This is a genomic window from Fredinandcohnia onubensis, assembly GCF_002734285.1.
Taxonomy (GTDB): domain Bacteria; phylum Bacillota; class Bacilli; order Bacillales; family Bacillaceae_L; genus Ferdinandcohnia; species Ferdinandcohnia onubensis_A.
Genome location: NZ_NSEA01000021.1, coordinates 1 through 57,671 on the forward strand (window position 1 = coordinate 1; position 57,671 = coordinate 57,671).

Here is a 57,671-nt window from a genome sequence, read left to right on the forward strand (position 1 = left end):
TGTGAGAGTAGGACGTCGCTAGGCAAGACAAAAAAGATCAACCATTATGGTTGGTCTTTTTTATTTCTAAACCTGTCCCTCTGTCCCTACTTCGTTTCAGGTTTATTTTTTGTTTGCTTATTAGAATCTTGTTTGTTTTTTATATGCCCCTTCGCATCCACTTTTGAATCCCTTAACATGTTTTTTCACCTCCAAATTTGAAGTCACCTTTAGATGTTGTTATGTTTCCACTTCAGATAACCTTTATACTTAGCTTCTTTATTGAACAACTGTATAAAAACAGTTCGTCTTCAAAAAATAAGGGAACAAAATTTATAAGGTGGTGTTTATATTGGCTGAAGAGAAAAGTAATAAGAAAAAGAAAGGTTGTCTTGGCTGTCTTGGGTTATTAATTCTTATTATCATTATTGGCTCTTGTGCTGCCATATTAGGTGGGGATGAGGAAGATCAAGCTCCTCCTGCACCACAAGAGGGGCAAAATCAAACGGATGATATGGCAACGGAAAAAGAAGAACCAGTAGAGGAAAGCAAAAATGATGTTGCGGAAAAAGAAGATCAACCTAATGAAGAACAGACGGCTGAAGAAGAAAAAGTACCTGAAGATTTAAGTGGCTTTGTTGAATACGCAGTTAAGAAGGAAGCAGGCGAAACATCGAATCACGATGATGAAGAGCTGAAAAATCGAGTATATAAGGTTTCTGTTGATGGAGATGTCGTGTGGGTACAGGCTGTAGCTGACGATAACTTTACAAAAAATACAATTCGCAAAAGTATACAACGGGATAGTACCGATATCTTTGAAGAGATTTATACAAACAGGGATGACGTTTCTGAAGTTACACTCGATTGGGTCTTTCCATTACAAGATGCATATGGAAATGCTAAAATCGGACCGATTGTAACAATTATCTTATCGAAGTCTACCGCAGATAAAATAAATTGGGAAAATTTCACTTCATTAAACCTTCCAAAAGTTGCTGATACCTATATCGAATACCCAGCTATAAAAGATTAAAATAGAGTTAATTGAGGATTAAGCTTAGGCTTAGTTAGAGGGGGATAAGGTTTATTAGTAATGCAAAAGGGACACTGGCAGTTCAGTGTCCCTTTTTTTTAAAAAAAAGGGTAGGACAATCGACCTGTCACTCGGTACCACTTAGACTCCTGGGAACCAGCCAGGGGTGTGAATGATTGCATTCCATAGTGGATCTGGAATGACTAGTTCTTTTTGTTTGGTTTTGTCTATTTTTGTGATGATCTCGTTTTCTTTATCTTCTGCTATTTTTTGTACCCAATCCGGGTCAATGATTAGTTCTCTACCTAATGCAAGTAAAGGGACACCTGTTGCAAAGGCTTTGCGAGCATCATCAGCTGAATAAATGGATCCAACTCCAATCAATGGAACACGATTATTAATCGTTTCTAGCAAGTATTTGATACGAGTTTTGTTGGTGTCTTCAACGCCTCTTCTTGCTGTTGAAAAGAATTCTCCTAATGAGACATGTAAATAAGTTAAGCCTTTATTCGCTAATGTATCAACCAGTTTGAGTGTATCGCCCATTGTAATTCCAGGTGTTTCAGGTTCTTCTGGTGAAAAACGATATCCAACAATAAATTCAGGAGTCGCATGTTCTTTAACAACCCTTTGCACTTCATCTACAATTGCAAGAGGGAAGGTCATACGTTTTTCAAGACTGCCTCCATACTGGTCCTCACGACGATTTGAATGAGGAGAGAAGAACTGTTGAATTAGATAGCCGTTAGCTCCATGTATTTCAACCCCATCATAGCCTGCTTCAATGGCACGACGAGTTGTTTCTCCGAATGCTTTTATGATTTCTTCAACTTCATTTTCAGTTAAAGGTCTTGGTTTTACATCAGGTTCCTCGGTTGATGCTCCTCCTCTTACGGCAGGAACATCACTTGCGCTCACAATTTCTCCATTTGGAACTAAATCAGGAGGACACATTCTTCCGCCATGAAAGATTTGTAGGATCGCTTTCGCACCTTGTTCTTTAATGGTTTTGGCTATTTGAGATAAGCTCGGAATCATCTCATCTTTGTCACCAGCAAATTCACCATGGAATCCTTTTCCATTTGGTGTAACATATGTACAAGCCGTAATCACCATGCTCACTCCACTAGAACGGCGTGCATAGTAAGATACTTCAGCATCTGAAACAGTTCCATCTGGATTAGATGAGAAGTTAGTCATTGGTGCCATGACCAGTCTGTTTTTTAATTCAACTCCATTAGGGAGAGTGAAAGTTGATAGCATAAATTGATTGTCTGCATTCATAGTTTGTAACCTCCTTAATAGTTGATTGTTATCTGAAAAACAGTACCATTATATACTTAGCTAATCAGTGGTACTTTATTAGCGTGCAAAAATAATGATACATTCTATAGGAAACAATTTAAAGCATTCTGCTTATATGGGATCAGGAGAGGGGATAATTGGGCGGAATTGGTGCACTTTTTTAGATGCGTATAAAAAACGAGCTGGCCATGTAGATGCCAACTCGTTTTTTGAAATGCCCCTGCCAAGGAATTTTATTTTACCATATACAGGGGTCATATTTGAAAGAAAATACTACTTAAAAATCTGGTCAATTGTGTGTATTTCATCTGGTGCCAAGTTGACGATGAACCTGTCTTTATGCCCTTTTCTGCCAACTGTAATTCTTTATGATGTCCTATTTCGAAGGTGTATACAGCACATTCACTTGTTTTACCTCAAGCTGAGCGCCTTGACCAAAAATTCGATTCTTTATTAGACTTTTGTTATCTACAAATTCTAAAGGGGTAGGATCTCCATGTATTGGATTAAAATAGAAATCTTTTTCAGTTGACAGTTTTATTAAGCCTTTTCCGTTCGCGAATGCGTCCATTAACGTAAATAATCCTAGTCCAGCTACCAATTGATTAGGTTTTACAAGTTCTTCTTCCCCTCCATGATCTAATATCATGTATTTCCGATCAATGTGATGGCCGATTCTATCAACTTGGAAGACCCTACTATTATCTACATACCAACTGATTGTTCCTTTGTCTTTATCATAGGAAATTTTAAGACGATGGACATCTTCAGGATTACGTTTCATAACTGGGATTTTGTAAGAAAATGCTGCATAGTTCCCCAATGTGTCTCTACCTAGTGGAAGACGCTCATAAAAGGCATAAATTTGATTATTTGTAATGAAAAAATCAAAGACCATAAATGACTGCATATCCATGGTATTAAATGCAAAGCTTGCTAAACGAATGTCATTAGGATCTTCAACTGCATCTCCAAAAGGGTGATATTGAGTACCGAATGTTCTTCCAGAAATCCAAGTTTCAAATGAAAGCACCTTCCCAGAAACAGCATCGAAGCCAGGAACTCCCGTTGAGGCTGTATGATTTATATAGGCTAACCATTTCACATGGTCGATTGCCCCAGGAAGACCACCGTTTTTGTGTTCTTGTGCTAAGGTGTTTGTAAATGCGGGCTCGCCAGAAGTAGGATTAATACCACTTGAAACAACTTTTAGTCCCTGATTGGAGGTTGATACAATTCCATCATTGCCAACATAATCGCCTGCAGAGAAATAAAACCATTTTTCTTGAGCAAAACCATTTGAGAAATCATCCCATTTGATCATTGTGGTACCGGGTGCTAACGGTTCTACCGTAGATGTAGAAGCACTAACAACTGAAACTGCACTGAATGTTAAAAGAAGAGATAGTACGACAATCTTAACTTTTTTCAATCCCATCCTAAAACCTCCTCAAAATTTATTAGTAGTACTGCTACAACGAACATGATATTCTCTAAAAGAAACATTCAATTAAAGTATATTTAAGGAAATGAAAATACTGTTATTAAATAAAACGACAAATTCTATTACTTAGTATCCTAGTTTGGGACGCGGGACCTGTCCCTCTGTCCCAAGTTATGGTAAGATGGACAAGCTAAATTGTACGAAATATAGGGAGATGATGGTTGGATGAAGCAGGAGTTTATTGAAGTGATTAATGGGCGGGAGAACAATTTGAAAAATGTTCATGTTCAGATTCCGAAGGGGAAAATTACTATTTTTACAGGGGTGTCTGGTTCAGGAAAGTCATCGATTGTTTTTGATACGATTGCACAGGAAGCCGGTCGTCAGTTAAATGAGACCTTTAGTAGTTTCGCCCGTCAGTTTCTGCCGAAATACGGCCGACCTGAGGCCGATGAAATTAATAATCTATCCACTGCGATTATAGTTGATCAGAAACGACTTGGTGGTAATGCACGATCTACACTTGGGACGGTTACTGACATTCAGCCTCTGTTACGAGTTCTATTTTCACGATTTGCACAACCAAGCATTGGTTGGAGTAATGCATATTCCTTTAATGATCCATCTGGGATGTGCCCACATTGTGAAGGAATTGGTAGAACAATAACATTAAACCTTGATGCTGCGTTAGATAAGGAGAAATCTTTAAATGAAGGAGCGATTTTACTTCCGGGGTTTGGTCCAGGGACATGGCAATGGAAAGCATATGCTGAGTCTGGATTCTTCGACAATGATAAGAAAATAAAAGATTTTACAAAAGAAGAATATGAAAAGCTGGTTTATGCCGGGGAGGAAAAAATCGTCGTTAATTATATGAATGGCGAAATCAACACAACGTATGAAGGCTTGGCCGTTAAATTTATGAGACAAAATGTGAATAGAGATAAAGATACATCGAAAGCTGCCGAGAAAAAGCTCAAAGAATTTACGACAACTGGTACATGCCCTAGCTGCCAAGGGACACGGTACAATGAGAAAGTCTTGTCTTCAACATTCAGAGGCTATTCCATTTATGACCTGACATCAATGCAACTCGATGAATTAATGGATGTACTTCAACGCTTTGATGAACCAAGTGCGAAACCAATTGTGGATGGGATACTAGAACGAGTTAAAAATCTTTGTGACATTGGATTAAATTATTTGACCTTAACAAGGGAAACGCCGACTTTATCTGGTGGTGAGTCGCAGCGGGTTAAAATGGTGAAATATTTATCTAGTAACTTAACTGGATTAATGTACATATTTGATGAGCCAAGCACTGGACTTCATCCTCGCGATGTCTACCGATTAAATGAATTACTTGTTAGATTACGTGATAAGGGCAATACGGTATTAGTGGTAGAGCATGACCCTGATGTTATCCAAATTGCAGACCATGTCATCGATGTTGGTCCGAATGCGGGTACTGGTGGAGGAAAAATTATGTATAGTGGAAGTTACCAGGGTCTATTGTCTTCTGATACATTAACGGCTCAGTTTTTAAACAAGAAACTGGAAATTAAAATGAACCCAAGACCTGTGAATGAATTCTTGGAAAGTAGAAAAAGTAGCCTCCATAATTTGAAAAATGTGAGCATACGTGTACCAATCGGGGTTTTTACAGTTGTTACGGGGGTAGCAGGTTCTGGAAAAAGTACGCTTGTGAATGAAGTCTTTGCAAAGGATTTTCCAGATTCCATTCGAATAGATCAAAGCCAAGTTCATGGTAACATTCGTTCCAATCCTGCAACCTTCTCCGGTATTATGAATTCGATTCGGAAAGCTTTTTCAGAAGCGAATAATGTGGAAAGTGGACTTTTTAGCTATAATTCAAAAGGTGCCTGTGAAACATGTGGGGGCACTGGTTCGGTAGAGCTTAACTTATCTTTCATGGATAAAATGGAAATGGAATGCAGTGAATGTCAAGGAGACCGTTACAAACAGGAAGTCCTGCAATACCTGTACAAAGGAAAAAATATTGTAGAGGTCATGGATATGTCTGTCGCAGAAGCTGTGGAGTTTTTTGAAGCAAAAGATATCAAGCGACAACTTACAAGCATGGCTACTGTTGGACTTGGATATTTGTCTTTAGGCCAACCACTAAACACATTATCTGGTGGGGAGAGTCAAAGATTGAAACTCGCAAAAGAGATAAATAAGAAGGGGAATATCTATATTCTAGATGAACCGACAACTGGACTGCATCTATCCGATGTATCCAATATTCTAGTGATTATCGAAAAATTAGTTGAAAAGGGTAATACAGTCATTGTCATTGAACATAACCTGGACGTCATCCGAAACAGTGATTGGATTATTGATTTAGGCCCAGACGGAGGTACGGGTGGTGGAGAAATTTTATATGAAGGCCCACCTTCAGGGGTAAAGGCTTGTGAACGATCTATAACAGCAAAGTATATTTAAAGAAAATAAGTGTCTAAACCCTAATGTACATTACATAGTCAAGGGTTCAGGCACTTTTTTCAATTAAGAACGAAGTACAGACCATTGTCCAAAAGGCTTCTTTTGTTAAGAACATGCTCCTTGCATAACCATTTATGGAAATTTAATGGATAATCGTAGAATTAGTTTGAATAAATGTTCAGTCTACTCATACTCATAAATTGAGGTGATCAAATGGATTACAATAATTTTAAATCAATTAAAGAGTATGGCTTTGAAGGTTATATTCCGATTACTGAATTGATGCAAAATCATTCGATCGTTCCGCATACTAAAGGGGTTTATATGGTGCTCTATACCCCTGATCATTCACCAGAGTTTTTGAGAAAAGGTACAGGTGGTTATTTTAAAGGGAAAGATCCTAATGTTCCAGTAGGAAAGTTAAATGAAAGTTGGGTACAGGATACGAAAGTAATCTATATAGGGAAAGCCGGTGGTGGAAAAAGCTCTGCTACTCTGAATTCAAGAATAAAGCAATTATTAAAATTCGGTAGTGGAAGAAACGCGAGCCACTACGGTGGAAGGGTTATGTGGCAAATTGAGGATATCAATCATTTGATAGTTTGTTGGAAGGAACTACCTGTCGAGGATCCTAATGATGTAAAAAATCAACTGATTAAGGGTTTTAAAAAGGTACATAGAAAGAGGCCATTCGCAAATATGGTAGAATAATGATCTAAATTTGTGTGTAAGATTCAATTATATATGGAGTAGTTTAGCAAAATATGGTACAGGGAGGATAATAATGAATCCTCTCTTTTATTTTGTGTCTGTTCTTACGGATGTGGTTATCAGTAAAAAACGAAACTAAATCATGTTTCATTCGTAAATAAGGTATAAGAAATAAATGAACCTTGGCTAAATTAAGATCCCATTAGGCGGTGGTATAGTGGAAAATCATGTAGATGACATTAAAACAAATATAGAGAAACTAAGGAGTACCATAAGTAAAGAACTTTCCAAAAAGCTTGATTTAAATAAATGTGAACGAGTGGTTGATAAACTGGGGTCTTTTTCGGAAGGTTGCGTAGAATGTCAGCAACATCTACTGGATCTAAAGAATCATTTTAATAAACTGGTTGCGAAAGTTGATGAAATTGATAAGGACAGTAAGTATCATAAACAAGTGATCCAAGGAATTGTTGCTCATCTCCAGAAGGGGCATAAATTGGTGCCAGAAGGATTTTACCTATCATTATACATGTCTATTGGTATGAGTATAGGTGTAGTGTTTGGATTAACAATAATTGATAATTTTGCGTTAGGTATATCGTTTGGTATGAGCATGGGAATTGCGCTTGGTGCTGGCTTGGATGCAGATGCTAAGAAAAAAGGGAATACAATATAGTTTTTAGGACACTTACAAATGTGAGTGTTTTTTGTTTGGGTTAGGTGAGAGTTGCTTAATAAATAATTTGAACTTTCTTAAAAACTACTGGAAAATTTTATGATATACTGATTTAGTAGAGGAGGCAGTGTAATGAAAAATAAACAGCGATTACTAACTGTAATGACCATCATAGCATTTTTCTCGTTGGTTGCTTGTAATAACTCAACGGATGAGGCAAATGCTAAACCAGAAAACGAAGAATCAGAAACTAGCACGAATTTAAAAACAGAGGAAAAACCAGCTACCAATGAGAAGTCTGGTGAAACAAATAAATCTGAGAGTCCTGAAAATACTCAGATTAAAAACAAAGAAGAGACATCTAAAGAACCATCTACGACTGAACATGACGAGACATCGAAATCTAGTAACAACAATGAAATAACCGAAGGTATGAAGGATGCATATCTTAAAGAATTAAATAAAATGGAAGAAGCAGATAGAAACGCCGAAGATACAGCAACAATGGCAGAATTGGAAGAACAAGAGGCGGCAAGGTATAAAAAGTGGGATGAAAAATTGAACGAGATTTATGGAATGTTAAATGAACAGCTTGACTCTGAACAAATGAATCAATTACGAGAAGAACAACGAAATTGGATTAAACATAGAGATGAAACCGCAAAAGAATCATCATTGAAATATAAAGGTGGCTCGACGGAAACCTTAGAATATGTAGCTACCCAAGCAACTATGACAAGGGAAAGATGCTATGCGCTGGTTGCAAAGTATATGAATTAAGCGTTTGATGATTAAGATAAAAATGAGTTGGCGATAAATGCCAACTCGTTTTTTTATTCGTGATGCTCGGACCAGGTCCATTGACTCAAGCGGGACAAATAGACCTGTCTTACTTGCCTTTTCATATCTGCTATGGTTAACTAGTATCTAGTAACTTAATAATCTAACAATTCGACTAGGGGAGCATGTTTGTGCTGAGAGATAGAGATATCGACCCTTTGAACCTGATCTAGGTAACACTAGCGTAGGGAAGTGGAGTTGGCGCGTTTACGTGTAAACTAAACGATTATATATTGCCGAACCCATTTCTAGTCACTAGTTATGGGTTTTTTTATCTCCCCCGAAGTCAGATAGGAGAAAGGGGAAAATGGATATGAGTAGTCTTTTTACTGATCGTTTATGGAATCGAGTGGAGCCTATTTGGAATTCGTATTTGGAGCATCCTTTCGTGAAAGGGATTGGCGAGGGGTGGTTGGAAAAGGAGAAGTTTAAGCATTATATGAAGCAGGATTATGTGTACCTGATTGAATATTGCCGACTATTTGCGTTAGGGAGTGCTAAGGCTCCCGATTTAAAAACGATGTCTATATTTGCAAACCTTTTACATGGCACGTTGGAGATGGAGATGGATCTTCACCGTCAATATGCCGCAAAATTTGAAATATCAGCAGAAGAGCTTGAGGCGACTAAGCCTGCATCAACTACAACTTCTTACACAAGTTACATGTTGAACGTTGCACAGCTCGGAGGTGTAGAAAATGTAGTCGCAGCAGTCCTTGCCTGTGCATGGAGCTATAACTTTATTGGAAAAGAGCTCGTAACATGGCCTGGAGCAGTTGATCATGAATTCTATGGGGAATGGGTGAAAATGTATTCATCCGATGAGTTTTCAGCGTTGGCTGAAGATTGTAAGACGCTAATCAATGAAATCGCAAGTGGAAAACCAGAGCGAGATTTAGCAGTACTTGAAGAAATCGTCGTCAAAACGAGTATGTTTGAATATATGTTCTGGGATATGGCCGAAAATCTTGAGGAGTGGCCGATTAATCTATAGGACAAGCAAAGGTTCCGTGACCCAACTGGGAACGGAACCTCTATTATTACTGTCCTTTACTGTTAGTACTGTAGTCAGTTTTTAACCAGGCGATTGGGCTCATATTTACTTTGTTCGCACCAGCATATTTTGTAAGTGTTGGAACAACGCTGTCTAAAGGAACCACGTTATACGTATAAGGGAGTTTCTCGTCATAGTTATACTCAAAGATAAATGGGTCAGTTGGTGGGTTCATTTTACTCATATTTTCACTTCCTACAATATGAGAAGACCATGCCCAATTTCCAATCGTAGATTTATCATGCCATGTAAATCCTTTTGTAAATAGATTTTCCCCATTGTTGTCCCAACTGCTTCCTGTATACGTTCCATATTGATTTGAGATTTTTGAGTTTACAATTAAGTTTCTATTATAAGCTGCTTGGAATAAATCAGCCCATTGGGCATCCATATTTTTAGTATCTAATCCCTGAATTTCCGCACCTGTGATTGGCTCGTTAATGTCATTGAATACAGATGTATCTGCTGCAATTGAGGCACCATTTCTAGCATTTAGTGCTCGTGAAAGTGTATCTGTACCGAATTCAGCAATTGCGGTAACATTCTCTAAAATCGCATGATGAGAGGAATTGTCCAAATACAAGTTGTACGCATGACCAGAACCTTGGCGTATCATAGGGATTCTCTGCCCAACATTGGTATACGTATTATACGCGAGTGTTAAACGTATTCTTTGATTGCCATCCTTTATCTCATTACCACTACTAGACACATAGTTCACATAATCTTTGTCACCTGAACCTGATAAATGGACCTTGCTATGATAGGCTGCATAGGCCATGATTTGTTCTTTAGTGGCACCTTCCTTACGCATGTTGTAATACACACTATCGGAATTCAGTTCATTTGAAGCATATTTCTCTTCCATAAACTGAATCGTTTGATAAATATCACTATCTGTTGAAGGATTTTCATCCGCGGGTAATCCAAACTCAGACCAGGAAATAGTGATATTCGAACCACCGTTCTCTGTATCAATTAATCCATCCGCTGCAATCGGAAATTTACTATGGTCGATCCATACATTATTGGCACTATTTATTTTAATAAAAGTCCAGCCTACTTCCTTATGTTTTCCCGTATCATCCCATTGCCACATGCCATCAAAGTTTAGATTCCGAATGACGATATCATTTGTTGACCGTTGTAATTTAAACTCGACTGATCTAATCGTTTTTCCTTTTTTTGAGAAAATCGTGAGTCCGTCAACATTATCAATATTTAGTTGTGAAACACCAGAAGCTGCTATTTTTGGATTGGTAAATCCGTTCATAGGATCCCGGTATTTCGTAATGAAACGATACTTCTTTGTTTCCTCAGAACTCAGATTTAAATGTTTCCACCCAAAATTTAAATCCTTGGCGATTTCAATTACTTTCACACTTCCAGCTTGTGCATCCAAAATGGCCTGCAAGAACTCTCTTTCTGTTTTAACCTGTCGATAATATGGGGTATCAATGTATTCACTTCGGTCATTTACCCCTAATGAAGCATAACCAGATACAGTTAGAAAACTATTGTCATACTCTTTTATAGATCTAGTAGTGTTGGGAATCTTATCGATTTCTGCCGCGTGAGCCGTACCGTTTCCGGTTAAGAAAAATGGTGCAAATAAGGATAAAACCAGGATCCAAACTAATGCTTTTCTAAATTTCATATTATACCACCTTTGCAATTTTTTTAATTAAGTCTCGATGTAAACCCAATGCTAACAAACCTTTAAATTTCACCTCCTAGCGTTCCTCTAACGGTAACCATCAGATTAGTTTGTAAACCCTTTCATTAGAATAAAATCAAAAACTTCTATATTAGTTTAGCAAGCTTCTCATTACATATTTTGTGAGATGAAGACGTTATTGTTTACATTTTCGAAGATGTTTAAGGCCTGTACACAGGTGAGGGGTGCCTTTTTCCTAGTTTCTTTTATATTAAATAGGAGGAAAGTTGTAATTTCTAAAAAAATGAAGGATATGGGCAGATGAACATGTAATAAAAAGAACATAAATAGAGTAATAGTTTAAAATCGAGTACAAATGGAAGAACAAATTAAGGACTTTGTTGGCTCATTTGCAGAGGAGTGGAATTATGGTGCAAAAAATAAGTGTTTCTCTTCGTGAACAGCCTTTTTATATAAATCGTTTTAGTGGTTACCATCCGTCGATGGCAACACATCATCTGCACCAAGATTACGAAATTTATTATTTAGCCAAAGGAGAACGGATTTACCTCATCAATGGGGAAGAGTACCTAGTAAAGAATCAGCATCTCGTTTTTATTGATAAAAATGTGATCCATAAAACGGTAAAGAATAGCAATCAGGTGTATGAACGGATGGTGATAAATTTTAGGGAGTGCTTCTTGGGTTTAGGCGAACAACATATTTTGAAGCAACTTTTTGAAAATGGTCCGTACATTATATCGATTCCCCAAAATAAAAGAGATTTAATCAACACGATCATAATGAGGTTATTCGAGGAGTACCAGAAGAACCTAAAAGAAAGGGATCTATACCTTAAATCTTTGTTATCACAACTATTAATTGAAAGTAATAGATTGTTAGAGGGAGCGAGACCTAAAGAATCGATGAAAGTTTCGAGCCAACAGGATAAGACTGGTAAAAATGAAATCGAAAAGATGATTACATTTATTAATAATAATTTTACAAATGACATTAAGCTTAGTGTTCTATCCCACCATTTTCATGTGAATGAGCAGTATATTAGTAGGTTATTTAAAAAATACACAGGATGCAGTTTTATTGAATACTTGAATGCGATCCGTATAAATGAAGCTAAAAGGTATTTAATACATACAACCTTGAAAGTGAATCAAATTGCAGGAAAAGTGGGTTATTCCAATCATGTTCATTTTTGGCGAGTATTTAAGAGGAATACAGGTATGTCCCCGAATCAATTTAGGATACTAAAGCAGAACGATAATCTGTAACTTCCGGAGTTAGTTGAGGTAGTGACTATAAAAGTGGCAAATTAAAGCATAATAATAATTAAAACTAACGATAATATGAATTTGATGGTATTATACGTTAAGAGAGAAATTATATAGTAGAGGTACTTTAATGCAATTTATTAATCGATTTGAACAAGCTTTTCATTATTCACCTATAGGCATGGCCTTGTTTTCACTAGATGGGTTGTGTTTAAAAACAAATCCAGCACTATCAAAGATTACAGGCTATTTGGAAGAGGAATTATTATCTCTTACTTTTCAAGAGATTACCCACCCGGATGATTTAGAGGAAGACCTAAGACATGTGCAGGAACTAATAGAGGGTAAAAAAGGCTCCTATGAAATGGAAAAGAGATACTTTCATAAAAATGGAGACATTGTATGGGTTTTTCTTTCAGTTTCGATTTTTCAACAAGATGATAAAACGTTCTATTTAATTTCCCAAATTTTAGATATAACTGAAAAAAAGAAATTACAGCTTAGTTTACTCGAAAGTGAAGAAAGGTTTCGCAACCTCCTAACCTATTCACCAGACCCTATCTTGGTATTTGATGGAGAGATTATTTTATACACGAATGAGTCTGCAGCCAAACTAGTTGACACATCCGTTGAAGATATGGTTGGGGGGAACATTAGGAAATTTATTGATCCGTCTATGCATGATTTGTTTCAAATTCGTAGCCAAGAAATATTAAATCATAATGAGCATCTTCTTGATTTTGATGTGAAAATACGTAGTAAAAATGGTCGTATTGTTGATGCAGTTTTTTCTGCGGTTCCAATCTCTTATATGGAAAAAAAGGCAATTTTAGTTAGTTATCGTGATATCACGGAACGGAAAAAGATGGAACAAGCATTGAAAGAAAGTGAAGATCGTTATCGTCAACTAGTCGAGTATTCTCCGTTGGGTATTTTAGTCCATCAAAAAGGTATAATCAAATATGCAAACCCGACAGCGTTAGAATTATTAGGTATCACACATGCAAAATTGATGGAAGGAATCCAAATAAGTAATATTGTCCACCCGGATTTTCGTCTTGTCGTTTCAAGAAGGATTAGAAATATTGAAGAAAATGGTCGGTTTGAGCCTACCATATATGAAAAATTCATTCGGTTAGATGGTCAGGAAATCGATGTTGAAGTTAGTGGAATTCCAATTCAATTGAACGGAGAATCAGCAGTCCAGGTCGTATTTTGGGATGTAACCGAGAAAAAGAAGGAAGAGGATTTAATAAGGTACCGCGCCTACCATGATACATTAACAGATTTACCAAACCGACTAAAATTCAATATGGATTTAATGGAAGAGATTGAAAAGGATTCAATGTTTACCATTATGTACCTAGATTTACATGGCCTCAAAACGGTTAATGATTCGTATGGTCATCAAGCTGGTGATATGGTACTAGTCAAAGTAACAGCTCGTTTAACTGGAGTCCTTGGTTCAGTTGGTCTCGTCTACCGTTTAGGTGGGGATGAATTCGCGATTGTACTTCATGGACGAAAAAACGAAGAAGAAATAAGAGAGACCGCAAAAAGTATCGCGAGGGCCATTCAACAGCCCATCTACGTTGCAAATTCAATTGCCGAAATTTCTACAAGTATTGGAGTTGTCTTTTATCCTGAACATGGGGTAGACATGGAGTTACTTCTTCGCCATGCTGATCTGGCCATGTATCACGCAAAGAAATCGAATACCTTATATAAAATCTATGATAGATAAGACTTTCCTCAATTCTAGCATCTAAGATTCATCTTAAACGACATGTATATGTCGTTTTTTCTATATCCTTTTTTAGTACTCTCAAAAAAGAGTCGTTTTCGAAATAATTTGATATTTAAGTTGACAACCTCATGTGACTTCATGTACGCTAATATTGTTAAATATTACAAAAATAAATACGACGTCTCTTATCGAGAGTCGGGGGAGGAACCTGGTCCGCAGATCCCGCAGCAACCGTTACAATAAATGTAACTAGGTGCTAATTCCAGCAAGCATTTGCTTGAAAGATGAGTGTGGGATACATATTGCCTCTTCCTCATCGGAAGGGGCTTTTGAATTTCATCGGTCTGAAATGAAGCATTTCCCTATTTATAAGGTGAGTAAACTTATGGGAAATGTCGTATTTTATTTAGTAAAAATAGCTAAGGGAGAGATTGACGATGAGTTTGTACAAAAAGGAATATTTCGGAAGACTACCAGAATTGAAAAAATATGCACCTGAAGCATTTCAATCATTTATTAAATTTGATAGCGCAGCATTAGCCGCGGGTAAACTTTCCGTGAAGCAAAAGGAATTGATTGCTGTGGCGGTAGCTCACATTACGGGTTGTCCATACTGCATTGATTTACATGTTGGGAATGCAAAGAAAAACGAATCTAGCAGAGAAGAAGTGGCAGAGGCTATTTTTGTTGCAACAGCATTGAAGGCTGGATCCGCTTTAGCGCATGGAGTGAATGCACTCAATGCCTATGATGGAAATGGGGATGAGGATCTATATAAAGAGGCTTATTTTGCAAGATTAAAAGAATTTGCTGATTTAAATGGTGAGGCATTTAAAGCATTTATTGATTTTGACACGAAGTCTTTAAAGGCGAAAAACTTAACAGAAAAAGAGAAAGAGTTAATCGCGGTTGCATGTGCACACACAACAGGTTGCGCATATTGCATTAACTTACATACGAAAAATGCCAAAAAAGCGGGTGCTGATTTAGAAGAAATCACAGAAGCAATTTTTGTTGCGACCGCATTAAAAGCAGGATCTGCTTTGGCACACAGTGTAAATGCGCTTAATGCGTATGATGAGAAGTAATTGACACTTAATCAAATAATTATATTAAAAGAGAACACAAACCCAAAGGTCTGTGTTCTTTTTTGTTTGCCCCTTATTTTCACATATCTAGATAGGAACAGTAACTAAAATCATAAGAAAATCTTAAGAATTGCATGCAGTGTTTGTTAAGATTTGATTGATATCCTTTCCTTATAGTAAATTCTAAGGAGTTGATAGAAATGGTGAACACCACAAGTAGGAGTGAACGTAATGAATATATTGGTTTGTGATGACGATCAAGCCATCGTCGATGCGATCGGAATTTACTTAGAGAATGAAGGCTATACCGTATGTAAAGCTTCCAATGGACTAGAAGCGATTGAGGTCATTAAAAGTCAGGAAATCCACCTTATTATCATGGATCTTATGATGCCAAAGATGGACGGAATGAGGGCGACAATGGAAATTCGGAAAGAGAATAATATTCCTTTAATCATGCTTTCTGCAAAATCGGAGGATCATGACAAAATATTAGGCTTAAATATTGGCGCAGATGATTACATGACGAAGCCTTTTAATCCGTTGGAATTGATTGCAAGGGTTAAGTCTCAGCTGAGAAGATATACATCATTAGGTAGCCTTGATATGAGAGCCAATGTATTTCAGACAGGGGGATTGATTATCGATGATGAGAGTAAAACGGTCACTGTTGATGGCGAGGAAGTCCATCTTACACCAGTTCAATATAAGATCGTAAGGCTTCTGACAGAAAACGCGGGAAGAGTATTCTCAATTGAAGAGATATATGAGAAGGTATGGAACGAACCGTCCTTTAACCCGGAAAATACCGTTACCGTTCATATTCGAAAAATTAGAGAGAAAATCGAAATCAATCCGAAAGAACCAAAATATTTGAAGGTGGTGTGGGGAGTTGGATATAAGGTGGAAAAAATATAGCCACTCGATTTTAACAAAAATCATTGTTTTTATCATTGCGATCTTGTGTTTTACAGGAATGGCTCGAGCAGTTGTTGAAGTGGAGATTGTAAATGATGGGAATTTTAGTAGCGTAACCGAAGAGCATTACATAGAGAGCATGGCCTATGTAAGGGAAAGTGAAAGGTTGATAGGTGACCTTACAAGGCTCTTAGGTGAATATAAAAGTGAGGAACATATTTTAAGTGGCAAAACCATTCGCCAGGATGAATGGAAGCAAGTAGAAGAAAACTTATATTACACAGAGTTTCAACATTCAAGATCTTATAATCCTGAGTTAGGTGAAGAGAATAACTTTGAAAAGTTTATAGAAGAATATGCAAATAAACTAACTGAGGCTAAAGATCAGATGATTAAAGATGATTTGAAAGAGTTTCATATGCTTGTGCAAAATCTTGAAGATTACGAGCCAACCTTTTATGCAAGTGATGGTACCAATGTGTTTGCAAATAGTTCGAGAACGAAAAAAGAACAGTTTGAAACGTCACCTGCATATATGATATTTGAGGGATACAAACAAGAGTTTTATCCAAACGAAACAGAGAAAAATGAACATCTATATCGTGTTACAGAACAAATCGATGAAATCGATATGGAAAACATCGTGATTTTTGTAGGGTTTTCGAATCAATTTTTAAATGAAAAAGCGGAAGCGTGGGAAGAAGGAAAAGCAGTTGCTACTTCAAGCTTATATCAATTATTAGGATACTTAGCAGGATTCATTCTTACATTTATTTATTTAGTGCTTGTAGTTGGTAGAAAGTCATTTCGCGATAAAGAGGTAACCTTCCGACCAGTTGAAAGACTTTATAATGATATAAATATTGTTATGTGCATTCTTCTTTTTCCACTATGGATAACGTTAGTGGATGATGTGTTTGAAAATATGACGAATATGTTCACCATTATCACAATCCCGATTGCGATTTTGGAATTATTGTTGATACTGCTACTTGTGAAGCATGTAAAAAATAAAACGCTTTTCAAACACACATTGATCTATACAATCATCTACAAATTAGTGAAATTTATTGGCGATGTCTATAAAAGCGGAAGCATTGCTGTAAAGACAGTATTACTTGTAATTGGCTACCCTCTATTGATTGCTATTACATTTTTCATGTTTCCAATTACGATAGGGATCGCCGCTTGGTTTGCTTATAAAAAGGTCAAGGCCTTCCAGAACATTCAAAAAGGAATCGAGATTGTTAAGGATGGCAATCTTCATCATCGAATAGAGGTTGAAGGAAATGGCGAATTCGCAAAACTTTCTTCAAATGTAAATAGCATTACAGATGGGTTGAAAAAAGCAGTAGATAGTGAGTTGAAAAGTGAGCGGTTAAAAACGGAACTTATCACCAATGTCTCACATGATATCAGGAATCCGTTAACTTCGATTATCACGTATGTTGATTTATTGAAACATGAAAAGGATCAAACAAAAGCAAGTGAATATATTGAAGTACTTGATCAAAAAGCACAAAGGCTCAAACTGCTAACAGATGATTTATTTGAAGCATCGAAAGCATCTAGCGGAAATATTCCAGTACAAGTAGATAAGATTGATATCGTGTCATTAATTACCCAGGGTCTAGGGGAAGTGAATGATAAGATAGAAGCAATGGGCTTGGATATGAAGCTGAATCATCCTGACAATAAAGTCTATGTTACAGCCGATGGGAAACTATTATGGAGGTCCATCGAGAACGTCTTATCGAATATATTTAAATATGCACTTGAACGTTCAAGAGTCTATATAGATATAGAGGAGTTAGACAACGAAATACGAATATCTTTTAAAAACATCTCAGCCTATGAGTTAAATATCTCTGCTGAAGAACTAATGGAACGATTTAAACGAGGCGATGAATCCAGAAACAGTCAAGGCAGTGGCTTAGGACTTTCAATCGCAAGAAACCTCATTGAACTCCAAAAAGGCAAATTCAATATTCACGTTGATGGAGATTTATTTAAGGCCGTTATTTATTTACCTAAGTATGACCCTACTGATAAAATGATATGATAAATATGGAAACAGGATTCTATGATTGTTGCCAATTACCAAGTACTATTCATAGGAAATATCGATGGAGGAATACAGTATGAAAATCATTGTTACTAGTTTATTTGTAGAAGATCAGGATAAGGCGCTGAAGTTTTATTCTGAAACTCTTGGCTTTGTAAAAAAGCATGATGTTCCCATGGGAGAATTTAGATGGATTACACTTGTATCTCCCGAAGATCAGCAAGGTACTGAGCTTGTGCTCGAACCAAATAACAATCCCACTGCCAAAGAATATCAACAGAAGTTATATGCTGGAAATATCCCAGCAACGATGTTTGGGGTAGAAAATATCCAAAATGAATACGAACGATTAATGGAGCTTGGCGTGAAATTTACGATGAAACCGACAAATGCTGGTCAAGTAACAATAGCTGTCTTCGATGACACTTGCGGAAACCTTATTCAAATCGCTCAGCAGAACAATCCGAATAATTAAAAGAAGCAATAATTGAACAATGAAGTATATTTTAAATACAGTAAATGACTAGGGAAATATAAAAACCTAGTCTTTTTTCTTTGGAGTTTTTTTGGTGAATCAATAATAATATATTAAAGAGAACTAAAAATTTATTGAAAAACGATAAATAATATCTTATAATCAATATAACGAATTAAATGCTATGTTTGAAAGGAATGGAGTACATTGAAAACTAAAACAAAACGTCTACTTATTACTGGGGTTACAGCAGCCGCTGTCTTTAGCTCATTTGCAATCCCTCAATTTCGAGTAGAAGCAAATGAATTTTTATCATTATTCCGTGTTAACCAACTTGAGATGGTGAAGTTGACGCAAAGTGATATCAGTGAAATTGAGAATTGGGTCCGTGAAAATAAAGAAGGTTCGTTAGACTTAGCGGGAATTGGAAAATTGGAAATGTCAGAGACAGCAGGGGAGCCAACTTTCTATGAAACGGACCAATCAGCTGCAGAAGCTGGCTACTCCGTGCCTAAATTAGGAGAATATGAGATTGAAGGAGTAAGTGTGACTCCAGCAACAACCATTACCTTTACTTTAAATATCGAAAAAGCAAATCAATTATTATCTCAATTAGGTTCAGAACAACAATTTGAAGCTGCTTTAGATGAACAACCGTTTTCCGTATCAACATATGATGCGATTCAAACGGATTACAGGCTGAATGAGCAACACATCAGATATATGCGAACAAAATCTCCAGAAATCAAAGTTCCTGAAGGAGTATCGATCAATGAAGTAAAAGCTACATTGCTTTCTCTACCATTTTTACCTGAGAATGTGAAGACACAGCTTGCAGATATCGATCATATTGAAACCAGCTTACCTATTCCTCATGTAGAAAGAGAAGGTTCTACCGTGACGGAAGTTCGTGTAGGAGATGCTCCTGGGTTTGTCGTAGAAAGTGACGAGGATTCCTATATGGTTTGGCAAGAAGATGGAAATATTCATGTGATTTATACGCAAAGTAAAATGGGAGCAGATGAACTAATTGAATTAGGTAAGCAAATGAAGTAAAAGAAATGAAAAGTTCAGAGCTCGCTAAAAATGCACTCTGAACTTTTCTTAATAAAACATCATGGAGGAAGAGAATGAACGTTATTCAAACGAATTCATTAACGAAAACGTACAATGGAAAAGGTGGAATATCTGATGTAACTTTGTCGGTAGGGGAAGGAATGGTATACGGCTTTTTAGGACCGAATGGTTCCGGGAAAAGCACGTTTGTTCGTACACTTCTTGGATTACTGCAGCCTACAAGTGGTGAAGGTTATATTCTCGGAGAACCGATTGGAACGACAAAATCAAGGGAACAAGTAGGATATCTTCCGGAGTTATTTCGTTACCCAGATTGGTTAACAGGTAGGCAATTGTTACTAAGTCATGCTGAATTATGTAGGATACCAGTTCGCGAGCGGAACAAACGAATTGATGAAGTAATCGAGTTAGTTGGAATGACAGGAAGAGAAAATGGTAGGATAAGTGGCTTTTCAAAGGGAATGTCCCAACGAATTGGTCTTGCTTGTGCTATTTTAAATGATCCGAAAGTAGTCTTTCTTGATGAGCCAACATCTGCACTTGACCCAATAGGACGCAAAGATGTGCGAGACCTCATGGTGTATCTTCGCGACCAAGGTAAAACCGTTTTTTTAAATAGTCATTTGTTGTATGAAGTAGAGTCAGTGTGTGATCATGTTTCGATTGTTCATCAAGGCGAAATGGTTGCACAGGGACCGTGGCGTGAGTTAATGATGACGGAAGCAAAAGTGGAGGTTGTAACGGATAAGCCGATAGTTGCACTGCCTTCATTTGTGACACGTAATCAGAAGGTAAAAGAGGAAGAGGGTCGAACAAGGTGGGTGTTACAGCTTGAGCATGAAGCCGATATACCAAGACTCATTCAATTCTTAGCTTCAAACCAAGTTTCAATCTTTGAAGTGAAACCCATAATCCCTCATTTAGAGGATGTTTTCTTGTATTGGGTGAACCAGAAAAAGGAGAACGCTTATGTGGACAATCAGTAAATTAACCTTTAAAGAAATGGTATCAAAGCGAATTTTTTTAATTACGATTATGATGACTCTCGTATTTCTGGCTCTTTACGGTACGGCTATTTATTTTGCTGGTAAGGATACACCGGGGGCGAATGCTGGAACACAAGTAATTTTAATGCAGCAGTTTGTCGCATCACAACTTATGGGGGTCGGCCTTTATTTTTCATCTTTTATCATTGCTCTACTTGCGATATTGTCTAGCGTTAGTACTATTTCAGGGGAAGTGTCAAGTCACCAAATTGATACTTGGTTGATGCGCCCAATTTCTAGAGCCCGATTTGTTTTGGGCAAGTTTATCGGATTAGCTTTACTCTTAATCTCTTATGCTATCGGACTCTTTTTTAGTATTATCCTCATTCATCAAGGGATAGGTGCGGAATGGATGGCATTGGACATTAAACCAATGCAGATATTGAAAGCTGTAAGTGTATTTGCCATTCAGCCATTTGTTTTGATCGCATTTGGGTTATTTTTAAGTACACGAATGACCACCTTGAATGCAGGCATTGTTTCCATTATCTTATATGGCGCGGCGTTTATAGGAGGTTTTATTGAACAATTTGGAGCCGTAATTGAAAAAACGACTCTCGTAAATATTGGGATCGTGATGAGCCTCGTATTTCCAATTGATTCAATCTATCGTAAAATGACAATTTTATTATTTGACACGTCGGATAGCCCATTGTCACTTGCACAAGGTGGGATGTTCACAAGTATCTCAAATCCTAGTAACCTGATGATTGGGTATGCGTTGTTATATGGAGTACTTATTGTGTTAATTTCGATTTATAGTTTTAAAAAGCGGGATGTGTAGTAAAAAAATTTGGTACTAATAATAAATGCCGATTTTTCAATAATGAGAAATCGGCTTTATTTATTCATTGACGATTTGTTCACCCTCTTCTAAAGTAAAGTAAATACATTCTGTTACTCTATACATAAATACCAATATCAAAGGGGTGCTGAGATGGATACGATTTTAGGCAAAACAAAAGATGAATGGATACAGAACTATCCATTACTAGAAAAACTCATGTTAACTGAGGAGGTTTTTTGGAACAATCCGAAGTACATAGATTTTGAAAGAGCGATTCAACATGTTTCTTTAGGAATCGAGGATGTCCGTGATGCGGAAGAGAGGCTAATGAGGTTTGCACCTTATCTTGCAAGTGCTTTTCCAGAAACAATGGATATGAATGGAATTATTGAATCGCCTTTAAAAGAAATTCCTGAGATGCAGCGCTCCCTTGAGAGTTTGTTTACTGAAAAGATAGTAGGAAAACTGCTTCTAAAATGCGATAGCCATCTACCGATTTCTGGGTCGATTAAAGCAAGAGGCGGTATTTATGAAGTTTTGAAGCATGCTGAAGATTTAGCCATACAAAATAAACTATTATCAAAGGATGATGATTATAGCAAACTCGAAAGTGATGCATTCAGACATTTCTTTTCCAAGTATTCGATCGTTGTGGGTTCTACCGGGAATTTAGGGTTAAGTATTGGAATTATGAGTGCTAAGCTAGGATTTAACGTAACGGTTCATATGTCAGTAGATGCAAAGCAGTGGAAAAAAGACCTGCTCCGGAGTAAGGGAGTAACAGTAGTCGAACATGAATTGGACTATAGTGTTGCAGTTGAACAGGGTAGAAAACAATCTCAGGAAGATCCTAATAGCTATTTTATTGATGATGAAAATTCGACCCATTTATTCTTAGGGTATGCCGTTGCAGCATCCAGGCTAAAAAAACAATTGGAAGCGATGAATATCACAATCAATGAAAAGCATCCATTGTTTGTGTACCTTCCGTGTGGGGTTGGAGGCGGTCCTGGAGGAGTGGCTTTTGGTCTAAAGCTACTTTTCAAAGACCATGTCCACTGTTTTTTTGCCGAACCGACGCATTCCCCTTGTATGTTACTTGGCTTATTAACCGAGCAGCATGATAAGGTTTCAGTCCAAGATTTTGGGATTGATAACAAAACGGCAGCGGATGGCTTAGCTGTTGGTCGGCCATCGGGCTTTGTTGGCAAAACATTGGAGCAGCTAATAAGTGGGGTCTATACGGTTGAAGATGATCAGCTATTTGCTTATCTTAGTATGTTGGCTCAAACAGAAAATATCTACTTAGAACCGTCTGCACTTGCAGGAATTGCTGGCCCAGCTCGATTATTTACTGAACCAGAGGGTAGACATTATATCAATCAAAATAACTTAACAGAAAAAATGAAGGATGCCGTTCATATATCATGGGGAACGGGAGGCAGCATGGTTCCAAAAGAAATCATGGATTCCTATGTAGAAAAAGGGGGAAAGATCCTAAAATAGAACACACATATCTATATAGATACGAGAATTTTTTCATCTTCTTTAATAAATGACGCACAAAGAGTTCGTCTTTAATCCTTATATTATATTTACTTCTAACCAGTGTTTTATTTAAAATTAATTCTATTGTATAATAAATTTAAATAAATCTATTATATAATGAGGTGGTTATGAATGACTGCTGATGAAATAATGAAAGCAATTCAAGAAATGGATAATGGTGAACGGATAAAATTACTTAATATGTTATTTGATAATTTTTTTGACAGCAGACCCTCAAAAGATCAAATTATAAAAGAGAAAGAGGAAATTTTTTGGGGTAAAGAAGATGAGTAAGGCAGGCAAACGTGGAGAGGTTTGGATAATTGAATTAAATGGAAAAAGAAGACCGGTAGTGATCGTAAGTAATGATAATGTAATTGTAGAATTAGACCAGTTAATTGCTACAATTACAAGCCAAATGGCAAGAAATGAATTTGATGTTGTGATTGAATACTGGGAAGAAGCGGGCTTGGCTAAACCTTCCATTGTCAGATGTTCTAAACTAAACACAGTGCATTTTAAAGAATTACTATTTAAAATTGGAAAATTACATGAACATGATTTAGACAGAGTATTGACGGCGATACGAAAATACTTTTAAATTTTTATCCTGTATAGATGATGTTAAAAGGACCAGCCCCGAGTATGCAAAAGCTTTACCGCACTCGTGGGCTGGTTCTTTTTCCAAAAGAGAAACTGGACATTATTGAACTTTTAATACTCGCACCATTAAACCATAAAAAATGAAATATTTCTTTCAAACCATTTTAACAGTCCCTTAATATTCACTTACTACAATGAGGTAGATAAGTGAATATGAAGGGGCTTTTATTGTGAAATAAAAATACCCTAAAACGAAAAGGAGGATAAGGAAATGCCAAAGTTTGTAATCTTAAACACGAATTTTAGTAATGAACTTATACAAATTGCTGAAGCAATCAACGAACAAATTCAATTTGAAAGCCACCCCAATGCTGTCATAAGAGACATCTATCAAGAGACAAAAATCCACATTCATGAATATAAGAAAAAATTATATGTAAAATGCTACACAACAGGAGGCAGTCAGTACTAACACCATTTTCACTATCAGCAATAATAAAGGGAGGAAACCATTTTGGATACTGCGACACATATTATGACGGGCGTGGGATTAGCGGGTTTGTCCTTTCTTGATCCGACCGTTGCTCACCATCCAGAAATACTCTCATCTATCGTTTTTTGTACGGTTGTAGGATCGAATGCTCCTGACGTAGATGTCATTCATAAATTTAGAGGGAATGAGATCTATGTTCAAAAGCATCGAGGCTATAGTCATTCGATCCCTGCCCAAGGTTTTCTGATCCTTGGTATTGCAGGTGTTGCCACGATTGCTAATGGGGGATTCTACTTTTCCACCTTTTTGTTTTGGTCCTTTTTAGCCGTCCTACTACATGTATTATCCGATATCTGTAATATTTATGGAACACAAGCCTTACGACCATGGAATAACAAATGGATTGCGTTAAATATTCTACCTATCTTTGATCCTTTTATTATGCTCCTTCATATACTTGGTACGGTTTTATGGATCATTGGATTACCACCTGGAATTATATTTTTATCTGTTTATATTCTTGTGTTGTTCTATATTTTGCTCCGTTACGTCATACAACAAAAGTTGAAAAAACAACTGCTATCCTATAGTAGTTCCGGCGTATCCTATACGCTAATCCCAATGTTCCGCATCAATCACTGGGGGATTATTGCCAGTTTTGATGATCGCTATAAGCTTGGAAAATATGAAAATAATCGTATTACTTGGTCAAAAGATCTAGTGAAGGCGGATGAAAAAAATAAAATTATCTCTGCAACACATAAAGATACCTTTGTTCATTTTTTAAGAAAACATTCCGAGTACGTTCATGCCAACATTATCGAAAAAATGGATGGGTATGAGGTACATTGGTATGATCTTCGCTATCAGTCTAGATTGGATGAACCTTATGTGGCTATTATCAAATTGGATCGAAAGCTTAATTTTGTTAAAAGTGAAGTGAAACGAGGATTCATTACAGTTATAGAAAAAGCATAAGATAGTCCCTCTATATATGTTAATAGAAGAGATAGTCAAATACTTAAAGGGCATTACTGGAACAAAGGTAATGCTTTTCTTTATTACATAAATTAGGAGTAAAGTCCCATATATTCCCTTTTTATATGAATATAGTAAAAAAGTTATATTTTATATAGTAATTTTGCCTAGTTTCTATAGACAAGTACTAAAAGTATAGCTAATATAAATCTTGGAATATAAAGAAGATTGAGATTATTTGAGTAAAAACAACTGGTATAGGAACACCTTTAATGATCTTGCTCTGGAAAAGGGTGAGGTATACATGTTAGAAATAATTATTCTTTTATCTTCATGGATAATAGGAATCTTATTATTCTTTTTATTGGTACCCGTTTCAAAAATTCGCTTAGCCATTTTAGGCTTGCTTATTATGCAAGCGATTACTTGGCCGTTAGGTTTTTTTGTCTCCGAATTTAATTTAATCAGCTACCCAGTTCGATTTTTTGATGATGCGGCTCGAACTAGTTTTACATTTGAATACTTTGCGTTCCCAATCGTTAGTGCTATGTATAATTTATATTATCCACGAAAATCCAAGTTAGGAGGACTTTTATATACAAGTATAATCGTTTCTTTATTAACAGGTATAGAGGTGATACTTGAAAGATACACAGATAACATTGAATATGTACATTGGAGATGGTACTGGAGTTGGATTTCAATGTTTATTACTTTATATATATCGTTCGGGATATGGAAATGGTTTATTAAAAAATAGCATAAGTCCCTTAGGACCTATGCTATTTTTGATTAATGTAAAGCTTTTTTCAATGTTTCAAGATTTTGTCTCATAATGCTAAAATAATCAGCATTGTTTTTAATATCCTCTTCTGTAGCTGATTCCAGGTTATGAAGAGTTAGAGCTTCAGCGTTGATTTCATTTTTTACCATTTCAGCTACTTTTGAAGTAAGGTTTTGCTCAAACAGTACAAACTTGATGTTATGTTCTTTTGCTAGTTTGATAATGTGTGTTAAGTCCTTTTGGGTAGGCTCATTTGTTGGTGATAATCCGGAAACACTTATTTGTTTAATACCATACCTAGTTTCCCAATATCCGTAAGCTGCATGAGATACTACTATTTCTTTCCTAGAAGACTCGTTCACAACATCCATGAATTCTTGATCTAATGCATGCAAGTTTTTAACTAGTTCATCAAAATTTTTTTCAAAGTCTTTTTTAGCCTCTGGTTTTAATTCCTCAAGAGTATGAAGAATATTTTCAGCCAACTCTACAGCTAAAAGAGGATCTAACCAAACATGTGGATCAACGTCCCCATGATGATGGTGGTCTTCCGTACCTGATTCACTATCAACTTGTCCTTCGTGTTCATCATGGCTGTGGCTTTCCTCGTTATTAGAATCAGATTGATGGTGGTCTTGTTCAGTTTTAGTTATGTCCTCATCATGATGTAATTCGTGTTCTCCCTGTGTTTTCGCAAGTTCCATATCTCCTGTAGCCTTCACCAGCTGCACCTTTTCATTTTGCAATGTTTTAATGGCTGCATCAATGAAGCCTTCTACTCCTGCACCCACATAAATAAGAGCATCTGCTTCCGCTATACCTACCATTGTTTTGGTAGTAGGTTCGAATGTGTGTGCGTCAGCACCTGTAGGGAACACACTTACAACTTCTACATGTTCACCACCAATTTTTTCTGTGAAATCATGTAATGGAAAAACTGTAGTATAGATTTTAAGACGTTCAGATGGTGTCGGGGTGTTCTTAGCTTCAGTTGTACTCGTTTTGTTGTCTGAAACACACCCAAACAACAATGTGGTTGCCAATAAAACGAAAAATGCAATGACGTGTTTAATTTTCATCAATATCCCTCTCAATCATAATCATTCTGATTTACTCGGTATATGTAAAATGTATATCGTAATCATTCCGATTATGAAACCAAAAAAAATTCATGTACTTGATGCATTTTTTAGTCTCTTTGATTTAAATAAATCGTAATGATTTCGTTTTACTTAAACAATATTACGATAGAAAATAAAAACTTTCAAGATAAATTTTTGGAGTGGTATCTAACTTCTTCAAGAATAGGAGAGTCATAACCTTTTCTACTATTTTATAGAGGTTGGTACACGTGACCTATCCCAGTGGTTTCCAATTTTGGAGCATTTGTTACCATTTATGATTTTAAAGGAGCATGTTTACATAATCACCTAGTCAGCGGGCCTTAACATGTATAATCCCAATATATCCCGAATTATCCAAAAATATGGCATTTGAGCAATTATTCAAAAAAGATATACAATTTTATATGACATCATTGTTCGTGGTACTTTCGTTTCAAAAATCATTTTGAAAAAAGTATTACCAATTACAATCTTTTCTAGAATAAAAAACTCAGGGGGTATTTAAGTACATGAAAAAACGACTATCAATATTATTTTTAGTACTCATCATGGGAATTATGACAGCTTGTGGAACAGGTCAGGAAACAGGTGGGTCAACTGACGGAGGGAAGTCTAGTAGTGATTCTTCAAGTTTACTAGATGAGCTGAAAGAAAAAGGTACCGTTACAATTGGCTTTTCAAACGAAGCTCCATATGCGTATCAGGATCCCAAAACAGGTGAATTAAAAGGAGCAGCCGTCGAGATTGCGACAAAGGTATTTAACAATATGGGAATTGAAAATGTTGAGGGGCAAATCGCTGAATGGAATCAGCTGATTCCAGGTGTAAAAGCAGGTAAATTTGATGTTATTACAGCGGGAATGGCAATTCTACCTGAACGTGCTAAACAAGTAGACTTTGGTGAACCAGAAATTCAATATGGTGAAGGCTTGATTGTTGAAAAAGGGAATCCATTAGATTTACATAGCTACACTGATATTGCAGACAATCCTGATGTAATCGTAGCCGTTATGTCTGGGGCAACGGAAATAGAATTCTTAAAGGAAATGGGTGTTAGCGAGGATCAAATTTTAGAGGTTGCTGACATTCCAGCTACATTCTCTGCCGTCCAATCAGGTCGAGCACAAGCGACAACAGGGACCGAAATGACAGTGAAAATGGCCCTGCAATCTTCTGACCAATCGGCGTTAGAATTTGTTGAGGATTTTGAACAACCAGATATAAAAGGTGTACCAAGTTTTGGTGCAGCAGCTTTTGCTCAAGATAGCGACGAACTCAGGGAAGCTTACAATGCAGAGCTAAAGAAACTTAAAGAAAACGGAGAGATTCTTGATCTCATTACCCCATCTGGTTTTGGTGAAGGCAACCTTGTTCCAAACGATTTAACAACGGAGCAAGTGATCGAAAGTTTAAAATAACACGGGGAAAAGATAGACAGGTCTCCCAATTGGGGGATCTGTTTTTTAGTGGATTTTGTGGTTTAAATCAAGATTTGGAGAGTTAAAGCGGGATTTTGAATAATAATACACAATTCTGTGCTTATAGCGCAATTATGCGAAGTAAAACGCAATTCCGAAGGTTAACACGCAATTCCGTGAAATAAAACGTAATTCTGATGATTATAACGCAATTCCACAAAATAAAGCGCAATTCCACCGGTTTAATTAAAAAAGAGGTGATTCCAATTAGTCAAATAGGTGAGATCTTCTCAATTTTACTTCAAGGTCTAAATATTACGATTACAATTTTAGTTACATCGGCATTTTTTTCCTTTCTAGTTGCTTTTTTAGCGGGGTTTGGACGTTTATCGAAGAATATCTTTATCCGAAAATTTACGGGTTTTTTCGTCGAAATTTTCCGTGGCACTTCTTTAATCATTCAATTGTTTTGGTTTTTCTATGCACTGCCAATTTTGTTTGGGATCGAATTAGGTTCCGAATTTTGGGCTTGTGTGATTGCCATTTCAATGAACTATGGTGCCTATATGTCAGAAACCGTCCGTGGTTCAATTCTATCCGTTGCACACGGACAAACAGAGGCAGCAATCGCCCTTAATATGTCACGCTTTCAGCGGATGAGAATTGTGATCTTGCCGCAAGCTGTACGGATGATGCTTCCGGAATTCGGTAATTATTTGATTCAAATGTTAAAGGCAACTTCACTAATTTCGCTCGTAGGCTTGGCTGATATTGTGTATAAAGGCCAACTTTATACAAACACGAATCTTTCTTCTACGCCTACTGTTTACTTACTAATTCTTGTATTCTACTTTATTATCGCCTTACCTTTAATTGGTTTAACTAAATGGGCGGAAAAACAATCATCGAAGGGAGTGGCAAGTGAATAATGTGGGATTGGAGTATGTTTTTTGGATCACTTCCGATGATCTTTAAAGGGCTATGGGTGACCCTTGGGGTAACAATTGCTTGTTATCTTTTTGCGATGGTGTTTGGTTTTGTCTGGGTTGTTCTAAAACGAATCCCATTTAAACCCTTTAAGTGGGTTGTGTCATTTGTACTTGAGTTTATTCGCTCGACACCGCCACTTGTGCAATTGTTTTTCTTGTTTTTTGGGTTACCAATGGTTCCATATGTTGGCGTGAGCTTAAGTCCATTCACGGTTGCGGTGCTAGGTCTTGGTGTTCACTATAGTACATACATATCTGAAATCTATCGTTCTGGTATTCAATCTGTCGATAAAGGGCAATGGGAAGCCTCGATCGCTTTAAATATGTCTGTGAAAGATAGATGGACAAAAGTCATCCTTCCGCAGGCGATTCCTCCGACTATCCCGATGCTAGGGAATTATTTAATCATCATGTTTAAGGAGGTCCCTTTGACATCGACCGTTGGGGTTGCAGGTATGTTGCTTATGGCGGATAAATTCGGTGCGAGAAATTGGGCTTATTTAGAACCATATACATTAGTGGCTATATTCTTCCTACTATTAAGTTATCCATCAGCAATCTTAATCAAAAAATTAGAAAACAAGATGAACCGACGATTTGATAAGAAAGATCCAACAGGAGCTAAGAATGTAAAAAAGGGAGTGGCAATTGATGGCTGAGCCGATTGTATCATATAAAAATGTGACAAAATCTTTCGATGAGGTAGATGTCTTAAAAGGAATTAATTTAGATATCGCACCGGCTGAAAAGATCGCACTAATCGGACCGAGTGGGTCTGGTAAAACGACCATTATTCGGTTATTAATGACATTGGAGGAACCAACTTCAGGGGTCATCGAGGTGAATGGCCAAAACCTCTGGCAAATGGAGAAAAAAGGTGAATTAGTCAGAGCTAATGAAAAGCACTTAAGGCAGATAAGAGGGGATATCGGGATGGTATTCCAGCACTTTAATTTGTTTCCGCATATGACTATCTTAGAAAATTGTATGACAGGTCCCATTAATGTGAAGGGCCAATCAAAGGAGGAAGCCAAGAAGAATTCAATCGAAATGTTAGAAAAAGTTGGCCTAGGTGATAAGTTAGAAAACTATCCAAATCAGCTTTCAGGTGGTCAAAAACAACGGGTAGCGATGGCACGAGCGCTCGTCATGCGTCCGAAAGTGATGCTTTTTGATGAAGTAACTTCAGCCCTTGACCCAGAGCTAGTAGGTGAAGTACTAGAAGTGATCCGTGAAATCGCCAAAGAAGGAGAAATGGCAATGGTCCTGGTCACACATGAAATGGACTTCGCACGAGACGTCGCTGACCGTATTATTTTCTTAGAAAACGGCGTAATCGCCGAACAAGGAACTCCCAAAGAAGTACTAGAAAACACAGAAAGCGAACGCCTTCAACAATTCCTAAGCCGCTTCCGGTCCTGAAATGGGTCAAGGGGACAGGTCCCTTGTCCCACGTTAAATCATGCGAAACGCAGAGGAACAATTTATTAATACTAATAGTAAAAGAGTTGTAGATTCAAGATGATCGGCAACTCTTTTTCTTATTTGAGTAATTATAGCAGAGGGAGAATTGGAGTTTTATAATTGAAGAGAACTTTTTGCTAATAATGATTAGTTGAGGGAAAGACCTGGTGTCGCAATTGAATGACATTTGTTAGCTGACGTAGGACACCTTCGTGGATATTAATTTTTATAATTATTAAAAGCATTTAATAGTTTATCAAGTTCTTGACTACATTTAATTGTATCTCTATTTAACAGGCCATTTGAACTAGCTAGTCGTATCATTTCATCCCTTTTTCGAACGATTGATATAATAATAGATTCCCGATTAAACTGTGTATTTTCCTGTAACAATTTTTACACCTCTTTATTCATTTAACGCGTTTTAAAACAAATACAAACACTATTATGCAAATTTTTTTACACAAAGAAAAGACCTTCGACAAAATAAGTCAAAAGAAGATAAAAAAGTTTGTGACAAAGTTGTGAAAAATATCACTATCTCTTTACATAATGAAATATTTTCAATCGGTTGATAGAGTAGTGGAGAGGGTTAATTTCAATCCAATAACTAACGTGTCAAAAATGTTAGATTAGTCCGCCAAATTGTAAGATTAGTCGATGGTTTTTCTCATCTAAGTATAATATATTTAAGAATAGGTTCAGACACGTCGGACTATTAACCGTTTTATAAGGAGGTAACAATGGGGGAACTGGATATCATATTAATTATCAAAATGATTATTGTTGGGCTAGTTCAAGGTTTTACAGAACCAATTCCGGTGTCATCTAGTGGGCACGTCATGATTGCTAGTGAAATCTTGGGGCTAGGTGAACAAGGATTTACTTTTGCTATCTTAACAAATACAGCTTCACTATTTGCGATACTTTTTATTTATCGAAAAGATATTGCAAGACTTGCAGTAAATTCATTACTTTATCTGAAAACGAAAGATTTTCGTTATAAGAGTGACTTTCAGTTTGTGTTCTTTATCGTCATTGGCACTATTCCAGCAGGTGTTCTTGGGATATTATTAAGTGACTTTATAGCAGAAAATGTTAGTATGACGACGATTGCGCTGATGCTTTTCGTTACAGGGATTGCCTTATGGTTAATTCGCAATATGAAAGGTAATAAAGGAGAAAGTGATCTTACAATCAAGGATGCTTTCATTGTGGGATTGGGGCAGGCTGTCGCATTAACACCAGGTATCAGTCGTTCAGGTGCAACCATTATTTCAGCCGTTGCTGTTGGAATGAAACCAGATACGGCGCTTCGATTTTCATTTATGTTGTATATTCCCGTGAGTCTCGGTGGAGTTATTCTAGGTCTTTCTGATTTTCTAAATGAACCCAATAAAGCAGACTTAGCCATCCCGTATTTAGCTGCATTTATCGCAACACTTTTCATGACCTATATTGCCTTGAAGTGGTTTATGGGAATTATGAAAAGTGGGAAGCTATCTTATTTTACATATTATTGTTTCTTAGTGGGAGCATTACTTCTCATTTTCTTCTAACATTAGTAATATTTGAACGAACGGTGCGATAATCCATGAAGGGTTATCGCCTTTTTTTGTTGCTCTAATTCAAAAGTACTAAAAAAGTAATATTTATCCAAAATTATACATTTTTAAGTATCTTTGATACAAAATACCGTATTGAAGGAGGGAGAAAGATGCCGTCATTTTTTAAAACGAAAGAAAAACACCAACAAGAAGTCTCCTTACCTGAGAGTCAAGTCTTGGAGTCAAAGCAAGAGAGTATTAGTGGTCACGTAGATCAAACAGTAGAAGAGGTTAAACAAATTTTCGAAAAGGATATCGATTTTTCAACTAGAAGGTTTCATTTATTTGGTGAAACCTTAACTGTCGTCCTGTATATGAGTAGCTTAGTTGATCAAGAAAAAATTGATCGAGATATTATCAAGCCTCTCCAAGAGAATAGACTTGGCGAGTCATACCTTCAATCCAAACTCAACACAAATTGTCTTACGTCCACACTCCTTGAAGATGTGCTCTATCATTGTTCAGGAACATCCGAGTCAAAATTATCATCTTTATTGTCTGGTTTATTAAGAGGGAAATGTGTTGTTCTAATAGATGGTTCCGAGCGTGCTCTTCTTCTTGATGCCTTCAAGTCTGAAAAGCGGGGTCTTACACAACCTGAGACTGAGAGAGTGGTTCGAGGTCCTCGTGATGGGTTTATTGAACAAATCATGACCAATGTATCCCTATTACGTTATCGATTACCTGTACCTGAGTTCAGAATAGAGCAAATGGAAGTTGGAAGTCGTACAAAAACAAGAGTGGGGATTAGTTATATAGAGGGTATTGTTAATAAAGAGTTATTGTATGAGGTGAAAAAGCGTTTAGATAGGATTGATATTGACCGTATATTGGATGCTGGATATATTGAGCAGTTTATTGAAGATAATCCCAGGTCTCCGTTTCCACAGGTTCAAAATACGGAACGGCCAGATAAAGCGGTAGGAAATTTACTAGAAGGTAGAGTCGTACTCCTAGTAGATGGTTCGCCGTTTGTATTGATTGTACCGGCAGTTTTTAATCAATTTTATCAAACGAGTGAGGATTATAATGAGAGATTCATGATTACGAGTGCAGTCCGTTTGATTCGGTTTATGTCTCTCATATTTTCATTAACGTTTTCCTCCTTTTATGTAACGGTTCTTTCATATCATCCAGAAATGATTCCAGCGAAATTTGTTGTCGCTGCTTCTAGCGGTCGTGCTGGGGTTCCCTTTCCCGTGTTTATTGAGGTGCTACTGATGGAGGTAGCGATGGAAATATTACGTGAAGCAACTGTCCGTATGCCTCAGCAGGTGGGTGGGGCACTCTCAATTGTAGGTGTGCTTGTTATTGGACAAGCAGCAGTTTTGGCTGGATTTGTTAGTCCAATTACAGTTGTTATTATTGCATTATCAACGATTGGATCATTCGCAACCCCTTCGTATAATGCAGCAACAGCTTTTCGAATGTTGCGTTTCCCCTTAATCCTTCTCGCTGGGAACTTTGGATTATTGGGATTAGCGTTTGGGGTTATTTTCGTTCTCAATCATATGCTATCATTGCGTTCCTTTGGTCTTCCATATATGACTCCTGTTGCCCCTGGAAACTTTACAGGTATTAAAGATTCATTCTTTCGTGCTCCACTAAGATGGTTAAAGAATCGTCCTGCAGAGTTAAAGCCACAGGATATAAAACGGATGGACCTTAAAAGTGAAAGGATTCCGAAGTCGTCATTGAATGGTCAAAAGGATGGTGATACCAATGGATAAGCAGCGCGAAAAAATTACAGCGGTGCAAGTTGCATTCATAGTTATAAGCTCTATCCTTGGTGTTGCAATGCTCGCCTTTCCGAGATTTGTTGTCAAGGGAGCGGGAATTGGTGCTCCATTTGCGAGCATAATTGGAGTTGGGATTACTTTCATTGGTCTTTTAGCAGTCGTGTATTTGGGAAAAAGATTTCCGAAGCATACCTTCATTACATACAATGAAATCATCTTAGGTAGATTAATTGGTCGCTTTTTTAGTGTAGTGATCATTCTATTATTCACGTTTAACATGGGCCTTGAAACCCGACAATTCGCTGAAGTTGTCGCAGGTGTACTTCTGCCGACTACACCCATTCACATAGCCATTTTTATGATGATTTTTTTATGTGCAACAACGGGGTTTCAAAATGTTTCAACCTTTGCCTATATTCATTTTTTCTATATGCCGTTGATCATTTTTCCATTTGCACTTGTTCTACTTCCAGCCTTTGGAAATGTTGAGGTGTATCACATTACTCCAATTCTAGGAAATGACCCAACATGGGGAGAATTTTTAAAAGGGAGTATCGTGGTCACACAGTCGATGTTAAGTTTTTTCATAATTACAATGGTCATTCCTTATATGAAACAACCAGAAAAATGTGTAAAGGGTGGAGTCTGGGGGCTTCTGATAGCTAGCGTTATTGTTATCTTTATTGTATTCATGACTGTTGGTGTATTTGGAGATGAGGAAATTCTTCAAACGATTTGGCCAACATTAATTCTAGGAAGAATGATAAACGTTCCAGGCGAAATTTTAGCTAGGGTGGATGCGATTTTGGTGATTTCTTGGATATATGGTGTTTTTACAACACTTTTATCCTATTATTTTCTAATTGTTCGAGGTATAGGGGAACTTTTTCGGTACTACAATTATCGAGTGATAGCATTAGCAGGTTTTCCGATTGTCTTTTGTATAGCCATTTTTCCAAGAAATATTTATCACATGTATGAATTATTAATGCTAGTTACATTTTCGAGCCTTCCCTTTACGATTGTATTTCCTGTAATCCTTTTAGGAATTGCTAAACTTCGTAAAAAAGGATGTGTCTCAGCATGAAAATGTTCCGAGTTTTTATGCCTCTTCTATTTACTCTAGTTTTATCTGGGTGCTGGGATAGGTATGAACTGGAGGATCGTGCTAATATACTGGCACTTGCGATCGATCTTGCCGAGGGGGATGATGAAACTGAAGTAACACATCTCGAAGGAAACTTTCCAGGAGGACAAAAAGATATTTTATATAAGGTTACTGCTCAAATCGCATTACCTGGAAAAATCAAGCTTGGCCCTGAAGGTGGTGGTGGGGAAGGCTCTGAAAAAACTGCGTGGTTATTAGAAACATATGGGCATACAATAAAAGATGCCATGTCCAATCTCCAGCAACAGCTCGCTGAAAAATTATATCTTGGTCATTTACAGATTATTGTCGTATCTGATGAAATCGCTAAGAAAGGGATATCGGATATAAGTGAATTTTTAAAACGCGATTATGAGGTCCGAAGAACAGCCTGGATGGCAATAAATAAAAAGAACGCAGCAAAAGTGTTAAGAACAGCGCCGCCTCTTGAAACAGTACCTGCACTTTATTTGGGCGATACACTTGATAATGCGGTCCGCTTTGGAAAGCTACCAAGTGAATATCTCGGAAACTTTTGGATAGATGTTTCAGATAAAGGGATTGACCCAATTCTCCCAGGGATAAAAGTCATTAACAAGGATCGAATTATGGTGGATGGAATCGCCTATTTTCGAGGTGGAAAAATGGTTGGACTAACATCACCAATGGAAATTGGTGCGTTTATGGATATGAAGGAGAAGGCTTCGGGCGGTTACCCTGTTACCGTATCGTTAGATAATAAGAGTGTTTTTATGATTCAAGCTCAAGATCGAAACTCAAAAATAAAAGTTGATGTAAAAAATGGAGCACCGAGTGCAACAATCAATGTAGAAATAGATGCAATTCTTGAGGAAGCCATTGGCGTAACCGTGAATGGCAAAAAAATCAACAAAATTGAAAAAGCAGCCAATAAAAAGATGGAAGAAGTTAGCAGTAAATTAATAAAGCAACTACAGGAGAATGGGTCTGATGTTCTAGGTCTAGGCGCCAGAATCAGAGCCAAATTCGGTACGTATTGGGATGAGGAAGTGAAGACCGATGAAAAATGGTCTGAAATCTACAAAGAAATGGAGATAAAAGTTACATTCGATTATACAATACGGCGGACTGGGATGGATTGGGAGTAGGAAACAATGTTGGAGATCGGTGTTTGTTGGGGGATTAATAATTTCAGTTGTTTCACAGCATAGAGATTGTGAAATAGTACAGAAGAAGAATGCGATAGTTCTAGAAGGATTATCGCTTTTTTTGTTGAAGATATCTATCTAACGCTGTCTTCTGAGTTGAAAAAGCTAGACAAATTACAGGAGAAGTGGGGCTTAAAGGAAGGAGTTTAAAATAACATGGATTATACAAGTTTGATTATGATGGCTATTGTATGGGGAGGTTTGTTATTTTACTTTTTAGCTCCTACACAAAGAAATCCGGCAACAAGAACCCATGGAAAGCTAAATTTTGTTGATGCGTTAAAGTACAGTTTTGTTAACGTAACCTTTCATAAAAAGGCAATTCTAGCATTAACTTTAATAGTAGTTACCATATTTGTAACTTCGTGGTCTCAACAACAAGCGGAATTATATAACGCAATGCATGGAATTAATTCGCAAACAAGACCAATAAATTACACACTCGGGATAGTGATATATTCAATAATCATCTATTTGTTACATATTATTGGAGGGACCTTAAAGTTATTAACAATGAACCATAAAAAATAAGATGTCCCAGCACAGAGACATCTTTACTTATTTTTAGAGATCTCTTTTCTATTTGGAGCAAGTGGCGGTTGTTCTAACCATTTATTTTTAGTCATTATATTAAACCATTCTTTGGTAATCATTAGGTTCTTTAATATGATCTTCTCATAAGTTGCTACGAGGTCCATTCTCATGGCAGAAGCTAGACCTGCACCGTGATAGGACTGTGCTGACTGTAATAAGAAACCAATATGAAACATCATTAACTTATCGGAAAAAGGTGAATCTTGAGAGTTAGTGACCTCTGTTTCCCAAGACATGGGAACAGGTAAATTATCTGCTTTAAGTAATTTACTCAGTGCTTGAATTTGTTGATTTGATGCACTTTCTGCTTTCTCTAAAAATTTTCTAACTTCCTGTGATTGAGTTACTTGGCTAAATCCTATAGAAAGTGATTTTTCCAATATTTTCTTTTTTATATTTAGTGATAGAGCGATAATTTCTGTAGCAGCTAACGGCCGTTGATCTCCGAAAAAGTCACCTAAAAATTGTTGACCTGATACATATTCTGGACCTTTTGCCGGATAAAAGTAGGGATCTCTTTGAAAATGTCCCTTTTCCAATAGTAATTCAATTGTTCTATGGTACATATTCATTCCGTCATTACAACATGATTGATAAAAGTGTCTTAGGTCTTTTCTTATGGAAGAACTAAGGGCTGTAGAATGTCCTAATATACCATGAAGGGTCATTATATGTAGATAGTGCAAACAAAAGATGTCAGTGAACAACCTTTTGGTCGTCTTATTCAAATCAGACTCGCTAAATCCTATTGGAATTGGGAATTCCTGACTTTCAATGAATGTTTTTACCTGCTTTTTTTGAGAAGCAAATATCTTAATGGCATCTTCGAATAGCTTCTTTATTTTCTCATCTTCTATAATGGAAAACATATATTTATTTACTGTATCAACAGCAGTTCCGTTTACATATTCTCCCCATAGCGTTCCTATTTCAGCTGACGTGAGTTTTAATTCTTCTTTATTCATCCCAATCACCTCTTGCTAATCTTTCCCAGAGTATGGTGTTTTTATAATTTACATGATTAAAGCGGAACTACTGTTATGGTTTAAAGTCCAATAAATCCAATAATTTTTCTGTGTTGCCTTCGAAGGTTAAGAAAAATGGTTTGTTTTCGTCGTCAAACAGCATTAGATATGGAGCCTCTTGACTAGGAAGAATAATGGTTACTTCATCTACAAGGTCATCAAACCATTTATTTCTTACCATAATATTTGGTTCTAGTGGAATTCTTATCATAGTTCCTTTATTCGGAATGGGATTATATTTTGCATATACGCCTGATATTCCCTCTAGAAATTTCTCTACTTCTTTTTGTACATCCGTGTTTAGTTGTACATATTTTATAACTTTGTCTTGATCTATATCGAATATTTGTATTTGCTGGGTCGTTTGAGCAATACCACTTGTTGATAGTAATTGAAAAATAAAGAGAAATACAAATACCTTTTTTACCATTTGAACCACCTCAAGTGTATTGTTCCCTAAAAAAAGAAGGGAAACAACTAAATTTACGCGAACAGTTAAAAGAGGGGATTAGTATTCACCGTAATTCTCAAAATTGGATTGTCAGTGGTAGTTTCAAGGAGGTACTTCAGGAATAAAAACTTTTGTGGCATGTGCTAGTTAAATATGAAAAGCCTTATGATATGTAAATAATCAGGGATATGTCTATTTGAAACGAAAGGATCGAGAGCATGACAAATCACGTTAAACAGAGAAGAATCATTTTAGATTTAGCAGTTACGTTAGATGGTTTTATTGAAGGGAAAAACGGAGAAGTGGATTGGTGCATTATGGACCCTGATATGAAATTCACTGATTTCTTAAACCAAATTGATACTATTTTATATGGTAGAAAAAGTTACGATTTATGGGGGCAATATACTCCGAAAAATGAAGAGTCTGATTCTGAAAAGGAAATTTGGAAATTGGTTCATAGTAAAGAGAAATACGTGTTTTCTCGAACAAAAAAGAATGATCATCAAGCGATATTTATCAATGAAAAGATTGTTGAAGAAATAAATAAACTAAAGAAAAAAAACGGAAAAGACATCTGGCTATATGGTGGAGCAAGTCTAATTACAACTTTTATTAATTTAGGACTTGTTGATGAATTTAGATTATCTATTCACCCTGTTGTTTTGGGAGAAGGAAAACCATTGTTTATTGATTTGAAAAAGAGGATAAATTTAAAATTGGTTCAAACAAGAGCGTTCTCATCTGGAGTTGTGCAAATCATCTATCAAAGAGTCTAAACGGTATATCACAAGATCGAGAAACGATAAATGCTATACCGCAAAGAGTCTAAACGGTATATGACAAGACCGAGAAACGATAAATGCTATACCGCAAATGGACTAAACGGTATATCACAAGACCGAGAAACGATAAATGCTATACCACAAAGAGCCTAAACGGTATATCACAAGACCGAGAAACGATAAATGCTATACCGCAAATGGCCTAAACGGTATATGAAAAGACCGAGAAACGATAAATGCTATACCGCAAATGGCCTAAACGGTATATGAAAAGACCGAGAAACGATAAAAGGTATATCCCAAAGAGTCAAAACGGTATATCATGAGACCGAGAAACGATAATGCTATACCGCAAATGGCCAAACGATATAACACAAGACAGCAAAACACTAAAAGATTATCGAATGTTTATTTAAATCCACGATTTTAGGTTGAGTAATGCTGTTTAGGTAACGGTAGCTTTTCTCCAACAAGGGCAAGGCATTTTATATTTTCAAAAATTTTAAAGTCATTTGTCATATTTTCATATTATTAAAGGCTCTTATATTGCTTTTTTGTTATACTGTAGTTTGCAATAGAAACAGTAAATTAATGTAAGACAAAGGGAAATAACGGAGGCAATTTAAGTGCGTAATTACATTTTTATCTTCATCATCTATTCTACCTATATCAGTTTAGGATTACCGGATTCACTTTTAGGAGTAGCTTGGCCAGAAATGGTGGGAGAGTTTCGTGTTACATACAGTGCAGCTGGCGTCATCTCAATGACAATTGCCATTTGTACGGTTATATCTAGTTTACAGGCGATTCGAATTACTGCAAAAATAGGAACCGGAAAGCTAGTATTTGGAAGCGTTCTGCTGAGTGTAATAGGTTTGCTAGGTTTTGCGTTTACACACAATTTTTATTTATTAATACTTGCAGCGTTACCTTTAGGTTTTGGAGCTGGAGCGATTGATGCATCTGTAAATGACTATGTGGCTGTGAACTTCAAAGCACATCACATGAATTGGTTGCATGCTTTTTGGGGGATAGGTGCAACGTCTGGACCCATTATTTTGGGTGTGATATTAAATAATCATTTTTCGTGGAGAAACGGCTATATGATTATTGGTAGCATTCAATTTGTACTTGCTATCATTCTATTTCTTTCGCTCCCTCTTTGGAAGCAAAATGAAAAACAGGTATCCAAAGAAACTGAGGATCGTACAAGTTCTCCTCGAAACGTTTTAAAACAAAAGGGAGTAATTTTTTCTATATTATCTTTCGTATTTTATGTTGGTTTAGAAGGAACCATTTTTTTGTGGGGGAGTAGCTACTTAATTGAAGTGAAATCAGTATCAGTAGTAAATGCAAGTTTCATCATATCTATTTTTTTTGCAAGTGTAACAGGGGGAAGGATTATTTCAGGATTCATTACTTTTTGGTTATCCAATCAAAAGCTGTTGTTGTTTAGCGAAGTATCGCTTCTCGTAGGGATTCTTATTGTTGCTTTTGGTTCAGGCAGCGTTTTATATGGTGGTTTTATCCTAGTAGGTCTTGGGTGTGCTGCTATTTTTCCAACCATGATACACGAAACACCGAGAAGATTTGGTGAAAGAAATTCGAGTGCAATTATAGGGTATCAGGTAGCTGCAGGTTATGTTGGAATCACTGTATTACCGCCATTAGTAGGAACTATTTTTCAAGGTTTCAGTATGAATCTATTTCCAATATTTTTATTTATTTTCACTCTTATTCTTATTGGAGCAACTATTGTTATAGAAAAAATGAGAACTGTGAATCAGAGCTTTTGAAACCATCTATTTGTAGAGGTATGGCTAACTAAATAGTGAAATAGGAGCACAAGACGATCTAATCTGGTCGTCTTTTTAACTGGTAATTTTTATTAGTGTTGTTGGAATATTATGTTAGTATGGAAGAGTGATTGAGTTTATTTAAGGGGCGAAATATCGTAATGACTATAAATTTTAAACAATGTAACCTAGAGGATTTACACATACTTCAAGAAATTAGTTACGAAACATTTAATGAGACTTTTAAGGATCAAAATTCACCCGAAAATATGAGTGCTTATTTGGACAAGGCATTTAACTTAGAACAATTGGAACAAGAATTATCCAATATGTCATCGCAATTCTTTTTTGTTTACTTCCAGGATGAACTTGCTGGATATTTAAAGGTCAATACCAATGATGCCCAGTCGGAAGAAATGGGGAATGACTCACTTGAAATCGAGAGGATTTATATAAAGAACAAATTTCAAAAACACGGACTTGGTAAATATCTATTTAATAAAGCGATTGAAATAGCGCAGGAATTGAATAAAAAGAAAATCTGGCTAGGCGTATGGGAAAAGAATGAAAATGCCATTGCTTTTTATAAGAAATTGGGGTTTGTTCAAACCGGAGCTCACTCTTTTTACATGGGTGATGAGGAACAAACGGACTATATTATGACAAAAACATTCGAACAGTAGGTAGAAGTTTCTTGGCTTAATTAATTGGTGGGACATTATTGAAGGGTGGATTTTCATGTATATACCTAAATATTTTAGGATTGATGATGAAGAAGTGATCTATGATTTAATTGAGGAGTATAGCTTCGCAACTTTAGTTTCCCAACATAATGGGGAGCCCTATGCTACCCATCTTCCATTGATGTTTTATAAATCTGAACATGCTTTATATGGTCATTTTGCACGTCCGAACGAACAATGGAAGGATGTTGAGAACCAACAAGTACTTGCGATTTTCCAAGGTCCTCATTGCTATATTTCACCTTCTTGGTACGAAACAACGAAGGCAGTGCCTACCTGGAACTATGTATCTATCCATGTATATGGAAAGCTTGAGATTATTGAGGATAAGAAAGTGATGTATGACTCGTTAAATGACTTGGTCAATAAATATGAAAGCCCTGACAGTACATACAATCTAAGTGGTGTTGATCAGAGTTATATAGAAGGAATGAGTAAAGGAATTGCAGCGTTCAGAATCAACATTACAAAGATTGAAGGAAAAGCGAAATTGAGTCAAAATCATCCTACTGAACGACAAGAGTTAGTTATAAAGCATTTAGAAAACAGTTCACAACATGATCAAATGCAAATAGCATCACTTATGAAGGAAAATCTACAAAAATTAAAATAAAACCTTAGGGAGAGTGTAAAAGGTGACTGTTGATAAAATTATTAGTTCTAAAAGTATTCCTTATAGATTAATAAAACAAAATGATGAAACAAATCGTTTAGTTATTGTCTTACCAGGGGCTGGTTACACAACACAAGCTCCATTATTGCACTATACAACAGGGGTATTTTACTCGGAAGGTTTTGACGTATTACATATTAACTATAAGTTTAGTAGAGAAGAAATGTCTGCTCTAAATGAAAGGGATTTCGCAAGAGATGTACAACTAGCGATTGACAACGCAACTAGTAACAAGAAATACAGTAATTATTATATAGTAGCGAAATCAATTGGAACAATCGCTTTGAGTTATATGCTTGCTCATCCAATACTTAAAGACGCAAAGGTAATATGGTTGACACCTTTATTACAAAGAGATGACGTATTTAAGGCAATGGCTAACAGTGAAAATAAAGGACTTTGTATCATTGGTGATAAAGATAGTTGTTTCATTGAGGAACGCTTTGAAAAATTGAAAAATAATCAAGATCTTAGATTAAAAGTGGTGGAGGGTGGAAATCACGCTTTAGAACTTGATAAAGAACCAATTAAATCAATTGAGATACTAAAAAGTGTCATTTTTGCTATTAACGAGTTTTAAAAAGAATAACGATTTTAGGAGGTTAATATGATACAAGAAAATATATTTCCTGTAATTGAAACCAATCGATTGATATTAAGGCAAGTAACCAAAGATGATGCAGAAAGCATTCTAGTATATTTGTCTGATAAAGATGTAATGAAACATTACGGGCTAGAACCATTTACTTCCACTGATGAAGCTTTAGATGAAATTTCATGGTATCAATCAATATTTGAAAAGAAAACAGGGATTAGATGGGGAATTACGTTGAAAGGGCAAGGAAGAGTTATAGGAAGTTGTGGTTTTTTGAACATAGTTCCACAACATTACCGTTCTGAAGTTGGTTTTGAGTTAAGTAAAGAATATTGGGGAAAAGGCATTGCAAGTGAAGCGTTAGAAGCAGTCATTACATATGGATTTGAACAATTGAATTTGCAACGTATACAAGCTTTAATTGAACCTCCGAATATTTCGTCACAAAGATTAGTAGAAAGAAAGGGGTTTATTAAAGAAGGACTCTTGAGAAATTATGAATTTACTTGCGGAAAATTTGATGATTTGTTGATGTATGCAATATTAAAGCAAGACTTTGAAAAAATGGCTATTTGATGAATGTAAATAATTTGACTGAAACGCATGAGTGAAGTTTAGGACAGTAAGAAAGGGGGAGTTTTCATTGTCCAGAGGGTTGCTTCATCATATTGAAATATATGTTTCAGATTTAAGGAGGACAGTAGATTTTTGGGGTTGGTTTCTTGAAGAATTGGGATATGAAACCTATCAAGAGTGGGGAGAAGGACGCAGCTGGAAAATGGATGATACATACATTGTTTTTGTCCAGGCTGAGGACAGGTTTTTAGATATTCCGTATCATCGTTGCCGAGTAGGTCTTAATCATTTAGCATTTCATGCAAGTTCTCGTCAACACGTAGACGAAATGACAAACAAATTAAAAGAAAAAGGGGTAAGTATCCTTTATCCTGAAAAGCATCCTCTTGCTGGAGGAGAGGAGCATTATGCTGTTTATTTTGAAGACCCTGATCGAATAAAAGTAGAACTTGTGGCGCCAGAATAGGAACAGGATCGGTCTTCAATTACTGTTTCAACGTAAAAAGGAAGAAGGAATATAGTGAGTAATGTCGAAATAGTATTCTAACAACTTACGGAAATTTACAATAAGGAGGCATAAGACAGTGGATAAATTATGGATCAACTCTTCAAAATAAATTATTTTGAGGAGGAAAAAATAATGGCGATAAAATTTAAAAGTAGTAAAAATATAAATAGAGAACATTTAGAAAGATTATATAATGATGTGGAATGGTATGCTTATACACAAGATCTAGAAGTTCTTCAACAGGCACTTGAACAATCGTTAGAGGTTGTATCTGCTTGGGATGGTGAAGAATTAGTTGGGTTAATTCGTATAATTGGGGATGGATTAACAATTATCTACATTCAAGATATTCTTGTATTAAATGCTTATCAAAATCAAGGAATTGCTACTCAACTGATGCAGCAGGTGTTGAAGAAATATAAAAATGTTCGTCAAAAAGTTTTATTAACAGAGGAAGCCCCTGATGTCAGACATTTTTATGAAAAGAATGGTTTCCAATCTTGCGATAATGGATCTTTGGTAGCATTTGCTAAGTTAAATTAGGTGATTTATTCAAGGATTTGTTTAGAAATAAAATACAATTAAGCGTTGCATCATAATATGGTGCAACGTTTTTTTCTTTAAGCTGGGCACTTGTGTAATGATCAAGCCACGCGGGGTAATTTTATCAATTGAATATTAAGTGCGAACGAAGAGTTATTTATACAGGAGGGGCTTTTATCAAAAATAAATTTTTTAATCTTGTTTTATTCATTGGTGACATAATAGCTATTTTACTATTAGTATTTTATATCTTACTTTTCCATCTGTTATCGTTAGGTAGCCTCATATTCGAAGGGATTCCAGACGAAACCATTATATTAAAACCTTCAGAATGGTTTCTACCAGTCTCTATTGTAGGCATACTCACTTTTATTTATATCAAGTATTTGTGGGGGAGAGATCATTATAAAAGAACGAAAATCTACATTCTTATGTTAGGGTTTGGTATGTCAGTTCTATTAAATATGGTATGGGTAATACTTAGCTTTGATATGATAGAGTTGAATACCTTTTTTACGCAATTATTTGTAATAGGGGTTATGTCCTTCCTATTGTTTTACACTAACAACAAACGAAAAAGGCTTTTATATTATCGGAGGTAAGTCATGAAAAATGAAGATTGTGATTTGAAAAAACCAAATGGTGTCAAGGAAAAGAAACTGGAAGTAATTGATGGATACACAATAAAGTACCATGCAAACGGAAAAACAATATGGTCAAAGGGGAAAATGATTGAAGATACGCCTGAAGGTTATTGGGAATGGTATCGTTCCGATGGAACAATAAAGCGTTCAGGGTATTTTGAAAAAGGTGAACCAGTTGGTGAATGGGTCACCTATGATAGCAAAGGTGAAAAATACAAAACCACCAATCGTAATAAAAAATAAAAGAGTAAATTCTGTTTCTTCAAGAAGACAGCACTCCTATATGTCTGAAGTTGAGATGTAGTTTTGTTCTTCTATATTATTTATTTTTTTCTAGGAATAAGTTAAAATTAGAAAAAAATGTAAAAAAAGAGGTGCGTTCATGGCGACGATAGAGGATTTTTTAAAATTGGATATCCGAATTGGAACTGTTGTTAAAGCAGAACCTTTTCCAGAGGCTAGAAAACCTGCAATAAAATTAGAAATTGATTTTGGAGAAATTGGATTGAAACAGACATCAGCCCAACTTACTCGAAGATATAAACCAGAACAACTTATAGGTAATCAAGTGGTTGCGGTAGTAAATTTCCCTCCGAGACGAATCGCAGGTTTTAAGTCGGAGGTACTGGTAATTGGAGGAATTCCTGAAGAAGGTGACGTAGTCCTTTTAAGGCCGGATGAACATGTGAAAAATGGAACACCAATCGCATAGAAAAATTTTAACGAGGGGCACTTTCGAGAGTAGGAATAAAAAGGGATAGAATTAAAATTTCGGTGCCAGGGCAGCAAATGAATTTGTGTTCCATTGCTCTGGCATTGCACTTTTTGTCTGAAGTTTTTTTAAACTACCATAATCTTATTAAGCGGACTTTCTTCTGATGGTACTCAATTTCCAATGAGTCATCCATAATCGAAAGAACCTTGATATCGATTTTAACTGGATGGTCTACCGGTTGCCATGATAGATTTTCCGCACCATCCACTTCAATTGTAATGATCATTTCTTTTTCGTCATACTTCCATCGGCCATTATAAAATATTCCTTCATCACCCTCAATTTCTCCTAGAGTCGCTGAACCAGTTTCGGAGAGTAAGACTGAAATATATTCATCATCATCCGTATTTTCCCACGATCCGATTGCTGGATGGTCTTTTATTGATGGATCTGTTGTTGGGACCGATAACTCTGATTGAATTTTCCGTTCTTCCACTATTTCGAAATCCCTGATGATTTTTGTATGTGGCAAATAGTTGATTTTTACCTTATCACCTATATAAAACGTTTCAGGGTGTGTTAAAACATAGTCCTCATTTTCTATTTCTACAGTCGTGTGAGAAAGTGATTTTCTGCCTGAAACCTCTTCATAATAAGATACATATCCGGTCGCCGTTTCCGTTTTTCCAAAGAGATAGGACGGGAAGTCAAGCAAAAAGCTCCCTCCAATGGCCAATGCGCATGCTGGAATACCTAAAAAAATACAAGGGATCAGAATCCATGAAAAAACGGAGAAAAGTATTTCATTCGTTGTTGTCTTCCATTTTTGAAATGGAGTAAGTTTCCGCAGACGTTTTGCTTTCTCATTTCGTTTCTTTTCTTTGTAAAAGGCCATATTCTTTCGATAGGCAGGATCTTTTCGTAATCGGTATTGATTATATAAGCCTTCCCAGACAATTTTCCAGAAAAATATCGTAAGTATCCCAATCGAGCAAACGGAAATGGTTAGAAAATAGAACAGATAATAAGAAAAAAATGCTGTCAAAAACCATATCGCCATGAATGCAAATAATATGTATAACATCTAAATCTCCTTTCCTTGCTTTTTATTATAAAAGAAATATTCGAATTTGAATGCATTTATTATTGAACTCGCAATCTAATATGATTGGGTATTTTAAAAGGTGTAATGGATGCGCCCGCGGTGCAATCGTGGAACATACTAAAGGAAAAATACATTAATAAACCTTGAGAACATTCATCCTCAAGGTTTAATTTATATTGTCTTTTTTATATAAATGCCATATTAGATGTTCAAATTGTGCGACCTTTAGACAACACATACTCCTGTTATTGATAAATCCTAACACAAAACAATGATTCTATAGGGTGTGGTTTGGGCGGGGATACTTTGTGTGGTGGGTCCATAGACCACAATTAGATCCCGGTTCACTGGATTCATTGTAAAAGACTGCCCATTTGTTAATACGATTCTAGTATAAGGTGAAATATTTAAGCGTAATTGTCCATCGCTACTCACCAACTGACTATTCAAATAATCTACTTTTACATTCTGATTTGGGCTTTCTTTCACCATAACAAGTGCTTGATATTGTGGAGGGTAAATAAGAAGAGCAGGGGCATCTCCATCATAATATCCAGTCACTCGATCTCCTACTGTCACCATTACATGGTCTACAAAGTATGTGGCAGGCGACACCACGAAGTTTACTATTTCTCCTAATCCGTTCTCTACAGTAAATAATTTAAAACAACCTTCACCATTTTGACCTGTAAAAAAATCACTAATCACTGTAACAGTTCCCTGAAACGAATAGAAATTTGTCATACAGTACCTTCATTCCTTTTTATAGATAGTAAATTAAACGATAAAGCGGGCTTGTTCTTTCGAAATTAGTAGAGGCTCATGACCTTTGTTCCAAGTATCGCTATTGCCAATCTCAGGGATGTAAACTGAGTGCCATTCCATGTAAGAAGGTCTTCGACGTAACCTAGAGTATCCGAATTTGAAATACCGATGATCCTTCTTGAAATAAGTAAATCATAACTCGTATTCTTTGGATTCATAATAATTGGATTTAAAGCCCCAGCAGCAAGAACCTCGCCTTTGACTGGCTGTTTTAATTTGCCATTTCCATCGTAAAGCTGTGATAGATAATCATAACCTTTGTAGTTGATATCAAGAGTGAAAAGCGGGCCTAATGGTAGACTTGCAACACTTACTTTATAAAAATCTTCATAATTGACTTCGAAAGTATAGCTATTATTATATTTTTCAATATCAAATAATTGTCTTGGAATATTGTTTTTGAAGGAGTAAATGTAGAAAAAACCGTACCCGCCACTTCCTCCAGACTCGATACTTACCAAGATATCAACTATGTTATCTTTAGAAAAATCCCCAAGGAAGAGCTTAGCATTGTATCCAGCATTATTTTGAAGATTAATTGTTGTAGCTTGGTTAGAACGCCCATCTTGAAGTACAAGTGTAATATGATCAGCGAAGATATCTGTTTCAACGTTTTTTTTACCAAATAAATATACGTAATCAACTATTCCGTCTCCTGTAATATCACCTTGCTTCATATCAAGCAACACTACGTTTCCGGAATAAATATAGGGTGCATCTGTTTGTTCTCGAAATTGCATGTACAAATAAACTCCCTCCAATAAACATTTGACAATGGCTTAGTGTACCTTATGCAGGTTAATACCTATGTGACATAAGGTTAAGAAAATATTTCGATTAGTAATGTTAAAAGGATTCTAAAGTGTGAAATTGTGCATTGTTGATGATTCATGTAAGAGTAGGAAGTCTTAATGAGATTAACCTTGTGTATTTTTGATTCACTATTAGAGGCTAGGTTAGTAAAAAATGATACATGAGGAGATCTAATAAAACTAGTGTATTACTTCTATAGATAACTAAAAAACAAAAAAGCCTTGTGGTTTCATTTCCACAAGGTGATTTTATTTAGTATAAAGTAGGGATAGGATAACAGGCAACCGTTTCAATTAGTCTTTCATCAAATCCATAGAACGTCCAGAATGTACCAGTCCACCTATATCCAGCAACCTCACCATATTGGAGGTACGTCGGATAAAACCAGAATTCCTCTCCATTTACTAACCAAACATATGTGTAGTTAGATAAACAGTCAACTAAATAATGTGAAGGAAACGGTTTAGGTGGAGCGTATGGAGGGGGTGGGGATTGTGGTTGTTGTCTCATTGAACCTTGAGTTGGAAAAAAAGCCAATTAAATTCACTCCCTTTTTTAGATATTCACCCAACATAATATGCTGATAGTTTTAAAAGAGTTATTAATAGGGGGAAGATCAATGTGAACTTGGATAACGGTGCAGGATCTTTGAATAGAAAAAAACTTACCTTTATGTTGGAGTATAAAAAAGAGCGAAATAAAAAAGGCTTAATCTATACAGATCGCCCAAAAGAAGAATTATTATTTTTCAGATTTATCATAAAATTTGCTTATAGCAGCAGTTGCGACAGCCGATGAGAAATCGCCAATTGCACGTAAAATTCCAAAGAGCAATTCCATTTGATCAACTCCTTTATTACATTATATACCAAAAAAAGGAAATACAGATAGGCTTTTGAAGAAATAATTAGTAAAGTCATATTAGTAAGCATCTATATTAGAAAACTAAACTCGCAATTGCTGAAAAAGGCAGTTGCTTTTTTTGTTTAATAAAAGCATAACAGATCCATTCCTTTGTTTTAGGGATGAATTTAATTAAAGAGGGAGGTACATTACTTTAGATAATATTCCGTTTTTTAAAGGGTAAGATATATTAGATTGTACCAATATACACCGGAGGTTGCTATGTCTGAATATCTATTAGTAGCAGGTAGAGCCTTGTTATCGTTTTTAATATTATTTCTTCTTGCTCGAATTCTTGGGAAAAAACAAATTTATCAGCTTACTTTCTTTGATTATGTGGTTGGGATTGCGATTGGGGATATGGCGAGTACCATCGTCATCGATAAGTCTGTCAAAATTCTAAATGGCATAATTGGACTAGTTGTCTTTACGATTTTATCATTGTTGATTGGGTTTGGTGCTGTTAAATCGTTTAGGTTCAGAGAAATAGTAGAAAGTAGTCCAACTATACTGGTGAAGGACGGAAAAGTGATGGAGAAATCTCTTTTAAAAGAAAGAATGACTTTCGATGATCTCTTGAATGGCTTGCGGATAAAAGGCGCTTTTAATCTTTCGGAGGTTGAACTGGCAATGCTTGAAACAAATGGAGAGATTAGTGTATTGAAAAAGCCGAAATACCAGGCGATCACTCCTAATGATATAGGCTTGAGTGTCGAAGAAGATCATGGTCCTTCCCTAGCAATTATTGATGGTATGGTATTAGAGAAACATTTGAATTATCTGGGGTATTCCAAAGAGTGGCTTTTACAAGAGATAAAAAAACAAGGGGCATCCAACACGGAGGATGTCTTTTTGGCACAAATCAATTCCGATGGCAGTGTCTATGTTGATTTATATAATGATAAGAAAAATGCTCAGGATAAGAATCCAGAAAAGCAAGAAAAACAAAAGCCAAACCTAGCCATTAAGTTGAGAAAAATACAAGTGGAATTAGAACAGACTGCTTTTAAAACGAAGGATAATAATGCAAAGAAGATGTATTTTAGCCAATCCAAGGAAATGGAACAGATCATAAAGAAGTTGAATCCGTATCTTAGTGGATAGCTCATAAAAACTCCCACAATACTGTTGCCAGTAGTGGGAGTTTTGCTATTTGACCATGATTATTGATTTATTTTCATACTATTTTTAGAAAAGAGAATTTGAGATTACGAAAAAGGAGGGTTCAGATATTGTATAAAAGATGAAGTAAATGATTAGTTCAGTTTAAAATACCATTTGTAAAAACTCCACAATAAAAATAAACTAGCATATAACGATAACCAGGTAATATACCAATCCCAATGTACGTAAATAATAAGATCCGTGTACTTTACAAATATGATTTCGGAAATCGTCATGATTGTACAAAATGTGCTTATATAAAAGACCTTTCTCCAACTCGTACTTTTTCGTGGATAATAGATACAAAAGAAGGCACAGATAATGGGATATGCTAAGAATTCAAATAAAAAACTAGTACCATTGACGTTAGGGAATTCCATAACAGGATATTTAAGTAAATGCAGTTCTACTACAAGCAATCCAAGAAACCACGTAACGCATTGCTGAAACAAAAAGGCCAGACTAGCTTCTTTCCATTTGTTTTTTGGAATAAAAGCTAATGAGATGATCGTACAAGCATAAATAATGTATAAAATCATATGTTCCATTTTCATGAGGATATAGCCCCTTTAAAAACTGGATGCCTTGTGATCCACAAAACGTATCTACGACAGAGCCATAATTCTATCAAAAAATTAAAAAAACTCCTAATTAAATTATCCCATTTTACAACCATGATGTTTGTGAAAGTTCCTAATAAAAACATAAAAGAAAGAATAATACCCACCCAAAACAAATAATGAAACATCCTCTTCATAAAATTAGCCTTTAGCGGGAAGTTCAATTGAAATAGTACTCCTATGGTAGGAAATATTAAGAATTCCATCGTGAAATTAATAGTTGTCGCATGTTTAAAAAATCGAATGGGTGCTTCAAGTAATCCTGCATATGTAAGACCAATACTAAATAGCCATGTTAACATTTGAATGAACAAAAAAACTGCAATGGATTCGCGAAGTCGAACTCTAGGAATGACTTTCCAAAGAATAGCCGGAAAAGTTATCCATAATAAAATGAGTATAAAATAGTCGAAGTTCATATCATTCCTCCTCAACATTTAATATGTGAGGGGTTGATTAAATCTATCCATGAAGGATTATCGCTTATTTTTGTAGAAGTTTATTAAGCGAACGAAGCTGGTGCGTGAGGAGAGAAGGAATATGGAAAGTTTATTCGGATTGAAGATCTAGAAGTAAGACTTATAGAGCTTTGGGAGAAGTAGTAGGATATATTTAATGGGGTCCGACTAATTCCAAGGCCACAAAGGATAAAAAAACGTATTTGCAGCAAACTAGGAAAAATATGTTATTTTGCAAGGTGGCTCTAAATTGAATAACTATACCAATGATAACACCGCTAGACGTTATACAGCTCATGTAAGCATACTTGGAACAACTCAACTTCATTTACGAAACCCATACATTATTGCTTGGTGGTCGGCGGCCTTTCCAGGATTTGGACATTTGATATTATCAAAATATCTAAGAGGTTATGCATTGTTTATTTGGGAAGTGATAGTTAATTTAGGTGCACATGTCAATCTTTCAATGATCTATTCATTTCAAGGTAATATAGACATGGCTATAGAAATACTAGACACTAGGTGGCTACTTATGTATATTCCAGTTTACCTTTTTGGTATATGGGATAGCTATCGAACAACAGTAGATATGAACCGGGTTTATCTTTTAGCCGAAAGAGAGGAACACCGTTTTAACAGTTTTACTTTAGGAGCTTTAGAAATTAACTATCTGGATAAAAGAAACCCAGTTCTCTCCATCATCTGGTCCTTATTTATTCCAGGTCTAGGACAACTTTATATACATCGAATTTTAACAGCATTGTTTGTTATTGTTGGGACAGTCATCTTTTTTTATTATTCGCATGCACTAGAGGCAGTTTCGCTATTGTTTTTAGGTAAGGTAAAAGAAGCAACCTCTGTGTTAAAACCAGAGTGGTTTTTATTTTTACCTTCACATTATGGATTTGCCATATATGACTCTTACATTAATACAGTTGAAAATAATAAACTTTTTGAAAAAGAATTACGACAACATTTGAAAAACCATTACCAATCTACTAGATTTAGTATACGAAAAGGACAGATATTGACAAAATGAATATGCAGATATTTTCGACCTTTGAAACGACCCTCTATTTAGAATTGGCAATATCGACATTAGAAAAAAAGGGAATCCAAAAAGAAAGGATCTTTGCTGTACCATTAGATAATCGAACAGAGGAACGTAAGGTTTTTGATTCCCTTCATCGTTCGGATGGTACAAGCCTAATTGATATAGGAGTAGCACTTTCCACAGCTTTTTCTGTTATTGGAGCGAGTATTGGATTCAAACTATCTTGGGGTCCTATTTATTGGGGGCTAATAGGCGCGTTTATCGGCTTTCTTCTTGGATTCGCCATTCGCCTTTTTACAGAAAAGGTTGTAAAGAAAAAGAGACGCCTGTTAAAAGGAAAACATTCTGAAATAATTCTCATTATTGATTGTGAAGAATCACAAGCTGAGTTTATAGAGAATCTTCTATGGGATCACTTTGCGTTAGGTGTTGCAAAAGTACAGCAAATATAAGGAAGGAAAAAATTGGATGCGATAATTCATGAAGAATTATCGCGTATTTCAAGTTTAAAGGACTAATACCCTAATATATAGTCCTTAGCATAGAGGTGATAGCGTGAAAATTTGTCAGGATTGTCATGATGCTCTGCGATTGCACAAACATATTACTCAAAAAGAATTGTAGTTGATTGGGCATTATGAGATTTTGGGCAGTAGGTATAAAAATAAAAAAATAATAGGGTAGCCAAGTGAGGGGGCTACCCTAATTTTTCTTTGCAAAAGAAACTTTTTTTATAGTTATCCGTATAGATAGTATGAAAGTTGAAAGGAGACTATATGGAATCAATATTATTATTTTCAGTTATTATTGGATTGGCTTCTACTCTCATCCTCTTTCCGTTTTTACGAAATAATAACAAAAAGGAAAAGGAAAAGAAAGCTAAGCCCCAAACAGGACTCCTCCTATTAAGTGCGGTTCTATTTACTACTCTCGTATTTATTTTTTTCTATCTGACGAATCTAGATCGTAACTTTTCTTCGGTTTGGCTATTAGCCCTTTTTGTTACTGCTGCTGGTGCATTCTTTGCAACAGGGATTGAAAGAATGGTCAAAGGTGCATTATTTGTAGGAAGTCTTCTCTTTTGTATTTATTTAGGAACGGCTTTCCTCTTTAATGCTGATGAAAAATTTGAAATTGCCAGCATGGCGCAAGAAACGGAGATTGAAGTGTTTGATGAAACGAAAACACCAGCCAGTGTACCTCCACAGTTTGCGCGTAATAAAATGAAAAAGGCCTTTGGTCAAGTTCCTGATACGAGTTATTATGAGCTAGGAAACTTGCAAATCCAAAAGGTAAAAAACGATTACGTGTATATAGCGCCTATCGAATTTTCTGGTTTTTTCAAATGGTGGAATGGGAAAACGACACCAGGATACTTCACGATTAGTGCTACGGATTCAACAGATAATCCAAAGTTTGTGAAGACAGAAATGTCTTATACGCCATCCTCTTATTTTCAAAAAGATTTAGAACGGCATATGCGCATGAAATACCCAAATATGATCTATTACGGGGAATCTCAATTGGAAATCGATGAGGAAGGAAAGCCCTTTTATATTCGCTCATTCGGGGAATTTATTTCAGCACGAAATGGTTTTGAAGTAGGCGGAATGGTCCTTGTTGACCCATTGTCAGGGAAAACAAAGATGTATGCTTTAGCTGATGTTCCTTCATTTATTGATGGAGCTGTATCCCCAGAAGTGGTTAGCCTGCAAAATAGCTACTATGGGAATTATGTGAATGGTTTCTGGAACAGTAAGTTTGGAAAATCTGATGTAAAACTTCCATCGGATGAAGGAACGGAAGCAAATGTGAGTCCGATTTTTGATGAAAATGGAGATATGTATTATTTTACTGATTTTACCAGTCCGAAAGAAGGCGTCGACTCGATGCTCGGCTATTCCCTAACTAATTCAAGAACTGGGGAGGCTACTTATTTTACGGGTAACTTACAAGAATCGTATATGGATTCACAAGGGGCTCTTCAAATTATTGAAAAGAAATTCATTGAAAAGAAATGGGATGGCGAAATGCCGATTCTCTATAACTTTTATGGAGAGGCAAGCTGGTTAACGCCAGTATTGGATGCGAATGGATTTTTGCAAAACTATTTTATCGTCTCAGCTGCTAATCCGGAAATTTCCGTATACGGTAATACTCCAAATGAAGCGTTAAAGCTATACAAGACGGCGTTGCAACGTGGTGGAGGAACGGTTGACGGAAAGTCGGAAGCAGTAGAAAAACAAGTGAGCGGGAAAGTCATCCGTGTTTATAAAGAAAAAGCAGAAAATGCTACGATGGTTTACTTTTTGTTAGATAATAACAAAAGTTACATGATCTCATCTGAGAATAGCCCAAAGGCAATATATTTACAGGCAGATGATACAGTGAATGTGACGTACCTTGATACAGGTGAAGAATTTTTACCAGCAAAAGCCCTTGTGATACAAGGTTTAAATTAATATGTTTACGAAGAACGTGTCGGTCGTGGTGACCGGCACTTTTTTTAAAATTAAGGAGTTGCCAAATCCATTATATTTATAAATAACAAATAAAATGTAAATTTCTAGGAGAAACTCTTACTAAGTTAATCATTGAGTGAGGGGTAAAATGCGAAAGAAACAAAAAAATACAAATATGCACGTCATTTTGGTGTTTAGCATAATATTGTTAACTATCTTTAGTAAATCTTGGCGAGATATTCCAAAGTACTATAAAAATATGCTATATGTTAGTTCAATTAATGCATTTTATTATTTCCTATGTAAAAGACATCTTGTTTGGGAGTTCATTCCTAATGGAATAAACTGGTTCTTAATAAGAATAGTACATATAATTATTGTAACTCCGTTAGTAGTACTTGTATTCTTGAGCAAGATGCCAAGTGGGCGGTTTGAGCAATTTATTTACTATTTACGATGGGTTACACTAAGTTTTGCTGTTGAATACTTGATTCATAAGAAGCACCTAATTCTTTATGGGCACGGCTGGAATATTTTTTGGTCAGGAATCTTATATGTTAAAATGTATTTGTACAGTCATTTATTTACGACACGACCTATATTATCGGTGTTCCTATCATTGTTTTCAACTGCTTTTTTTATTATTAAATTCAAAGTTCCATTAAGAATAAAACACCTTTCAAGTTTCTTTGAACCATTAGTTGATATATTTTACCATACAACTTTAAAAGGTTTATTGAAAAAGAAAAAACTATTTTAATTAATTTCTTTTGTAACGGCCATCTAAAGCTACCGGGTACGATCCTTTAAGAAGGAGATGTACCCTATTTTGTTGAAGTTATTAAACTAACTTAGAAAATAGACATAAAAGTCAGCATAAAAGTCAGTCCGGATAATAGATAATCGTGTAGAAACGAACCAGTTCGTCTGAAGAGTTGATATAAATGTGTTCAGTATTCGCATTAAATTTAATCGTTTCGTCAGGATTTAATTCAAACTTCTCTCCTTGAATTTCGAGAGTAAGTGTTCCACGTTGTAGTAGTACATATTCCTCACCTGTATGCTTTTCAGCTACATGTCTAAAGCCAGGTTTTAAGTCTACTGTGAAAATTTCAAACTTTTTTTCTGGATGAAAAGGGAAGAGAGGATACACAAAATAATTTCCATCATCATCAATTACTGGATTCAGTTCATTCATATTTATTTTTTCAATTTGTGGCTTATCATTTTCCTTTAAAAATCCTGAGAAAGAGACTTGCAATCCGTTGGCAATTTTCCAAAGAGTGGTGACAGTTGGATTTGATTTTCCATTTTCAATCTGGGCAAGCATTGCTTTACTAACTCCAGTTAGTTCTGACACGTTATCTAAGCTCAATCCTCGCTTTTTTCTCAAATTGGCAAGATTATTCGCTATAACCTCTTGAATGAATTCCATTAAAAAACTCCTTGACTCTTTTTTCTATTCATTATAACATACATTTAAACATCATAACAGACGCGTGTTTAATATAGCATACAAAAGGTGGTGTAACGTTGAACCAATTAGCACACGAAATAACAATCGAAAAAAATTTGCCTACTTTTACTCAAGGAGTAAAAGACTGCGTTCCAACTTTAATTGGCTACATCAGTATTGGAATTGCCATGGGGATAGTTGGTGCAGCGTCCAATCTAAGTATATTAGAAGTTGCTTTATTATCAATCTTAGTTTACGCTGGTGCAGCTCAATTTATCATTTGTGCCTTACTAGTATCAGGAAGTCCTTTTTCAGTCATTGTATTTACAACTTTTATTGTAAATTTACGTCATTTTTTATTATGCATGACTTTAGCCCCGAGTTTTAAAGATTATTCCCTATTAAAAAATATTGGGATT

The 57,671-nt window shown here is 36.0% G+C and carries 59 protein-coding genes and 2 riboswitches (1 of these 61 running past the window's edge); of the genes, 45 read left to right on the forward strand and 14 right to left on the reverse strand.

The window, feature by feature from the left end; translation table 11 throughout:
• Window positions 1–331 precede the first annotated feature (331 nt).
• Entirely contained in the window at window positions 332–1,015 is a 684-nt protein-coding gene (locus tag CKJ95_RS18960) for a hypothetical protein (protein ID WP_099355018.1), read from the forward strand.
• Between the two features lie 141 nt (window positions 1,016–1,156).
• On the opposite strand, the gene CKJ95_RS18965 is transcribed toward CKJ95_RS18960, so the two are convergent.
• Entirely contained in the window at window positions 1,157–2,299 is a 1,143-nt protein-coding gene (locus CKJ95_RS18965; protein WP_099355019.1) for an NADH-dependent flavin oxidoreductase, read from the reverse strand.
• A gap of 397 nt (window positions 2,300–2,696) precedes the next feature.
• Window positions 2,697–3,758, reverse strand: a complete 1,062-nt coding sequence (locus CKJ95_RS18970) for a DUF6081 family protein (RefSeq protein WP_099355020.1) — start codon at window positions 3,756–3,758, stop codon at window positions 2,697–2,699.
• Between the two features lie 231 nt (window positions 3,759–3,989).
• On the opposite strand from CKJ95_RS18970, the gene CKJ95_RS18975 reads away from it, so the two are divergent.
• From CKJ95_RS18975 to tenA, 5 genes are all read left to right on the forward strand, one after another.
• Entirely contained in the window at window positions 3,990–6,230 is a 2,241-nt protein-coding gene (locus tag CKJ95_RS18975) for an ATP-binding cassette domain-containing protein (RefSeq protein ID WP_099355021.1), read from the forward strand.
• Between the two features lie 213 nt (window positions 6,231–6,443).
• The gene (locus tag CKJ95_RS18980; RefSeq protein WP_099355022.1) at window positions 6,444–6,941 is read left to right on the forward strand and encodes a hypothetical protein; all 498 of its coding nucleotides are present in this window, start codon (window positions 6,444–6,446) and stop codon (window positions 6,939–6,941) included.
• 217 nt (window positions 6,942–7,158) lie between these two features.
• Window positions 7,159–7,617 carry a hypothetical protein gene (locus tag CKJ95_RS23920; protein WP_257215862.1) on the forward strand — a complete coding sequence of 153 codons (459 nt, stop codon included), beginning with the start codon at window positions 7,159–7,161 and terminating at the stop codon, window positions 7,615–7,617.
• A 132-nt stretch (window positions 7,618–7,749) separates the two neighbouring features.
• A complete protein-coding gene (locus CKJ95_RS18990; protein WP_099355023.1) occupies window positions 7,750–8,397 on the forward strand; it encodes a lysozyme inhibitor LprI family protein in 648 nt (215 codons plus the stop codon).
• 167 nt (window positions 8,398–8,564) lie between these two features.
• Window positions 8,565–8,665, forward strand: a riboswitch (TPP riboswitch).
• A gap of 105 nt (window positions 8,666–8,770) precedes the next feature.
• On the forward strand, window positions 8,771–9,451 hold the full coding sequence (gene tenA, locus CKJ95_RS18995) for a thiaminase II (RefSeq protein WP_099355161.1): 681 nt from the start codon (window positions 8,771–8,773) through the stop codon (window positions 9,449–9,451).
• 46 nt (window positions 9,452–9,497) lie between these two features.
• On the opposite strand, the gene CKJ95_RS19000 is transcribed toward tenA, so the two are convergent.
• Entirely contained in the window at window positions 9,498–11,168 is a 1,671-nt protein-coding gene (locus CKJ95_RS19000; protein WP_099355024.1) for a pectate lyase family protein, read from the reverse strand.
• 428 nt (window positions 11,169–11,596) lie between these two features.
• Here CKJ95_RS19000 and CKJ95_RS19005 point away from each other — a divergent pair, with 428 nt between their 5' ends.
• The 15 genes from CKJ95_RS19005 (at window position 11,597) to CKJ95_RS19070 (ending at window position 26,042) form a co-directional block, all read left to right on the forward strand.
• A complete protein-coding gene (locus tag CKJ95_RS19005) occupies window positions 11,597–12,457 on the forward strand; it encodes an AraC family transcriptional regulator (protein WP_099355025.1) in 861 nt (286 codons plus the stop codon).
• A gap of 130 nt (window positions 12,458–12,587) precedes the next feature.
• Complete coding sequence (locus CKJ95_RS19010; protein ID WP_099355026.1) at window positions 12,588–14,201, forward strand: PAS domain S-box protein; 1,614 nt, start codon at window positions 12,588–12,590, stop codon at window positions 14,199–14,201.
• 185 nt (window positions 14,202–14,386) lie between these two features.
• A riboswitch (SAM riboswitch) is annotated at window positions 14,387–14,495 on the forward strand.
• Window positions 14,496–14,641: 146 nt separating this feature from the next.
• On the forward strand, window positions 14,642–15,292 hold the full coding sequence (locus CKJ95_RS19015; RefSeq protein WP_099355027.1) for a carboxymuconolactone decarboxylase family protein: 651 nt from the start codon (window positions 14,642–14,644) through the stop codon (window positions 15,290–15,292).
• Between the two features lie 231 nt (window positions 15,293–15,523).
• Window positions 15,524–16,210, forward strand: a complete 687-nt coding sequence (locus CKJ95_RS19020; protein WP_099355028.1) for a response regulator transcription factor — start codon at window positions 15,524–15,526, stop codon at window positions 16,208–16,210.
• The gene (locus CKJ95_RS19025; protein WP_099355029.1) at window positions 16,185–18,272 is read left to right on the forward strand and encodes a HAMP domain-containing sensor histidine kinase; all 2,088 of its coding nucleotides are present in this window, start codon (window positions 16,185–16,187) and stop codon (window positions 18,270–18,272) included. The genes CKJ95_RS19020 and CKJ95_RS19025 overlap by 26 nt, the downstream gene beginning before the upstream one ends.
• Window positions 18,273–18,351: 79 nt before the next feature.
• Window positions 18,352–18,750, forward strand: a complete 399-nt coding sequence (locus CKJ95_RS19030) for a VOC family protein (protein ID WP_099355030.1) — start codon at window positions 18,352–18,354, stop codon at window positions 18,748–18,750.
• Between the two features lie 207 nt (window positions 18,751–18,957).
• Window positions 18,958–19,806 (forward strand): hypothetical protein, encoded by an 849-nt coding sequence (locus CKJ95_RS19035; protein WP_099355031.1) that lies wholly within the window; start codon window positions 18,958–18,960, stop codon window positions 19,804–19,806.
• A gap of 74 nt (window positions 19,807–19,880) precedes the next feature.
• Window positions 19,881–20,813, forward strand: a complete 933-nt coding sequence (locus tag CKJ95_RS19040) for an ABC transporter ATP-binding protein (protein ID WP_099355032.1) — start codon at window positions 19,881–19,883, stop codon at window positions 20,811–20,813.
• Window positions 20,797–21,657 (forward strand): ABC transporter permease subunit, encoded by an 861-nt coding sequence (locus tag CKJ95_RS19045; RefSeq protein WP_099355033.1) that lies wholly within the window; start codon window positions 20,797–20,799, stop codon window positions 21,655–21,657. Before CKJ95_RS19040 ends, CKJ95_RS19045 begins: the two co-directional genes overlap by 17 nt.
• Before the next feature lie 153 nt (window positions 21,658–21,810).
• Window positions 21,811–23,166, forward strand: a complete 1,356-nt coding sequence (locus CKJ95_RS19050; RefSeq protein ID WP_099355034.1) for a D-serine ammonia-lyase — start codon at window positions 21,811–21,813, stop codon at window positions 23,164–23,166.
• A gap of 174 nt (window positions 23,167–23,340) precedes the next feature.
• Complete coding sequence (locus CKJ95_RS23560) at window positions 23,341–23,502, forward strand: hypothetical protein (protein ID WP_180271587.1); 162 nt, start codon at window positions 23,341–23,343, stop codon at window positions 23,500–23,502.
• Window positions 23,495–23,809, forward strand: coding sequence for a type II toxin-antitoxin system PemK/MazF family toxin (locus CKJ95_RS19055; protein ID WP_099355035.1), 315 nt, complete (start codon window positions 23,495–23,497; stop codon window positions 23,807–23,809). Before CKJ95_RS23560 ends, CKJ95_RS19055 begins: the two co-directional genes overlap by 8 nt.
• A gap of 273 nt (window positions 23,810–24,082) precedes the next feature.
• Window positions 24,083–24,283 (forward strand): hypothetical protein, encoded by a 201-nt coding sequence (locus tag CKJ95_RS19060; protein WP_099355036.1) that lies wholly within the window; start codon window positions 24,083–24,085, stop codon window positions 24,281–24,283.
• A gap of 42 nt (window positions 24,284–24,325) precedes the next feature.
• Window positions 24,326–25,282, forward strand: a complete 957-nt coding sequence (locus CKJ95_RS19065; protein ID WP_099355037.1) for a metal-dependent hydrolase — start codon at window positions 24,326–24,328, stop codon at window positions 25,280–25,282.
• A 304-nt stretch (window positions 25,283–25,586) separates the two neighbouring features.
• The gene (locus CKJ95_RS19070) at window positions 25,587–26,042 is read left to right on the forward strand and encodes a CBO0543 family protein (protein WP_099355038.1); all 456 of its coding nucleotides are present in this window, start codon (window positions 25,587–25,589) and stop codon (window positions 26,040–26,042) included.
• Window positions 26,043–26,074: 32 nt separating this feature from the next.
• On the opposite strand, the gene CKJ95_RS19075 is transcribed toward CKJ95_RS19070, so the two are convergent.
• Window positions 26,075–27,145, reverse strand: coding sequence for a metal ABC transporter solute-binding protein, Zn/Mn family (locus CKJ95_RS19075; RefSeq protein ID WP_099355039.1), 1,071 nt, complete (start codon window positions 27,143–27,145; stop codon window positions 26,075–26,077).
• Window positions 27,146–27,699: 554 nt separating this feature from the next.
• On the opposite strand from CKJ95_RS19075, the gene ehuB reads away from it, so the two are divergent.
• The 4 genes from ehuB to ehuA all read left to right on the forward strand — a co-directional run bounded on the left by ehuB (window position 27,700) and on the right by ehuA (window position 31,019).
• Window positions 27,700–28,608 carry an ectoine/hydroxyectoine ABC transporter substrate-binding protein EhuB gene (gene ehuB / locus CKJ95_RS19080; RefSeq protein ID WP_099355040.1) on the forward strand — a complete coding sequence of 303 codons (909 nt, stop codon included), beginning with the start codon at window positions 27,700–27,702 and terminating at the stop codon, window positions 28,606–28,608.
• Between the two features lie 197 nt (window positions 28,609–28,805).
• The gene (locus tag CKJ95_RS19085; RefSeq protein WP_099355041.1) at window positions 28,806–29,537 is read left to right on the forward strand and encodes an amino acid ABC transporter permease; all 732 of its coding nucleotides are present in this window, start codon (window positions 28,806–28,808) and stop codon (window positions 29,535–29,537) included.
• A 14-nt stretch (window positions 29,538–29,551) separates the two neighbouring features.
• Window positions 29,552–30,256, forward strand: coding sequence for an ectoine/hydroxyectoine ABC transporter permease subunit EhuD (gene ehuD, locus CKJ95_RS19090; protein ID WP_257215863.1), 705 nt, complete (start codon window positions 29,552–29,554; stop codon window positions 30,254–30,256).
• Window positions 30,249–31,019, forward strand: coding sequence for an ectoine/hydroxyectoine ABC transporter ATP-binding protein EhuA (ehuA, locus tag CKJ95_RS19095; protein WP_099355043.1), 771 nt, complete (start codon window positions 30,249–30,251; stop codon window positions 31,017–31,019). The genes ehuD and ehuA overlap by 8 nt, the downstream gene beginning before the upstream one ends.
• A gap of 261 nt (window positions 31,020–31,280) precedes the next feature.
• Here the strand turns inward: ehuA and CKJ95_RS23230 are convergent, their stop codons facing one another.
• Window positions 31,281–31,454: an aspartyl-phosphate phosphatase Spo0E family protein gene (locus CKJ95_RS23230; protein WP_142353963.1), complete on the reverse strand. Its 174-nt coding sequence runs from the start codon at window positions 31,452–31,454 to the stop codon at window positions 31,281–31,283.
• Between the two features lie 350 nt (window positions 31,455–31,804).
• On the opposite strand from CKJ95_RS23230, the gene CKJ95_RS19105 reads away from it, so the two are divergent.
• The 5 genes from CKJ95_RS19105 (at window position 31,805) to CKJ95_RS19125 (ending at window position 37,272) form a co-directional block, all read left to right on the forward strand.
• Window positions 31,805–32,620, forward strand: a complete 816-nt coding sequence (locus CKJ95_RS19105; RefSeq protein ID WP_099355044.1) for an undecaprenyl-diphosphate phosphatase — start codon at window positions 31,805–31,807, stop codon at window positions 32,618–32,620.
• A gap of 158 nt (window positions 32,621–32,778) precedes the next feature.
• Window positions 32,779–34,398 (forward strand): spore germination protein, encoded by a 1,620-nt coding sequence (locus tag CKJ95_RS19110; protein ID WP_099355045.1) that lies wholly within the window; start codon window positions 32,779–32,781, stop codon window positions 34,396–34,398.
• Window positions 34,391–35,494 carry a GerAB/ArcD/ProY family transporter gene (locus CKJ95_RS19115; protein WP_099355046.1) on the forward strand — a complete coding sequence of 368 codons (1,104 nt, stop codon included), beginning with the start codon at window positions 34,391–34,393 and terminating at the stop codon, window positions 35,492–35,494. The genes CKJ95_RS19110 and CKJ95_RS19115 overlap by 8 nt, the downstream gene beginning before the upstream one ends.
• Entirely contained in the window at window positions 35,491–36,681 is a 1,191-nt protein-coding gene (locus tag CKJ95_RS19120) for a Ger(x)C family spore germination protein (protein ID WP_099355047.1), read from the forward strand. The genes CKJ95_RS19115 and CKJ95_RS19120 overlap by 4 nt, the downstream gene beginning before the upstream one ends.
• A gap of 216 nt (window positions 36,682–36,897) precedes the next feature.
• Window positions 36,898–37,272 (forward strand): hypothetical protein, encoded by a 375-nt coding sequence (locus tag CKJ95_RS19125; RefSeq protein ID WP_099355048.1) that lies wholly within the window; start codon window positions 36,898–36,900, stop codon window positions 37,270–37,272.
• Window positions 37,273–37,295: 23 nt separating this feature from the next.
• Here CKJ95_RS19125 and CKJ95_RS19130 read toward each other — a convergent pair whose 3' ends face one another.
• Both CKJ95_RS19130 and CKJ95_RS19135 read right to left on the reverse strand, forming a co-directional pair.
• Complete coding sequence (locus CKJ95_RS19130) at window positions 37,296–38,300, reverse strand: DUF3231 family protein (protein WP_099355049.1); 1,005 nt, start codon at window positions 38,298–38,300, stop codon at window positions 37,296–37,298.
• Between the two features lie 73 nt (window positions 38,301–38,373).
• Complete coding sequence (locus CKJ95_RS19135) at window positions 38,374–38,790, reverse strand: hypothetical protein (RefSeq protein ID WP_099355050.1); 417 nt, start codon at window positions 38,788–38,790, stop codon at window positions 38,374–38,376.
• A 239-nt stretch (window positions 38,791–39,029) separates the two neighbouring features.
• Between CKJ95_RS19135 and CKJ95_RS19140 the strand changes: the two genes are divergently transcribed.
• The 10 genes from CKJ95_RS19140 to csaA all read left to right on the forward strand — a co-directional run bounded on the left by CKJ95_RS19140 (window position 39,030) and on the right by csaA (window position 46,386).
• Window positions 39,030–39,590 carry a dihydrofolate reductase family protein gene (locus CKJ95_RS19140; RefSeq protein ID WP_099355051.1) on the forward strand — a complete coding sequence of 187 codons (561 nt, stop codon included), beginning with the start codon at window positions 39,030–39,032 and terminating at the stop codon, window positions 39,588–39,590.
• Window positions 39,591–40,222: 632 nt separating this feature from the next.
• The gene (locus CKJ95_RS19145) at window positions 40,223–41,392 is read left to right on the forward strand and encodes an MFS transporter (RefSeq protein ID WP_257215864.1); all 1,170 of its coding nucleotides are present in this window, start codon (window positions 40,223–40,225) and stop codon (window positions 41,390–41,392) included.
• A 161-nt stretch (window positions 41,393–41,553) separates the two neighbouring features.
• Complete coding sequence (locus CKJ95_RS19150; RefSeq protein WP_099355052.1) at window positions 41,554–42,075, forward strand: GNAT family N-acetyltransferase; 522 nt, start codon at window positions 41,554–41,556, stop codon at window positions 42,073–42,075.
• 55 nt (window positions 42,076–42,130) lie between these two features.
• A complete protein-coding gene (locus CKJ95_RS19155) occupies window positions 42,131–42,748 on the forward strand; it encodes an FMN-binding negative transcriptional regulator (RefSeq protein ID WP_099355053.1) in 618 nt (205 codons plus the stop codon).
• Between the two features lie 22 nt (window positions 42,749–42,770).
• The gene (locus tag CKJ95_RS19160; RefSeq protein ID WP_099355054.1) at window positions 42,771–43,388 is read left to right on the forward strand and encodes an alpha/beta hydrolase; all 618 of its coding nucleotides are present in this window, start codon (window positions 42,771–42,773) and stop codon (window positions 43,386–43,388) included.
• A 27-nt stretch (window positions 43,389–43,415) separates the two neighbouring features.
• Window positions 43,416–43,979 (forward strand): GNAT family N-acetyltransferase, encoded by a 564-nt coding sequence (locus CKJ95_RS19165; protein ID WP_099355055.1) that lies wholly within the window; start codon window positions 43,416–43,418, stop codon window positions 43,977–43,979.
• A 67-nt stretch (window positions 43,980–44,046) separates the two neighbouring features.
• Window positions 44,047–44,445 carry a VOC family protein gene (locus tag CKJ95_RS19170; RefSeq protein WP_099355056.1) on the forward strand — a complete coding sequence of 133 codons (399 nt, stop codon included), beginning with the start codon at window positions 44,047–44,049 and terminating at the stop codon, window positions 44,443–44,445.
• 174 nt (window positions 44,446–44,619) lie between these two features.
• Window positions 44,620–45,030, forward strand: a complete 411-nt coding sequence (locus CKJ95_RS19175; RefSeq protein WP_099355057.1) for a GNAT family N-acetyltransferase — start codon at window positions 44,620–44,622, stop codon at window positions 45,028–45,030.
• A gap of 605 nt (window positions 45,031–45,635) precedes the next feature.
• A complete protein-coding gene (locus CKJ95_RS19185; protein ID WP_099355059.1) occupies window positions 45,636–45,917 on the forward strand; it encodes a hypothetical protein in 282 nt (93 codons plus the stop codon).
• A gap of 139 nt (window positions 45,918–46,056) precedes the next feature.
• Window positions 46,057–46,386 (forward strand): chaperone CsaA, encoded by a 330-nt coding sequence (csaA, locus tag CKJ95_RS19190; protein ID WP_099355060.1) that lies wholly within the window; start codon window positions 46,057–46,059, stop codon window positions 46,384–46,386.
• 133 nt (window positions 46,387–46,519) lie between these two features.
• Here the strand turns inward: csaA and CKJ95_RS19195 are convergent, their stop codons facing one another.
• The 4 genes from CKJ95_RS19195 to CKJ95_RS19210 all read right to left on the reverse strand — a co-directional run bounded on the left by CKJ95_RS19195 (window position 46,520) and on the right by CKJ95_RS19210 (window position 49,669).
• On the reverse strand, window positions 46,520–47,473 hold the full coding sequence (locus tag CKJ95_RS19195) for a hypothetical protein (RefSeq protein ID WP_099355061.1): 954 nt from the start codon (window positions 47,471–47,473) through the stop codon (window positions 46,520–46,522).
• Between the two features lie 279 nt (window positions 47,474–47,752).
• Entirely contained in the window at window positions 47,753–48,238 is a 486-nt protein-coding gene (locus CKJ95_RS19200) for a hypothetical protein (RefSeq protein ID WP_099355062.1), read from the reverse strand.
• A gap of 65 nt (window positions 48,239–48,303) precedes the next feature.
• Window positions 48,304–49,059, reverse strand: a complete 756-nt coding sequence (locus tag CKJ95_RS19205; protein ID WP_099355164.1) for a spore coat protein — start codon at window positions 49,057–49,059, stop codon at window positions 48,304–48,306.
• 325 nt (window positions 49,060–49,384) lie between these two features.
• Window positions 49,385–49,669, reverse strand: coding sequence for a transporter (locus tag CKJ95_RS19210; protein ID WP_218962762.1), 285 nt, complete (start codon window positions 49,667–49,669; stop codon window positions 49,385–49,387).
• A gap of 588 nt (window positions 49,670–50,257) precedes the next feature.
• Here CKJ95_RS19210 and CKJ95_RS19215 point away from each other — a divergent pair.
• Entirely contained in the window at window positions 50,258–51,139 is an 882-nt protein-coding gene (locus CKJ95_RS19215; protein ID WP_099355063.1) for a DUF421 domain-containing protein, read from the forward strand.
• A 152-nt stretch (window positions 51,140–51,291) separates the two neighbouring features.
• Here the strand turns inward: CKJ95_RS19215 and CKJ95_RS24040 are convergent, their stop codons facing one another.
• Window positions 51,292–51,753, reverse strand: a complete 462-nt coding sequence (locus CKJ95_RS24040) for a CBO0543 family protein (RefSeq protein WP_099355064.1) — start codon at window positions 51,751–51,753, stop codon at window positions 51,292–51,294.
• Window positions 51,750–52,256, reverse strand: coding sequence for a CBO0543 family protein (locus CKJ95_RS24080; protein ID WP_373604861.1), 507 nt, complete (start codon window positions 52,254–52,256; stop codon window positions 51,750–51,752). The genes CKJ95_RS24040 and CKJ95_RS24080 overlap by 4 nt, the downstream gene beginning before the upstream one ends.
• A gap of 271 nt (window positions 52,257–52,527) precedes the next feature.
• Between CKJ95_RS24080 and CKJ95_RS19230 the strand changes: the two genes are divergently transcribed.
• From CKJ95_RS19230 to CKJ95_RS19240, 3 genes are all read left to right on the forward strand, one after another.
• Window positions 52,528–53,319, forward strand: a complete 792-nt coding sequence (locus CKJ95_RS19230) for a hypothetical protein (protein WP_099355066.1) — start codon at window positions 52,528–52,530, stop codon at window positions 53,317–53,319.
• Window positions 53,320–53,321: 2 nt separating this feature from the next.
• Window positions 53,322–53,786, forward strand: coding sequence for a hypothetical protein (locus CKJ95_RS19235; protein WP_099355166.1), 465 nt, complete (start codon window positions 53,322–53,324; stop codon window positions 53,784–53,786).
• 324 nt (window positions 53,787–54,110) lie between these two features.
• Window positions 54,111–55,796 (forward strand): hypothetical protein, encoded by a 1,686-nt coding sequence (locus tag CKJ95_RS19240; protein WP_099355067.1) that lies wholly within the window; start codon window positions 54,111–54,113, stop codon window positions 55,794–55,796.
• Window positions 55,797–56,679: 883 nt separating this feature from the next.
• Here the strand turns inward: CKJ95_RS19240 and CKJ95_RS19250 are convergent.
• On the reverse strand, window positions 56,680–57,231 hold the full coding sequence (locus CKJ95_RS19250; RefSeq protein WP_099355069.1) for a helix-turn-helix domain-containing protein: 552 nt from the start codon (window positions 57,229–57,231) through the stop codon (window positions 56,680–56,682).
• Window positions 57,232–57,329: 98 nt separating this feature from the next.
• Between CKJ95_RS19250 and CKJ95_RS19255 the strand changes: the two genes are divergently transcribed.
• Window positions 57,330–57,671, forward strand: the start of a protein-coding gene (locus tag CKJ95_RS19255) for an AzlC family ABC transporter permease (RefSeq protein WP_099355070.1). Its footprint extends 384 nt past the window's final position; the window shows 342 of its 726 coding nt (coding positions 1–342); it begins with the start codon at window positions 57,330–57,332; its stop codon lies off the right edge, out of view.

Bases quoted from the DNA above. Each gene is read 5' to 3' on its own strand.
- CKJ95_RS18965 (WP_099355019.1), bottom strand. From the start codon at position 2,299: ATGAATGCAGACAATCAATTTATGCTATCAACTTTCACTCTCCCTAAT.
- CKJ95_RS18970 (WP_099355020.1), bottom strand. From the start codon at position 3,758: ATGGGATTGAAAAAAGTTAAGATTGTCGTACTATCTCTTCTTTTAACA.
- CKJ95_RS18975 (WP_099355021.1), top strand. From the start codon at position 3,990: ATGAAGCAGGAGTTTATTGAAGTGATTAATGGGCGGGAGAACAATTTG.
- CKJ95_RS18980 (WP_099355022.1), top strand. From the start codon at position 6,444: ATGGATTACAATAATTTTAAATCAATTAAAGAGTATGGCTTTGAAGGT.
- CKJ95_RS18990 (WP_099355023.1), top strand. From the start codon at position 7,750: ATGAAAAATAAACAGCGATTACTAACTGTAATGACCATCATAGCATTT.
- tenA (WP_099355161.1), top strand. From the start codon at position 8,771: ATGAGTAGTCTTTTTACTGATCGTTTATGGAATCGAGTGGAGCCTATT.
- CKJ95_RS19000 (WP_099355024.1), bottom strand. From the start codon at position 11,168: ATGAAATTTAGAAAAGCATTAGTTTGGATCCTGGTTTTATCCTTATTT.
- CKJ95_RS19005 (WP_099355025.1), top strand. From the start codon at position 11,597: ATGGTGCAAAAAATAAGTGTTTCTCTTCGTGAACAGCCTTTTTATATA.
- CKJ95_RS19010 (WP_099355026.1), top strand. From the start codon at position 12,588: ATGCAATTTATTAATCGATTTGAACAAGCTTTTCATTATTCACCTATA.
- CKJ95_RS19015 (WP_099355027.1), top strand. From the start codon at position 14,642: ATGAGTTTGTACAAAAAGGAATATTTCGGAAGACTACCAGAATTGAAA.
- CKJ95_RS19020 (WP_099355028.1), top strand. From the start codon at position 15,524: ATGAATATATTGGTTTGTGATGACGATCAAGCCATCGTCGATGCGATC.
- CKJ95_RS19030 (WP_099355030.1), top strand. From the start codon at position 18,352: ATGAAAATCATTGTTACTAGTTTATTTGTAGAAGATCAGGATAAGGCG.
- CKJ95_RS19040 (WP_099355032.1), top strand. From the start codon at position 19,881: ATGAACGTTATTCAAACGAATTCATTAACGAAAACGTACAATGGAAAA.
- CKJ95_RS19045 (WP_099355033.1), top strand. From the start codon at position 20,797: ATGTGGACAATCAGTAAATTAACCTTTAAAGAAATGGTATCAAAGCGA.
- CKJ95_RS19050 (WP_099355034.1), top strand. From the start codon at position 21,811: ATGGATACGATTTTAGGCAAAACAAAAGATGAATGGATACAGAACTAT.
- CKJ95_RS23560 (WP_180271587.1), top strand. From the start codon at position 23,341: ATGACTGCTGATGAAATAATGAAAGCAATTCAAGAAATGGATAATGGT.
- CKJ95_RS19055 (WP_099355035.1), top strand. From the start codon at position 23,495: ATGAGTAAGGCAGGCAAACGTGGAGAGGTTTGGATAATTGAATTAAAT.
- CKJ95_RS19060 (WP_099355036.1), top strand. From the start codon at position 24,083: ATGCCAAAGTTTGTAATCTTAAACACGAATTTTAGTAATGAACTTATA.
- CKJ95_RS19070 (WP_099355038.1), top strand. From the start codon at position 25,587: ATGTTAGAAATAATTATTCTTTTATCTTCATGGATAATAGGAATCTTA.
- CKJ95_RS19075 (WP_099355039.1), bottom strand. From the start codon at position 27,145: ATGAAAATTAAACACGTCATTGCATTTTTCGTTTTATTGGCAACCACA.
- ehuB (WP_099355040.1), top strand. From the start codon at position 27,700: ATGAAAAAACGACTATCAATATTATTTTTAGTACTCATCATGGGAATT.
- CKJ95_RS19085 (WP_099355041.1), top strand. From the start codon at position 28,806: ATGATTATAACGCAATTCCACAAAATAAAGCGCAATTCCACCGGTTTA.
- ehuD (WP_257215863.1), top strand. From the start codon at position 29,552: ATGTTTTTTGGATCACTTCCGATGATCTTTAAAGGGCTATGGGTGACC.
- ehuA (WP_099355043.1), top strand. From the start codon at position 30,249: ATGGCTGAGCCGATTGTATCATATAAAAATGTGACAAAATCTTTCGAT.
- CKJ95_RS19105 (WP_099355044.1), top strand. From the start codon at position 31,805: ATGGGGGAACTGGATATCATATTAATTATCAAAATGATTATTGTTGGG.
- CKJ95_RS19110 (WP_099355045.1), top strand. From the start codon at position 32,779: ATGCCGTCATTTTTTAAAACGAAAGAAAAACACCAACAAGAAGTCTCC.
- CKJ95_RS19115 (WP_099355046.1), top strand. From the start codon at position 34,391: ATGGATAAGCAGCGCGAAAAAATTACAGCGGTGCAAGTTGCATTCATA.
- CKJ95_RS19120 (WP_099355047.1), top strand. From the start codon at position 35,491: ATGAAAATGTTCCGAGTTTTTATGCCTCTTCTATTTACTCTAGTTTTA.
- CKJ95_RS19125 (WP_099355048.1), top strand. From the start codon at position 36,898: ATGGATTATACAAGTTTGATTATGATGGCTATTGTATGGGGAGGTTTG.
- CKJ95_RS19130 (WP_099355049.1), bottom strand. From the start codon at position 38,300: ATGAATAAAGAAGAATTAAAACTCACGTCAGCTGAAATAGGAACGCTA.
- CKJ95_RS19135 (WP_099355050.1), bottom strand. From the start codon at position 38,790: ATGGTAAAAAAGGTATTTGTATTTCTCTTTATTTTTCAATTACTATCA.
- CKJ95_RS19140 (WP_099355051.1), top strand. From the start codon at position 39,030: ATGACAAATCACGTTAAACAGAGAAGAATCATTTTAGATTTAGCAGTT.
- CKJ95_RS19150 (WP_099355052.1), top strand. From the start codon at position 41,554: ATGACTATAAATTTTAAACAATGTAACCTAGAGGATTTACACATACTT.
- CKJ95_RS19155 (WP_099355053.1), top strand. From the start codon at position 42,131: ATGTATATACCTAAATATTTTAGGATTGATGATGAAGAAGTGATCTAT.
- CKJ95_RS19165 (WP_099355055.1), top strand. From the start codon at position 43,416: ATGATACAAGAAAATATATTTCCTGTAATTGAAACCAATCGATTGATA.
- CKJ95_RS19175 (WP_099355057.1), top strand. From the start codon at position 44,620: ATGGCGATAAAATTTAAAAGTAGTAAAAATATAAATAGAGAACATTTA.
- CKJ95_RS19185 (WP_099355059.1), top strand. From the start codon at position 45,636: ATGAAAAATGAAGATTGTGATTTGAAAAAACCAAATGGTGTCAAGGAA.
- csaA (WP_099355060.1), top strand. From the start codon at position 46,057: ATGGCGACGATAGAGGATTTTTTAAAATTGGATATCCGAATTGGAACT.
- CKJ95_RS19195 (WP_099355061.1), bottom strand. From the start codon at position 47,473: ATGTTATACATATTATTTGCATTCATGGCGATATGGTTTTTGACAGCA.
- CKJ95_RS19200 (WP_099355062.1), bottom strand. From the start codon at position 48,238: ATGACAAATTTCTATTCGTTTCAGGGAACTGTTACAGTGATTAGTGAT.
- CKJ95_RS19205 (WP_099355164.1), bottom strand. From the start codon at position 49,059: ATGCAATTTCGAGAACAAACAGATGCACCCTATATTTATTCCGGAAAC.
- CKJ95_RS19215 (WP_099355063.1), top strand. From the start codon at position 50,258: ATGTCTGAATATCTATTAGTAGCAGGTAGAGCCTTGTTATCGTTTTTA.
- CKJ95_RS24040 (WP_099355064.1), bottom strand. From the start codon at position 51,753: ATGAAAATGGAACATATGATTTTATACATTATTTATGCTTGTACGATC.
- CKJ95_RS24080 (WP_373604861.1), bottom strand. From the start codon at position 52,256: ATGTTGAGGAGGAATGATATGAACTTCGACTATTTTATACTCATTTTA.
- CKJ95_RS19235 (WP_099355166.1), top strand. From the start codon at position 53,322: ATGCAGATATTTTCGACCTTTGAAACGACCCTCTATTTAGAATTGGCA.
- CKJ95_RS19240 (WP_099355067.1), top strand. From the start codon at position 54,111: ATGGAATCAATATTATTATTTTCAGTTATTATTGGATTGGCTTCTACT.
- CKJ95_RS19250 (WP_099355069.1), bottom strand. From the start codon at position 57,231: ATGGAATTCATTCAAGAGGTTATAGCGAATAATCTTGCCAATTTGAGA.